The organism is Marinitoga piezophila KA3 (assembly GCF_000255135.1).
GTDB classification, from domain to species: Bacteria; Thermotogota; Thermotogae; order Petrotogales; family Petrotogaceae; genus Marinitoga; species Marinitoga piezophila.
Genome location: NC_016751.1, coordinates 230,687 through 288,357, shown reverse-complemented (window position 1 = coordinate 288,357; position 57,671 = coordinate 230,687). Strand labels below are relative to the sequence as shown.

55 protein-coding genes (2 of these 55 running past the window's edge) are annotated in these 57,671 nt (G+C 27.6%); 22 read left to right on the top strand and 33 right to left on the bottom strand.

The window, feature by feature from the left end:
• The 27 genes from cas4 to MARPI_RS01245 form a co-directional block, all read right to left on the bottom strand.
• A protein-coding gene (gene cas4 / locus MARPI_RS01375; protein WP_014295801.1) for a CRISPR-associated protein Cas4 crosses the window boundary here: on the bottom strand, positions 1-366 show its 5' portion. 138 nt of this gene lie to the left of the window's left edge; 366 of the gene's 504 nt are visible here — the first part of the coding sequence; it begins with the start codon at positions 364-366; its stop codon lies beyond the left edge, outside the window.
• Positions 367-448: 82 nt separating this feature from the next.
• Positions 449-2,800, bottom strand: coding sequence for a CRISPR-associated helicase/endonuclease Cas3 (locus MARPI_RS01370; RefSeq protein WP_014295800.1), 2,352 nt, complete (start codon positions 2,798-2,800; stop codon positions 449-451).
• Between the two features lie 50 nt (positions 2,801-2,850).
• Positions 2,851-3,507, bottom strand: a complete 657-nt coding sequence (cas5b, locus tag MARPI_RS01365) for a type I-B CRISPR-associated protein Cas5b (protein ID WP_014295799.1) — start codon at positions 3,505-3,507, stop codon at positions 2,851-2,853.
• A 2-nt stretch (positions 3,508-3,509) separates the two neighbouring features.
• On the bottom strand, positions 3,510-4,562 hold the full coding sequence (gene cas7i, locus MARPI_RS01360; protein ID WP_014295798.1) for a type I-B CRISPR-associated protein Cas7/Cst2/DevR: 1,053 nt from the start codon (positions 4,560-4,562) through the stop codon (positions 3,510-3,512).
• A gap of 12 nt (positions 4,563-4,574) precedes the next feature.
• The gene (locus MARPI_RS01355) at positions 4,575-5,954 is read right to left on the bottom strand and encodes a Cas8a1 family CRISPR/Cas system-associated protein (protein WP_014295797.1); all 1,380 of its coding nucleotides are present in this window, start codon (positions 5,952-5,954) and stop codon (positions 4,575-4,577) included.
• 95 nt (positions 5,955-6,049) lie between these two features.
• Positions 6,050-6,814: a CRISPR-associated endoribonuclease Cas6 gene (gene cas6, locus MARPI_RS01350; RefSeq protein WP_014295796.1), complete on the bottom strand. Its 765-nt coding sequence runs from the start codon at positions 6,812-6,814 to the stop codon at positions 6,050-6,052.
• Between the two features lie 406 nt (positions 6,815-7,220).
• Positions 7,221-7,811 carry a hypothetical protein gene (locus MARPI_RS01345; RefSeq protein ID WP_014295795.1) on the bottom strand — a complete coding sequence of 197 codons (591 nt, stop codon included), beginning with the start codon at positions 7,809-7,811 and terminating at the stop codon, positions 7,221-7,223.
• A 42-nt stretch (positions 7,812-7,853) separates the two neighbouring features.
• The gene (locus MARPI_RS01340) at positions 7,854-9,098 is read right to left on the bottom strand and encodes a hypothetical protein (RefSeq protein WP_014295794.1); all 1,245 of its coding nucleotides are present in this window, start codon (positions 9,096-9,098) and stop codon (positions 7,854-7,856) included.
• A 4-nt stretch (positions 9,099-9,102) separates the two neighbouring features.
• Positions 9,103-10,242, bottom strand: a complete 1,140-nt coding sequence (locus tag MARPI_RS01335) for a GspE/PulE family protein (protein WP_014295793.1) — start codon at positions 10,240-10,242, stop codon at positions 9,103-9,105.
• Positions 10,232-11,344, bottom strand: coding sequence for a cell division protein FtsZ (gene ftsZ, locus MARPI_RS01330; RefSeq protein ID WP_014295792.1), 1,113 nt, complete (start codon positions 11,342-11,344; stop codon positions 10,232-10,234). The genes MARPI_RS01335 and ftsZ overlap by 11 nt, the downstream gene beginning before the upstream one ends.
• Positions 11,334-12,650, bottom strand: coding sequence for a cell division protein FtsA (locus tag MARPI_RS01325; RefSeq protein WP_014295791.1), 1,317 nt, complete (start codon positions 12,648-12,650; stop codon positions 11,334-11,336). The genes ftsZ and MARPI_RS01325 overlap by 11 nt, the downstream gene beginning before the upstream one ends.
• 11 nt (positions 12,651-12,661) lie before the next feature.
• Positions 12,662-13,135, bottom strand: coding sequence for a DUF4894 domain-containing protein (locus MARPI_RS01320; RefSeq protein WP_014295790.1), 474 nt, complete (start codon positions 13,133-13,135; stop codon positions 12,662-12,664).
• A gap of 1 nt (position 13,136) precedes the next feature.
• Positions 13,137-15,065 (bottom strand): DNA gyrase/topoisomerase IV subunit B, encoded by a 1,929-nt coding sequence (locus MARPI_RS01315; RefSeq protein WP_014295789.1) that lies wholly within the window; start codon positions 15,063-15,065, stop codon positions 13,137-13,139.
• Complete coding sequence (locus MARPI_RS01310; protein WP_014295788.1) at positions 15,062-15,361, bottom strand: DciA family protein; 300 nt, start codon at positions 15,359-15,361, stop codon at positions 15,062-15,064. Before MARPI_RS01310 ends, MARPI_RS01315 begins: the two co-directional genes overlap by 4 nt.
• 1 nt (position 15,362) lies before the next feature.
• Complete coding sequence (locus MARPI_RS01305; RefSeq protein WP_014295787.1) at positions 15,363-16,184, bottom strand: aminotransferase class IV; 822 nt, start codon at positions 16,182-16,184, stop codon at positions 15,363-15,365.
• Entirely contained in the window at positions 16,174-17,466 is a 1,293-nt protein-coding gene (gene mtaB / locus MARPI_RS01300; protein WP_014295786.1) for a tRNA (N(6)-L-threonylcarbamoyladenosine(37)-C(2))-methylthiotransferase MtaB, read from the bottom strand. Before mtaB ends, MARPI_RS01305 begins: the two co-directional genes overlap by 11 nt.
• 2 nt (positions 17,467-17,468) lie before the next feature.
• Positions 17,469-17,921, bottom strand: coding sequence for a CBS domain-containing protein (locus MARPI_RS01295; RefSeq protein ID WP_014295785.1), 453 nt, complete (start codon positions 17,919-17,921; stop codon positions 17,469-17,471).
• The gene (locus MARPI_RS01290; RefSeq protein ID WP_014295784.1) at positions 17,921-18,877 is read right to left on the bottom strand and encodes a 1-phosphofructokinase family hexose kinase; all 957 of its coding nucleotides are present in this window, start codon (positions 18,875-18,877) and stop codon (positions 17,921-17,923) included. The genes MARPI_RS01295 and MARPI_RS01290 overlap by 1 nt, the downstream gene beginning before the upstream one ends.
• A 71-nt stretch (positions 18,878-18,948) precedes the next feature.
• Positions 18,949-20,448 (bottom strand): murein biosynthesis integral membrane protein MurJ, encoded by a 1,500-nt coding sequence (murJ, locus tag MARPI_RS01285; RefSeq protein WP_014295783.1) that lies wholly within the window; start codon positions 20,446-20,448, stop codon positions 18,949-18,951.
• Between the two features lie 54 nt (positions 20,449-20,502).
• Positions 20,503-20,877 (bottom strand): CoA-binding protein, encoded by a 375-nt coding sequence (locus MARPI_RS01280; protein ID WP_041638713.1) that lies wholly within the window; start codon positions 20,875-20,877, stop codon positions 20,503-20,505.
• Between the two features lie 14 nt (positions 20,878-20,891).
• A complete protein-coding gene (locus MARPI_RS01275; protein ID WP_014295781.1) occupies positions 20,892-21,800 on the bottom strand; it encodes an AEC family transporter in 909 nt (302 codons plus the stop codon).
• A 4-nt stretch (positions 21,801-21,804) separates the two neighbouring features.
• Complete coding sequence (locus MARPI_RS10585; RefSeq protein WP_050899147.1) at positions 21,805-22,992, bottom strand: L,D-transpeptidase family protein; 1,188 nt, start codon at positions 22,990-22,992, stop codon at positions 21,805-21,807.
• The gene (gene coaBC, locus MARPI_RS01265; RefSeq protein WP_014295779.1) at positions 22,919-24,127 is read right to left on the bottom strand and encodes a bifunctional phosphopantothenoylcysteine decarboxylase/phosphopantothenate--cysteine ligase CoaBC; all 1,209 of its coding nucleotides are present in this window, start codon (positions 24,125-24,127) and stop codon (positions 22,919-22,921) included. Before coaBC ends, MARPI_RS10585 begins: the two co-directional genes overlap by 74 nt.
• The gene (gene gltX / locus MARPI_RS01260; RefSeq protein WP_014295778.1) at positions 24,108-25,514 is read right to left on the bottom strand and encodes a glutamate--tRNA ligase; all 1,407 of its coding nucleotides are present in this window, start codon (positions 25,512-25,514) and stop codon (positions 24,108-24,110) included. The genes coaBC and gltX overlap by 20 nt, the downstream gene beginning before the upstream one ends.
• A complete protein-coding gene (locus MARPI_RS01255) occupies positions 25,511-26,035 on the bottom strand; it encodes a TIGR00725 family protein (protein ID WP_014295777.1) in 525 nt (174 codons plus the stop codon). Before MARPI_RS01255 ends, gltX begins: the two co-directional genes overlap by 4 nt.
• Positions 26,036-26,040: 5 nt before the next feature.
• Positions 26,041-26,751: an LPS export ABC transporter ATP-binding protein gene (gene lptB / locus MARPI_RS01250; protein WP_014295776.1), complete on the bottom strand. Its 711-nt coding sequence runs from the start codon at positions 26,749-26,751 to the stop codon at positions 26,041-26,043.
• A 4-nt stretch (positions 26,752-26,755) separates the two neighbouring features.
• Complete coding sequence (locus MARPI_RS01245) at positions 26,756-27,265, bottom strand: OmpH/Skp family outer membrane protein (protein WP_014295775.1); 510 nt, start codon at positions 27,263-27,265, stop codon at positions 26,756-26,758.
• A 273-nt stretch (positions 27,266-27,538) separates the two neighbouring features.
• On the opposite strand from MARPI_RS01245, the gene MARPI_RS01240 reads away from it, so the two are divergent.
• Both MARPI_RS01240 and MARPI_RS01235 read left to right on the top strand, forming a co-directional pair.
• Positions 27,539-29,164, top strand: coding sequence for a putative manganese-dependent inorganic diphosphatase (locus MARPI_RS01240; protein ID WP_014295774.1), 1,626 nt, complete (start codon positions 27,539-27,541; stop codon positions 29,162-29,164).
• A 242-nt stretch (positions 29,165-29,406) separates the two neighbouring features.
• Positions 29,407-29,916 (top strand): hypothetical protein, encoded by a 510-nt coding sequence (locus MARPI_RS01235; protein WP_014295773.1) that lies wholly within the window; start codon positions 29,407-29,409, stop codon positions 29,914-29,916.
• 55 nt (positions 29,917-29,971) lie between these two features.
• On the opposite strand, the gene MARPI_RS01230 is transcribed toward MARPI_RS01235, so the two are convergent.
• Genes MARPI_RS01230 through obgE form a run of 4 tightly spaced genes read right to left on the bottom strand, consistent with a single transcriptional unit; the run spans position 29,972 to position 33,886 of the window.
• Positions 29,972-31,153, bottom strand: coding sequence for a class I SAM-dependent rRNA methyltransferase (locus tag MARPI_RS01230; RefSeq protein ID WP_014295772.1), 1,182 nt, complete (start codon positions 31,151-31,153; stop codon positions 29,972-29,974).
• A gap of 40 nt (positions 31,154-31,193) precedes the next feature.
• The gene (locus tag MARPI_RS01225) at positions 31,194-31,985 is read right to left on the bottom strand and encodes a shikimate dehydrogenase family protein (protein ID WP_014295771.1); all 792 of its coding nucleotides are present in this window, start codon (positions 31,983-31,985) and stop codon (positions 31,194-31,196) included.
• 9 nt (positions 31,986-31,994) lie between these two features.
• Positions 31,995-32,552 carry a nicotinate (nicotinamide) nucleotide adenylyltransferase gene (nadD, locus tag MARPI_RS01220; protein ID WP_014295770.1) on the bottom strand — a complete coding sequence of 186 codons (558 nt, stop codon included), beginning with the start codon at positions 32,550-32,552 and terminating at the stop codon, positions 31,995-31,997.
• A 5-nt stretch (positions 32,553-32,557) separates the two neighbouring features.
• Positions 32,558-33,886, bottom strand: coding sequence for a GTPase ObgE (obgE, locus tag MARPI_RS01215; RefSeq protein WP_014295769.1), 1,329 nt, complete (start codon positions 33,884-33,886; stop codon positions 32,558-32,560).
• A gap of 65 nt (positions 33,887-33,951) precedes the next feature.
• Between obgE and MARPI_RS01210 the strand changes: the two genes are divergently transcribed.
• The 14 genes from MARPI_RS01210 (at position 33,952) to ligA (ending at position 49,792) form a co-directional block, all read left to right on the top strand.
• On the top strand, positions 33,952-34,197 hold the full coding sequence (locus MARPI_RS01210) for a DUF370 domain-containing protein (protein WP_014295768.1): 246 nt from the start codon (positions 33,952-33,954) through the stop codon (positions 34,195-34,197).
• 2 nt (positions 34,198-34,199) lie between these two features.
• Positions 34,200-34,790 carry an ATP-dependent Clp endopeptidase proteolytic subunit ClpP gene (gene clpP, locus MARPI_RS01205; RefSeq protein WP_041638420.1) on the top strand — a complete coding sequence of 197 codons (591 nt, stop codon included), beginning with the start codon at positions 34,200-34,202 and terminating at the stop codon, positions 34,788-34,790.
• Positions 34,791-34,907: 117 nt separating this feature from the next.
• Positions 34,908-37,322, top strand: coding sequence for a DNA mismatch repair protein MutS (mutS, locus tag MARPI_RS01200; protein ID WP_217671589.1), 2,415 nt, complete (start codon positions 34,908-34,910; stop codon positions 37,320-37,322).
• Between the two features lie 61 nt (positions 37,323-37,383).
• Positions 37,384-38,466 (top strand): M24 family metallopeptidase, encoded by a 1,083-nt coding sequence (locus MARPI_RS01195; protein WP_014295765.1) that lies wholly within the window; start codon positions 37,384-37,386, stop codon positions 38,464-38,466.
• Positions 38,467-38,495: 29 nt separating this feature from the next.
• Positions 38,496-39,053 carry an elongation factor P gene (gene efp / locus MARPI_RS01190; protein WP_014295764.1) on the top strand — a complete coding sequence of 186 codons (558 nt, stop codon included), beginning with the start codon at positions 38,496-38,498 and terminating at the stop codon, positions 39,051-39,053.
• Between the two features lie 15 nt (positions 39,054-39,068).
• The gene (locus MARPI_RS01185) at positions 39,069-39,503 is read left to right on the top strand and encodes an Asp23/Gls24 family envelope stress response protein (protein WP_014295763.1); all 435 of its coding nucleotides are present in this window, start codon (positions 39,069-39,071) and stop codon (positions 39,501-39,503) included.
• On the top strand, positions 39,500-39,928 hold the full coding sequence (gene nusB, locus MARPI_RS01180) for a transcription antitermination factor NusB (RefSeq protein ID WP_014295762.1): 429 nt from the start codon (positions 39,500-39,502) through the stop codon (positions 39,926-39,928). The genes MARPI_RS01185 and nusB overlap by 4 nt, the downstream gene beginning before the upstream one ends.
• Positions 39,929-39,938: 10 nt before the next feature.
• Complete coding sequence (gene dxs / locus MARPI_RS01175; protein WP_148265119.1) at positions 39,939-41,780, top strand: 1-deoxy-D-xylulose-5-phosphate synthase; 1,842 nt, start codon at positions 39,939-39,941, stop codon at positions 41,778-41,780.
• A 14-nt stretch (positions 41,781-41,794) separates the two neighbouring features.
• Positions 41,795-42,355 carry a hypothetical protein gene (locus tag MARPI_RS01170; protein ID WP_041638418.1) on the top strand — a complete coding sequence of 187 codons (561 nt, stop codon included), beginning with the start codon at positions 41,795-41,797 and terminating at the stop codon, positions 42,353-42,355.
• A 6-nt stretch (positions 42,356-42,361) separates the two neighbouring features.
• The gene (locus MARPI_RS01165) at positions 42,362-44,683 is read left to right on the top strand and encodes an endonuclease MutS2 (protein ID WP_014295759.1); all 2,322 of its coding nucleotides are present in this window, start codon (positions 42,362-42,364) and stop codon (positions 44,681-44,683) included.
• A gap of 2 nt (positions 44,684-44,685) precedes the next feature.
• Positions 44,686-46,767 (top strand): cell division protein FtsA, encoded by a 2,082-nt coding sequence (locus MARPI_RS01160; protein ID WP_014295758.1) that lies wholly within the window; start codon positions 44,686-44,688, stop codon positions 46,765-46,767.
• Positions 46,764-47,120: a holo-ACP synthase gene (gene acpS, locus MARPI_RS01155; protein ID WP_014295757.1), complete on the top strand. Its 357-nt coding sequence runs from the start codon at positions 46,764-46,766 to the stop codon at positions 47,118-47,120. The genes MARPI_RS01160 and acpS overlap by 4 nt, the downstream gene beginning before the upstream one ends.
• Positions 47,121-47,771, top strand: coding sequence for an MgtC/SapB family protein (locus MARPI_RS01150; RefSeq protein WP_014295756.1), 651 nt, complete (start codon positions 47,121-47,123; stop codon positions 47,769-47,771).
• Between the two features lie 20 nt (positions 47,772-47,791).
• A complete protein-coding gene (gene ligA, locus MARPI_RS01145; RefSeq protein WP_014295755.1) occupies positions 47,792-49,792 on the top strand; it encodes an NAD-dependent DNA ligase LigA in 2,001 nt (666 codons plus the stop codon).
• Positions 49,793-49,831: 39 nt separating this feature from the next.
• Here ligA and MARPI_RS01140 read toward each other — a convergent pair whose 3' ends face one another.
• Both MARPI_RS01140 and MARPI_RS01135 read right to left on the bottom strand, forming a co-directional pair.
• Positions 49,832-51,028: an L-cysteine desulfidase family protein gene (locus tag MARPI_RS01140; protein ID WP_014295754.1), complete on the bottom strand. Its 1,197-nt coding sequence runs from the start codon at positions 51,026-51,028 to the stop codon at positions 49,832-49,834.
• A gap of 26 nt (positions 51,029-51,054) precedes the next feature.
• Positions 51,055-51,942 (bottom strand): DMT family transporter, encoded by an 888-nt coding sequence (locus tag MARPI_RS01135; protein WP_369804762.1) that lies wholly within the window; start codon positions 51,940-51,942, stop codon positions 51,055-51,057.
• Between the two features lie 248 nt (positions 51,943-52,190).
• Between MARPI_RS01135 and MARPI_RS10580 the strand changes: the two genes are divergently transcribed.
• The 6 genes in view from MARPI_RS10580 to MARPI_RS10575 are tightly spaced (at most 31 nt apart) and all read left to right on the top strand, a layout consistent with a single transcriptional unit that may run on beyond the window.
• Complete coding sequence (locus tag MARPI_RS10580; RefSeq protein ID WP_014295752.1) at positions 52,191-53,909, top strand: cache domain-containing protein; 1,719 nt, start codon at positions 52,191-52,193, stop codon at positions 53,907-53,909.
• A gap of 31 nt (positions 53,910-53,940) precedes the next feature.
• Complete coding sequence (locus MARPI_RS01125; RefSeq protein WP_014295751.1) at positions 53,941-54,621, top strand: GGDEF domain-containing protein; 681 nt, start codon at positions 53,941-53,943, stop codon at positions 54,619-54,621.
• A 19-nt stretch (positions 54,622-54,640) separates the two neighbouring features.
• Positions 54,641-55,186 carry a SiaB family protein kinase gene (locus tag MARPI_RS01120; protein ID WP_014295750.1) on the top strand — a complete coding sequence of 182 codons (546 nt, stop codon included), beginning with the start codon at positions 54,641-54,643 and terminating at the stop codon, positions 55,184-55,186.
• 11 nt (positions 55,187-55,197) lie between these two features.
• Positions 55,198-55,575, top strand: coding sequence for a DUF1987 domain-containing protein (locus MARPI_RS01115; protein ID WP_014295749.1), 378 nt, complete (start codon positions 55,198-55,200; stop codon positions 55,573-55,575).
• A gap of 18 nt (positions 55,576-55,593) precedes the next feature.
• Positions 55,594-57,192, top strand: coding sequence for an ATP-binding protein (locus tag MARPI_RS01110; RefSeq protein WP_014295748.1), 1,599 nt, complete (start codon positions 55,594-55,596; stop codon positions 57,190-57,192).
• A 19-nt stretch (positions 57,193-57,211) separates the two neighbouring features.
• On the top strand, positions 57,212-57,671 hold the 5' portion of the coding sequence (locus MARPI_RS10575; RefSeq protein ID WP_014295747.1) for a response regulator. 191 nt of this gene lie beyond the right edge of the window; only the first 460 of its 651 coding nucleotides appear in the window; the start codon lies at positions 57,212-57,214; its stop codon lies off the right edge, out of view.

Below are 57,671 nucleotides of genomic sequence, written 5' to 3'. Positions count from 1 at the left end.
TTCAATTTTTATAATCTTTTTTTCAACGGGAATTCTTATTTCCGCATATTGAATATCAATTTTCCCTTTTAATTTTTTTAGATAAAATAGTAATTGATATTCTGCGCTTTTTATATTTTTAGAGGATTTTTTTACTTCAGCAACTATTGTTTTTCCATTTTCTTTTTTTATGAAGTCTATTATTCCGCCATCAATTTTAATTTCTTTCTTCGTATTTTGATAACTTTTTTCTGCTATAAATCTTCCTATTTCTATAAACATATTATCTTGCTCACCAATCAATTGATGAGCAAGTAGCCATGTTTGTCTTTTACAGATAAAATATGATTGTATTAAACTGCCATATATTTTTATTTTATTTTTCAAATAAAATCATACTCCCTTGATTTTTTCTGTTTTGATAAAATCGTTTATTTGTGAAAAGACTAATTTCATATTTAATATTAAACTATATAAAATTTATATCATGTTTTATTTCTTCATATTCATTTATAAGACCAACTTCCGAATTATATTTGCATTTAATAATATAAAAAGAATGTTTTTTTAATATTTTTTCATCTTCAGACAAAACCAACTCTCTTTTTTCAATTTTCCCTTCTTTTATATACTTATAAAAAAAATTTCTATTTATATTTACCAAGAGTTTCTCAGCTTCAATAAAATTATATAATTCCATAAGATTAATATATTTTGAATAATAACAAGCAGGTAAAACTTTAATATTTGTAAATTTACTATAATAAAATTCCTCTGTTTCTTTTGTATCCGAAAATGGCTGAAGACTTTTTAATGAATTTCTGAATAAAGAAACAGTATCTTCAAATTCTTTTTTCTCAAAATCGTTCCAATTTGGATAAACTTCATCAATCAAATTACCAATGTTTTTTTCACAAAGTATATCTACATCATTAAGAACTTCTAAAGTTTTTTCTATTTTATTAATAGGATAAATATAGTGATCATACTCTCCACCCTTTCTACAAATATAAACAGGTGCTGGTTTCTTTTTAGAATTTCTATTAACTCTTCCAAATCTTTGTAATAACGCATCGATAGGAGCTGGTTCAGTAATCATAACATCATAATCTATATCAAGACTTACTTCAATTGTTTGAGTACCTATAAGAATTTTAGTTTTTTGGTTGTAAATAGCTTTTTCTTTATCATTCCTATCATGTTGATTAAATCTTCCATGAATAAGTACAATTTCATTATCAGAACAAATATTCATATCTCTAACTTTCATATAAACTTTTTGCGATTGTTCAACTGTATTACAAACTAAAATAATTTTATTGTGATTATTTATTATTTTACGGAAATTACTATCAATAAAATCAAATATATTTTTATCAACTATTTTTATTTTATGTCTTTTCAATTTTTCAACAAATTTTTTATCAGCAGTAATAATATTATCAATATTCAATCGCTCAGCAAGGATATTTTGCATAAAAGTAGGAATTGTAGCTGTCATTATCATAACATCACATAAAAAATCCTTTTTTAAAACCTCAAGCATTACAACAATTTGTGCAAATGTAACTATATCATAAGCATGTATTTCATCAAAAATAAGTTTTGCACCAGAGAAAAAAACAAAGCCCTTTTCAAAACCTTTAACTCCATAGAAATACTTTAAAAGTTGAAAAGGTGTACACACAATTAGGGGGGAAAGTAAATTTTTATATTGTTTTATAATCTTTTTTATTTTTTTATTTCTAATAGAATTTTCATTTTTAGTAATACCTTCTTCAAAATAAATTGAAATATAATGAGATATATTACCATGCAAAATACCTATTATATTTGATATTTTTGAAGCACTTCTATCCATATTTTTTATTAATCTCTTATGCATTGCATTTATTGATGCTGTATAAGGCAAAACATAAAATACCCTACCCTGTTTATTTTCAAGTTGTGTTTTTACCCATCCTATAGCAGATTCAGTTTTACCTGAACCTGTAGGTGCAATTAACAAGCATGAACCTTTAATAGAAAAACACTTCTTTTGATGATCATAAAATTCTATCTTTCTTTTCATTTCATCTAAAAAAACAAAATGTTTTTCTTCAAACATATAGATTTCTATGATTTTCGCAGATCCAAGATGATCACAAATTTTTAAACTTCCCCATAATAAAAGATGCTGTAAATATTCTTCTTTATTATATTTTTCTAAATTATATGCAAACTCCTCAATAGGATTTCTTATATTATTAATTTTGATTTTCTCGTTTTTTAATTGAACTGATATATGGTATTTTTTCGCAAGTTCGTCGAATTTTTTTATATAAAAATCAATTACTTTTTTATCAAAGTTATACTTTAGATTTCCTTCATAATCTTGCGGATGAAATTTCGTTTTATTTTTCCAATTAAGTTCATATTCATATTCCAGATCTTCTTTGCTTTTAAGATAATTATATTTTAGTTCATAAAACGACTTATGATGAGATAATATAACTTTTTTTATAAGTTTTATATATCTTTCATCCAGATTAAGTTTATCTATAAATGGTATTGAATAAATCTCATGTCTTTGTTTTGTCCATAAATTTTTTTCTCCTTTTATATACTTTTGAAATTCTTTATGAATTTTTCCAAAATCATGAAAAAAAATTGTAGAAAAAAGAATATCCCAAAAATTATCGAGTTTAGTTATTTTGGGTAATAATGGTAACATTCTTTTTAAATTATTTAATATTACAATATTATCTTCAATATGTTCTAAAAGAGTTGTTCCGTCAGATTTTGCTAATATCAAATTTTCATTTGATTTGACTGATTTCATATCAAATACCTCACTTTTATAATATCGCCTATATGTGCAAGCGATGTTATTTATGGTTCTTGCCAGTAAACATCCCAATCTATTTTTAATTTTTTGTCATAATCTGAAAAACCCAAAGCATGTATTGTAATTTCTTCCTGCTTATAATTCCAGTCTAAAATACAATATGGTTGAGTTCCTATATTCTTTCTTGGAATAGTATTTGAAAAATATTTAGGTAAAGCATGGATAACTCCTGGCATTATACCATATTTTAAAGGTATAATTGTTCCTTTCAAATTTTTTAAATTATTTTTTTCTTCAATTTCTATTTCATCAATATTTTTAACTGTCGCCAAATCACTTGAGCGGCCCAATAATAATTGATATTTTGGTTTTAAAAAGTATCCAGCAATAACTTTACTATCTGTATATAAAAACAATTCAGCTTCTACTAAAAACTCTCTTTTTATGACATTCGATTTTATATTTTTAAGAGATTTTTCCATTTGATATATGGTTTCAAGATCTATATTTTTTGATTTAGCTCTAAAAACATATCCTATCTTCTCTTTTTGAGGTATAAAATAATCTCCTTTTGCAGATGAGATAAGTCCATTTATTGTTGAAAACGGTGGTACTAATAAAGTTGGTTGAAAACCACTGATTAAATTAGGATATCTAAATGATGCTGTCCAACTTGAAATATAGATTCTATATACTTTCATAATTACTCTCCTAAATCAATAGTTTTTACAAATTTATCTATTATTTTATTAACTGATCCATATTCTATAAGATTTTCTTCTTTTAATTTTATCAAATCACTTTCAATTTCGTCCATAAATCCTTTCCTTTTTCCAACAAATATTTTATTATCAAATTTATCTTGATAATCATTTATTACTTCTTTAAGTGCATCTACAGAAAATACAGCTTTACCCATTTCTTCTTTTGCAAGATGAGAAAATGGATGATTGCCTGATTTTAAAATAGCAAGAACAATTATTTTAGGTGTAACATCTGCAAAATTTGTAGTTTGTTTTGCTCCTCCAGATAAATATTTTAAAGCTAAGATGACATCTTTAACTCTTTGCTCTCTAATTTCTTTTGGAAGTCTTATAAGTTTTAATGGATTACCATTGATATCTTTTGCAAATGGATCATCAATTTCAAAAACACCTTCTTTTTCAAGATACAACTGCCTCATATCTTCATTTATATTTTGAAAACCTGTTTTATTCATGGAAGAAAAAGTACCAACCATATCCAGATCTATTGAAAACATTCCTTTCATTATTGCACAATATTCATCTTTTCCATATGGAACAGCATCTCCCTCATGCCTGGACATCGAAGACCAATGCTGAACTATCGGATTATAAGAAACAGCAATTAAAGCTGAATTTTTTAAAGGAGATACTCTGGTTAAAGTTACATTTATTGATTTTGATTTTCCTGTTTTTGTATCAATAATATTTTTTTTCCCCGCTCTCATATATCCAAAAATATCATCATCAGCATATTTTAATGGATCGGCTTCAGTATAAGCTATCTTTTTTTCTCTTATAATAGGAGATATTTGCCAATTAAAATTTCTCATTAATGTTTCGCGCCACCAATATCTCCATGCTTGACCAGAAACATATGGATATTCTTTCCCATCTTTTCTTATTTTTTTAGTCATAACTGCATTATCTAAAGTTGTAGAAGTATCATTACCTGCATTGTTTAATGCTGCAACATCCACATCAATAAGCATAAATCCTTGAATTGTATTCATTTTACCCCTCCTTTAAAATTCTATTAATTCATCTTCAGGCTCTTCTAAATTACTTTCTTCTACATCAATATTTTTTATATTTTCTTCATGTAATAATTCATAAAGATAAATAAGTAATATATCTCTTATTTCACTCCAATATTGCCCATCAGGGAAAAGATAATTAACATATTCATCTAAAGTAATCAGTGGTTTTTCTTCTCCATTAATATAATGTTTTTTAATTAATGTAATGATTATAGCTCTTAATTGAAAAGCTTTGTTTGCTCCTTCAATCATAGTAAGATATTTTTTAAAATTGTTTTCTTTACGTGAAATTTCTATTATAGATTTACCAAGTCGCTTAATTAACTCAATTTGCTTAAGATCCATATTTTTTACCTCCTTCAAATAATAATCTAAAATTAAAGAACTAACTTCTTTCTTTTTTAAAAAGTTTTCTCTATAAAATTTTTTTAAAATTCCTATTAATGATTTTCCCTCTAATAAATATTCAATAACCATATTTTTTTCATCTTGATAATAATCTTTTGTAATTTTACCTTCTTTTTCTGAAACCCATTCAAATGTAGTATAATCCCAAGTAGCTTTAGACACCTTATAATATCGTTTAATAAAAACGAACCAATCTTTTCTGCAATATCGCAAAACTTTACTTATAAATCTAAATACAGGATTAGGTAAAATATAAATTTCGCAATTGGGATTAGCTCCAAAATTTGTAAAATAAAAAAGTTGTAAATATTCATTTTTAGCTTCAAATTCATTTATTAATTCTGATGCCATTTCAAATAAAGCATTTTTAGGATTATTTAATTTTGATTTTAATATTCCTTCAGAAATATTTTTAGAATAATTATCAAGATTTTTCTTTATTACCTTTTCTATCCAGTATTCTTTTATCTTTTCACTATGAACATGTAGAAGTGCTAAATTTTTTCTCATTTGCAATACAGCAAGTGGTAAGAAAAAAAGTTTTGTAATACAATCATTACATAACAAAATTCCATTTTCATGTCCATGATGAAAATTTACAAATTTACCAGATCCAGATAATGGAAAAGTTTCTCTCCCAACTTTAAAATTTTTTCCTTTTTTTCCGCAAATACGGCAATAGCCACTCGCGTCAGAAAAGCTCCCACTATTTAATATATTTTCAAAATATTTTTTTACGTTTTCTTTTGCTTTTTTTTGCTTTTCGAGAGAACCCCGTTTGGAATTATGAGTAATATTAGAATTAAGTTGAAGCGAATCAATTTTACCATTCCATTTATATATAAAAATTTCTGCAGCAAAATCTATCAAATCGATTATATTTTTTTCTGGGAACTGATTTTTCAGATATTCTAAAACAACTCCGCCAGCGTCTACAAATGGATCACCTGTAACCATTTCATAAAACCTCCTAACAAATTTCTTAATTATAAAATTAGATATAATTAAAAGAAATATCTTCATTTATTTTATAAAAAGATATGGTTACTTTTTTACTCACGCAACACTTCAAACATTCCAAACCCCTGTGAATTTTTGCTTCCTAACCCCACATCATATAAAAATTTTATTATTTTCGGATCTCCTTTCATTTTATAATTTCCCATCCAACCTTCAATAATATATTTTTTATCTCCAAGGCCATAATATACGATTTTTTTATATTTATTTTCATTAAATAACGGTATAATTTTTATTGATTCTTTAAGTTCTTTATTATAAAAAGCTTCCCATTTATGTTTAAGATTTAGATTTATTAACTCTTCAAATTCTGCAGAAAATGGAGAATAATAAATAGTTTTCTTTTTATTATTTATTATTTCTGTTTTATGAACTTCTAAAGGAGTTAACATCTTTATATTTATTATATTTTTTTCGGTGTAAAATGATCCTAATGATATTACACTTGAAAGATATAGTATATTTTCCCCTAGGCTAAAACGATCTTTCTCAAAAAGATTATTCAATATATCTTCTAATATTTCATTTATAGGAGATGAAATATAAAAGCTTATTTTATTTCCAAAGTTGAAAATTTTCATTTTTTTATAGTATTTCCCTCTTTCTAATATTGAGGAAAATGTGAAAAAACGATATACTCTTTTACTAAAACTTTCAAAGCCATTTTCGTGAATAAATTTTCTTAGTTTTTGAGAAAACATGTTATATATTAACGCTTGAATATATTTATTAAAACCAATAGGTAAAATAATATTATTATCTGAAATAAATTCTACTTTAATTCTTATATATTCCACCACCTTAAATAAAATTAATTTATCATCTGATATATTAATAAAATGTAAAAAAATAGAAAGAGACCATATAAAGGTCTCTTTATTTTAGAAAATCTATTGATTTTTTGTTAATTCTTTTTACCATAATTAACATCTCCATCCCCCGTAGTTTCTACTAATATTATAACTCTTTTTCTAATTATTGTCAAGTTTTTGTTAAATTACTAATTCTCCAGAAGTTCCACAGATATTCCGGTCATTTTTTATATAATAATTTTAAGGAATCAAGTTTTTTATTATTTGAATTACAAAAATCTATAGTAGTAAAAAGCCCTTTATTATATTACAATATGTTTCAAATTTTTCTAAAAATACAGCATGTCCAGATTCTTAATAAAAAATCCAACCAATTTTCTGGCTGGATTTTTTACTGTTCAATGTTTATAAACCCAATAATTTCAAATAATTTTATTAGGAAAATTAAGGTTAGGTTTAAGACAAATAATATAATTAATAAATTTAGAATAATTACATCGTCTATTACAAATTTTGCCAATAATAGATAAGAAAAGGTAAGTACGACAGCTTCTACTGATATTAATTTTATTGCTATGGAAAGTTCTTTTGATAAAGTTATATCATATAAATTTTTATAGGCTATTCTTTCTAATATTAAAGAGATTAGATAAATAAAAAAGGATAAAGAAATGACAAAGAAATAATTTCTTATGCTTTCAAGTAAAGAGTATCTTAGGGTGAATAGAGAATCAAAATTGTTAGCAAGACCTGGATAATTTTTGAAAATCATAATTATGCTTTGTGGAACAAAGAAACTAATTAGAGAATAAAATAAAAATAGTGATATTACAAAATAATAAAATGTTTTTTTGTTATTTGTTTTTTCGCTAAGTAAATAAATACCGATGAATTGAAGGATAATTCCTATGGTATTTAATTCATTGATAAACATAAGGATTATACCAATTCCTAAAAAATAACGTTCTTTTTTTAAATGCATTTTACCATCCCCCATATTAATAGTTTATTCCATGTAATTTAATTATTTATTTTGATTAATTCCAACATATACAGTTACTTTTCTTTCGATTACACTTTCATTTGTTTTTACAGTATAAATTAATTGATATTTTCCTGGAATTGATAAAGTTACAGGACGATCGTAAGGTGAGAGGTAATATACTATAGCCTTTCCACCAGCATTTATGTATATTCTCCTTTTGTCGGAATTTTCATAGTTGAATACAACTGTGTTTTTATCAAGATTAATGAGTCTTAACGAATATCCCGTAATTTCAATAAATCTTTCTTTTTTTAAATCTTTGTTATTGATGTAAAATATTCCCTGAAATTTTTCATTTACTGGATAAAAGAGATAAGTATCCATTGACAGACTTATGTTTTTTAATTTTGTTTCAATTTTATCTGTAATTGGGAATGGAATATATACAGCCTGATTAAATTGTTTTGAAACGAAATATAGATCATATGTTCCCTTTTCTATTCTTGGTATATTAAAATCATTTACTTTTTTCTCAAGAGATTTTAATGTTAAATAACCAAAATCTACAGGAATTTCTTTTATTAATTTCTTTTTTTTGGTATATATTTGAATTGTTCCTTTAAATTCAAATTGTCTGGTTTCTTCAGAATAGTTTCTTGCCTCTATGATGAGTTGAGGATACTCATTTTCAAGGAAGAAGCCTTTTTTTAGATAGACATTATATCTAACTGTATGTATATAATCTATTTCTTTGTGCAATTTTATTTCTTTTCCATTTGAATTAAATGTGGAATATATTATGTATTTACCGTCAGGAATTTTTGAAAGAGGGTTTATATTCATTAGATCAAATATTTTTTTTGTTTCATATGGCGATAATTGATATTTTATTATTTTTGGATATTCGAATTTATAGAATGTTTCGCTTGAATCTCCTGTTATTTTGTAGATTATAAATTTAAATGAATCAATTTTTACATCTATTGGAGATGTTGTACTATTGTTCATTGAAACAGAAATTGTTAAAGGATCTGGATATGTGTATTTGTCTGATGAGAATATTGAATAAGAAATTTTGTCAACTAAAACATAAAATCCGAAATTATATCGAGGAAAATATTTTTTTGAAATGAATATAAAAGCTATTGCGAGTATTGAAATAAAGATAATAAGCATATTGTTTATTTTTTGTCTTCTTTTTTGAATTTGACGCAATTTATCTTTTTTTGCTTTTTCCTCATCTAATTTTTTCCATTCTTCAGGACTTTTTGAATAATAACCCATTATATCATCCCCCTATGCTAGTGATGAATTGATTGTATTCTTCTGTATCTATTTTTCCCTGAATTAATAATCTATTTAGCTGAATTTCTGGTGATATATAAAAAATGGAGTTTTTAATTTCATCTATTTTGTTAGAAAGAATCATTTGTTTTGTATACTCATTTATGTGAAGGATTTCGAAAACAGGAATTATGTCAGAGTATCCAGTGTATTTACAGGTTTCGCACCCTTTTTTATTACAAGAACAAAGTATTTTTACAAATCGCTGATTGTAGATAATTTTTAAAGTGTCAAGAAGATATGATTTATTTAATCCTAATAATTCTAATCGTTGAATTGCATTAAATACATTATTTGCGTGAATTGTTGAAAATACATAATGTCCAGTCATTGCTGATTCAAGAGTTAGCTTTGCAAATTCATCTGTTCTTATTTCTCCAGTCATTATTATGTCTGGATCATGACGTAATATATTTTTTAATATAGAAGTTTTTTGAGAATCATTTTTTATTTCAATTTGTTCTGCACCGGGAATTATATATTCTAAGGGATTTTCGATAGTTATTATTTTTTTAGTTTTTTCTTTTAAAAGTTGAAGTATTATAAAGGCTAATGAGGTTGTTTTTCCGCTACCTGTTGGCCCTGAAAAAATAATTAAACCATCTTTATGTAATTTTATTGACTCAATACTTTTTAAGAATTCTTCAGGATATTTAAGATTTTCTATTGTTAAGTCATTTATTGTTTTTAATTTCCTGATTACACAATTTGTTCCGTAATTATTGTTTATCAATGAAACTCTAAAATAATTATTCAAAAAAGTAAAGGACCCATCTGCTGGATCCCTATTATTTATTATGTCTATTTTACTCATTATCTGTATTTTTGTTAATATTTTCTTATATTCATCTTTTTCGAGTTCTGATAATTTTATTAATTCAGTATTATATCTATAATATATTGTTACACATGATTTTTTAGAAGAAAAGTGAAGATCACTTATATTGTTATTTAATAAATACATCATTATATCTTCAAATGAAGATAATCTTGAGGAATTTGTATCTTCAGTTTTTTTGAAAAAATCCACAGTTGAATTTGTAAATAATTGTTCAATAGCAAGTTTTTCCAGTTTACTCTTCATAATCTCCCTGCTGAGCTTCAAGATATTTTTCTAATTTTATTCGTTCTTCATTTGCAACATTGTTTCCAAATAACCTATATACTGCAGGTATTTCGTAAATGTTTTCACCATCATATTCGTTCATGATTTTGTTGTAGCCAGCTGCAACAATAGTTACTTTTAATTCATCTGGTTGCATATCTTCAACTTCAGTAATTCCGTATTTTAAATTTACTTCATCTGTTGAGTAAGAATGAAGTATAGAAGTTACTATTTTTAAATCTTTTAATGTAGGATTTTTACCAGATACATTAACTAATGCTGCTGTTGCATTTTGAACAGAATTTTCAAGGAATTTAGAGTTTAAAGCGTTTTTAGCTGCTTCTTCTGCTCTGTTATCGCCTTTTCCCCAACCTATACCAAGCATTGCTGAACCTCTTCTTTTTAATACTGATTCAACGTCAGCAAAGTCTGTATTAACAAGACCTTTTTTGGTAATTAAGTCTGAAATACCTGTGATACCCTGGTATAATATGTCATCAGCTTTAGCAAATGCCTGTCTAATTGGGATATCATCATTGTCTTCAAGTAATTTGTCATTTGATATTTTTATTAATGTGTCTACATATGGTTTTAATTTGTTTAAACCTCTGTTTGCGATTTTTTGTTTTGTAGAACCTTCAAAGTGGAAAGGTATTGTAACTACAGCAACAGTTAATATTCCTAATTCTCTTGCAACTCTTGCAATTACAGGAGAGGCACCGGTACCTGTTCCACCACCTAAGCCAGCAGTGATAAATAACAGGTCAGTTCCCTGAATCATTTCACGTATTTCATCAATACTTTCTTCGGCAGCCTTTTCTCCTTTATCAGGATTTCCACCAGCCCCAAGTCCTCTGGTAAGTTCTTTACCAAGTTGAAGTTTGAATTTTGCACTGCTTGCTTCAAGGACCTGAACATCTGTATTAGCTGCGATAAGGTCAACATCTTTTACACCAAGACGAACCATTCGTTCTATGGCATTATTTCCAGCGCCGCCGACCCCCATTACTTTTATTACATATTTAGGTCTTTTATGGAAAATTTCTTTATTTTCATCTGGCATAGGTAAATTAAATGGCATCTTCATTACCCCCTAACAGGATTCTACCTAATTTTGCGAAGAATCCACTCTTTTTTTCCTGTTTTTCTTGAATTCTTGGATTATTTTCAATTATATTTTCTTCAGATTCTTCTATGTATAATTTTGGAATATTTGTACCGCTAAAATATAGGTTAATTGTACCAATAAGTGGTGCAAAAAGAGGATCTTTGTAAATTTCTTCAGCATTTTCAATATAGAAATTGGATGAATTGTTTACTGCAATACCCAATCTTGTTTGCAATCCCATAAAATCGGATATTGTTTTTTCTATGTTTTTGATTCTTGCGCCTCCGCCTGTATGAACAACTCCAGCCTGTAATCCTCCAGCAATTTCAACAGTGTTTTCATACTCTAATTTTGCAAGATCGCTGTTTAATTTGTTTATGATTTCTCTTACTCTTGCAAATACAATTTTGTTTAAAAGATTTTGTGTTGTATATTCATAGTGATCACCAACAAGGCTTAAATAATCAATCTTTTTAACAGCTTTTGTATCCTGAAGACATACAGCATGGTCTTCTAAAAGCCTAAGAGCCTCTTTTTCAGAAGTTTTTAATACGTGCATTATATCTTTTAATACATATTCCACACCAACTTCAAAGTCAAGATAGAATTTTGGTATTCCATCTTTGAATAAAAGCATACGTGCTTTTGAATGACCTAAATCAATTATTCCAACTCCTAAGTTTCTATCTGATGTATTGGTTACACCATATGCTGCTGCAAGTGTCGAATCGTATATAGGGATTTCTCCTTCGATTAGATTTTTTATTGTATTTCTAATAGGTGCAAACGAGTTTTCTGGTACCCATACAACATTTATTGTTGAGTTTAATGAGTAATTTGCTACAAATGCAACAGGGTTTTTAACTCTTTTTTCGTCAACTTCGAAATCTACAAATTTTATATCTAATACTTCTTTATTGGATTCAGAATATTTTTGCTGTATATTTGCTTTTATCTTTTCAAGATCCATTTCTGTTATTTCTTTTGGTTCTGTGAATTCAAGTGTATAATTTTCTCTTGATATTTTTAATTCGTTTGTTGCATATGAAATTATTATTTCTATTTCTCTTGCTTTACTATTTTCCCCTTCAAGTGAGTATATAACATTTTCTATCTTTTTTCTTAATGATTTTACATCCTGTATTTGTCCTTTGACGATTCCTTCAGCACGTTCTATTGCACTTGATATTAACTGAAAATTACCTCTATTTTCTTCAATTGCGATTCCTTTTACATAGTAATTTCCAATATCGATAGCATAAATTACCTTTTTGGCCATTTTAATCCCTCCTAATAAATGCTGATTAAACTACCACCAGAGAGTAAATAATAACTTCCCGGTTCATATTTTTCAAGTTTTTTTAATGTTTGATTTAAATAATTTACAACTTCATCCCATGAGTTATAAAATATTTTGTATTCTGGATTTATATATATAATTTTATTTTTAAAATCTATAGTAGATATATAATTTAATTCGTCAAGAGTCAATTTGTTTATTTTATCTTTGTATTTTAAGAAGTCATTATATTCTATGTTTGGAAAACCTAAAATAGGAATATCAGATATTTTAAAAATATAACCATTTTTGTTTAGTAAAAAATACCTATGATTTATCTCTACAACGCATATTGGCTGAGATATATTATCTAATATAGGACGAACAGGTTTAGAAGGGATAATTAAATAAGATAGTATTATATAAAATATTATAAAAACATATAATACTGTTTTAATAAGTATTATCGAACGTTGAACGTTCATCTTAGATGTCTAACTCCTTAACCTTTAATGCGTGTTCTTCAATAAATTCCCTTCTAGCTGAAGGATCACTTCCCATTAAGATTTCAAGAATTTCTTCTGTTTCTACAATATCATCAATATTAATTTGAATTAATTTTCTCTTTTCAGGATTCATTGTGGTTTCCCATAATTGATCTGAATTCATTTCACCAAGACCTTTATATCTCTGAAGTGAATACTTTTTTCCTTCAAATTCTTTTTTTAATTCCTCTAATTCAGCATCTGAGTATAAATATTTTTCAAATTTACCAGATTTAAATTTGTATAGAGGAGGTTGAGCTGCATATATTCTTCCAGCTTTAAGTAATTCTGGCATAAACCTGTAAAATAATGCTAATAACAATGTTCTAATATGAGCTCCGTCAACATCAGCATCTGTCATTATTATTATCTTTCCATAACGTAATTTTGATATATCAAAGTTTTCGCCAATTCCCGTTCCAATAGCCGAAATTATGTTAGCTACCTGTTCATTTTTCATTAATCTTTCAATATCATGCTTTTCTACATTTATTATTTTACCTCTTAAAGGTAATATAGCCTGGAAATTTCTATCTCTTGCGGTTTTAGCATTTCCACCAGCAGAATTACCTTCAACAATAAATAATTCTGATTCATCGAGATTATTTGATGTACAATCTGCCAATTTCCCAGGTAATGGCGAATTTTCAAATATAGATTTTCTTTTTACCTTTTCTCTTGCTTTTCTTGCACTTATTCTTGCTCTTGCAGCTTCTTTTATTCTTTCAAATATTAATTTTGTATCTTTTGGGTGTGAATCAAGATATTTTACTAAATATTCCGCGACTATATCGTTTACAGCTGCTCTAACTTCTTTACTTCCCAGTTTTGCTTTTGTTTGTCCTTCAAAAACAGGATCAGGAAGTTTAATACTTAATATAGCTATTAAACCTTCTCTGACATCTTCGCCCGTAAAATTAGGATCTTTTTCTTTTAAAAATCCAGCTTTTTTGGCATAGTCATTCATTACTCTTGTAAGTGTTGTTTTAAATGCTGATTCGTGTTCCCCGCCTTCTACAGTTCTTATATTGTTAACAAAACTGAATATGTGAGGATAATCGTTTCTTGTATACATCATTGAAAATTCAACTATTATATCTGAAAAGTTTTCGCCACGAGGATTTTTAAAAGAACCTTTTCCAAAAATTGGTGATTCATGAATAGGTGCTTTTTTATTCTTTTTTATTAAATAATCAAGAAATTCAGAAAGTCCTTCTTTAAAAAGGAATTTTTGTTTTTTATTTCTTTTTTCATCTATAAATTCTATTTCGAGACCAGGGTTTAAGAAAGCCAATTCCCTTAATCTATTTTCTATGATTTGACCTTCAACTTCAATATCTCCATTTTCAAAGATTTCAGCATCAGGTTTAAATTTTATATGTGTACCTGTTTTATTCGTCTCACCTAATATTTCTACTTCAGTTACCTTTTTTCCTCTTGAATATTTTTGATAATAAATTTTTCCATTTCTATGAACCCATACTTCTAAGAATTCTGATAATGCATTAACAACAGATGCACCAACTCCGTGGAGCCCACCACTTATTTTATATGTTTCTGTATTAAATTTACCTCCAGCATGTAAAGTTGTAAATACAACTTCAAGAGTGTCTTTTTTTTCTGTAGGGTGTGGACCAACTGGAATACCTCTTCCGTTATCCATTACTTCTATAGTATCATCTTCATTTATTTTTACCATTATTTTGGTACAGAAACCACTCATATATTCATCAACACTATTGTCAACAATTTCATATACAAGATGGTTTAAACCTGCTTTTCCAATTGATCCAATATACATACCAGGTCTTTTTCTAACAGGTTCTAAACCTTTTAATACTTTAATATCTTCTTGAGAATAATGGCTCATCTAACAGCACCTCCAGTAAATTTTATGCTTTTTATCCTGTCTATTTGCAATGAATTATTAATTTCTTTTATTAATTTATTTTTTTTAAATAGAATTTCCTGTTTTATGTAGTTGTTTTCAACATACAAAAAAAGCGTGGAGGTTTTTAAATCTATATCAACCACCTCCACTGAGGTAAAATTATATTTATCTAAAATTGCTGATATCTTATTTTTTATCTCGTCAAGCAACATAATTTTTTTTATAACATTGTTTTTTGAAGATAATTCATATAAGATATCTTTGATTTCTTTCATATTAATCCCAATATTCGTTGTTTTGTATAATAAAGTCTTTCCAGTAATTTATTAATGTTTCAGTTGTAATACCTGGGGCATTAAAGGTAAAATTAGGAACTATTCTTCTTACTGGAACAATTCCTGCACTTGTATGAGTTAAGAATATTTCATCTGCTGATAATAATTCCCATAATTCAATATTTCTTTCTTCAAAGTCTATATTGAAGCTTTTTATAAGGTCGATAACAACTTTTCTTGTAATTCCAGGTAATATACCAGCTGATAAAGGAGGAGTTATAATTACTCCAGCACTTACCATAAATAGATTTGATTTTGTTCCTTCAGTTACATAACCAAATTCGTTTAATACTATTGCATCATAATACACATTGTATTTTTGTCTTAAATATAATCCATAGCCATTTAGAGAAGTTTTTACATAATATGGAATAACGGGATTTTTTGGTTTTCTTTCTCGAGATATTGCCAAAACAACTCCACTTTCTCTTAAATCATCAACTTCATATATCGGCTCAATAAACGCATAAAAACTTTTATTTTTTGATGTGTATTTGTTAATTAATATTTTTATTCTAATGTCTTCTTTGCAATTAAACTTTTTAACTCCTTCAAGAAGAGTTTCTTTTAGTTTATTGTATTCAGGGAATTCTAATCCCAAAAATATGGCAGATTTTTTTAATCTTTCATAGTGAAAGTTAAGGGCAAATAGATTTTTGTTGTATGTTCTAATGGTTTCGTAAGTAGAATATCCGTTAAATATTTCAAAATCTTCACTTTTATATTCAGTACTTTCTATCCATTCTTTTGAATTATAAAACACTTGATATCACTCCAGTATTTTCAATTTTATTTATTTTTACTTTATGAAAATCATTTAAGTTTATACTATTATTTAATATTTTATGGTATATATAATATTCATCATATCCGTAACTGTATTGATTATCCTTTTTTTCTATAAGAATTTCTGGGGTTATACCAGAGTTAATTAATTTTTTTAAATATTGTTCATTTGAATTTTTTATGTATTGTTGCAATTGTTTCATGCGGGCTTTTTTTATTTCACCTGAAATTTGGTGAGGCATTTTTGACGCTTTGGTATTTGGACGTGATGAATATCTAAATGCATGAACTCTTGAGAATGGATATTTATTAATAAATTCTAATAATATTTCAAAATCTTCATTAGTTTCGCCTGGAAAACCAACAATTATATCTGAGGATATGGAAAAAATATCGTTTATTCTAAAAATCATATCGAATAAATTTATTAGATATTTTTCATTATATTTTCTTCCCATATTTTCCAGAACTTTTGTGGAAACATGCTGGAGTGATAAATGTATGTGTTTTTCGAAAATTTTGCTCTCATTGAGAAATTGAATGATATTTTCATTGATGAAATCGGGATATAAAGAACTAATCCTAAAACGAATTTTTTGGGATTGATATTTTTTTTCAATATCCATTATCAGATTTAATAAATTATAATCTGTTCCATAACCATAATAGGTTAAATTGATGCCAGTAATAATAAATTCTTTTACCCCTTTTTTAATAAGAGAATCAATTTTTTTGAATATCTCATCTTTTGAGACACTTCTTATTTTATTTCCTCTTGCGAATATTATTCTACAATATGTACAGAACTCAAGACATCCTTCTTCAATTGGCAGGAAATATCTTGAATAATTATTATAAGGTTTTTGAGGTAGAAATATTTTTTCATTTTTTGAATGCCAATAATCAAGGTCTACAAAGACACCATTTTTATCTATATAATTTTCTATGTATTTTTTTTCAAGGTTTCCTAAGATTAGATCAACACCATTTTCCAGTAATGATTTCGTATCTGTATGTGTGTAACACCCAACAACAACGACTTTGGTATCAGGTTTTTCTCTTTTGGTCTTCCTTATTAATTGGCGAATTTTCCTTTCGGCTTCAGAAGTTACTGTGCATGAGTTTATAATTAATATATCACTCTTAGTTGATTTGTCATATTCAACAATATAATTTAAAGAAGATAATTTCTCACCAATTACTTCACTTTCAGCCTGATTTAATTTGCATCCATATGTAACTATATTAACTTTTTCCAATATTATTCCTCCAAAATACCCTTTGCTGCTAAACTTAAAAGTTTAATTCTTCTTACAATACCAATAAGCCTGTTATCATAATCAACAACAGGAACTATTTTTAAACTCTTTTTTATTATTACATCGGCAACATGTAAAGCTGTGTCGTCATAATAAACTTTTGTAGGATTTTTATCCATTATTTCTGAAACGGGTTTGTTTAAAATATGACCTAATCCTTTTATGAATTGTTGAGAATCAGGGATAAATGAAGTAGATTGCATTAAAGATAAATATCCCGGGATAGAAGCTTTTATTACCATTGATTCGCTTAATAATCCAACGAGGTGAAATTCGGAATCTACAACAGGCAACGCTGAGTATCCATGCCTTTCACATAAAGTTATAAATCTATCTATAGTTACGTCTTCTGCTAAGGAAGTTACATCTTTTAACATAATATCTTCTACTTTCATTATTTCACCTTCTTTACTTCAAAGTAATTTAGATATTTATGAATCTCTTCTATATCTTCAATATACTTTTCGATATGATGAACTTTGGCAATAGCAGTTGCCATACCAAATTTTGCAGCTTCAAGGTAATTATATCCATTCTTTAATATATAATATATAATTCCTGTCATGAAAGAGTCACCAACACCAAATAAATGAGATCTATCAACATTTTCTTCTAATTTGAATAACCAGATTCCTTCAGGGGTTGCAATTATATCTCCTTCAACATGATAACTGAGAACAGCTAATTTTGCGCCATGTTTTATAATATCTTCTGCAGCATATACATAGTCATCCATTTCTTTTAATTCTCTATCAAAATATTTTTTCTCTCTTCTTAAGTCAATTCTTACTACCATAGGACATGATTTTTCAATTGCCTCGTTAAAATGAGGACCATTTGCTTCCATATATGTTGTAACCCCATTTTTCTTTGCAAGTTCAAACATTCTTGCATAGATATCAACTGGTGCATTAGGTGGAATGCTTCCAGAAATTAAAACATGTTCTACAAGAGAAAGTGAATTTTTATATCTTTGAATCATATGGTTAATATCTATTTCCTGAAGTTTTGGACCACTTGAATTAATTTGAGTAATTGTGTGATTTTTCAGGTCCAATATAGCGATATTTTCACGAGTTTCTTCCTCAACAAAAACAAAGTTTGCAGTTATATTTTTATCTTCGAGTAATTTTTCTAAAAACACTCTTCCAACAAATCCGCCTAAAAAACCCAAGGCCATGTTTTCAACGCCTAATTTACTAAGCATTTTTGATACATTGATACCTTTTCCACCAGGTTCCATTACAGAATTAGATGGATTAGAAATTCTAAACATATGTCCGCATTTAAAGTCTTCTACGATTATTTCTCTATCTAGTGAAGGATTTAATGTTACGGTCATTACATCCATAATTTAGCCCCCTCAAAATTATTTGTTATATTCATCTTTATTATACCACAAATGTCAAATTTTGTGAATTTTTAACCATTTTTTTTGAGTTTATTTTTTAGCATTTTTGATATTTCGGTGAAGTATTTACAATTTAGCAAATATGCCGCAACAGCGTATATTATCATTCCTTCAATAACAAGTATAAGTGTGTAGATGTTTGATATATATAATTTCTTTGATATATATAATATTGTTCCCATAATAAATGATGCAATAAAGATTTTTAATACTTCAATTATGTCATTTTTATCAAAATGTGCAAATAAATCCCAACCCAGAATTATCATACCAATCATTCCTGAAATTGATGTTGCCAAACCAATTCCGGCAGTTCCAAAATATTTAGCAAGTATAATATCGAGTATTATGTTAATTGTAACCATTATAAATGAAATTTTTGTTGGTTTTTTGGAGTCTAATTTTGAATAATAATTTCTTACAAGAATACCGTGAATGGAATAGAAAACAATACCAATAGAATATGCAATTAATGTGTAGGCAGTTGCTGTTGTATCATTTGAAGTAAAGCTACCATGCTGATATATTAATTTAATTATTTCTTTGCTTAATATAATTAATCCAGATGCAGCGGGAATTGTTAAAAATAAGGATATGATTATCGCTTCTTTAAACTCTTTTACAAAATTTTCCATATCATCTTTTGCAGATAATTTAGATAATCTTGGAAGAATAACGTTTGCGATGCTCACAGAAAAAATTGCTAAAGGCAATTGATATAATCTTAATGCATATTGAATAGTTGCAACTCCACCTTCTCCAGTCCAGGTTGCAACATTTGTATCCACAATACTATTAATATGAGAAATGGCAACACCAAATAATGCAGGAATAAACATTACCATTATTTCGTTTATATAGTCTTTTTTTATAACAGGATAATATTTAAAATATTTTTTCTTATGTACGTAAATATAAACAAAGAATAATTGAAAAAATCCGCCAAGGAGAAACCCAATTGTTGGACCTAAAATTTTAATAGGAAAATATACAGAAAATAAAATACCTAATATGGTAAAAACATTGGTTATTGCTGGTGATACTCCCGAGATAAAGAAATTGCTTTCATTATGTAAAATACTGGCAAATATCGACCATATGGAAATAAAAGTAATAAATGGAAATGTGATTTTCATTAAAAAGGCAGAAAGGTTTAAATATTCTTTATCTAAACCACTTCCGAGTATTTTAGCAAAAATTGGTGAATAAAAAAATACTAGAATATATAGAGAAAATGTGATTAAAAATAAAATATTTATTGCGGTGCTTGCAAATAGATCAGCCTCTTTTCCTTTTTTTCTATTGTATAAAGGAATGAATACAGTAGAAAAAGCACCTTCAGCAAATATTCTTCTTAGAAAAAATGGAAGAAGTATTGCTATAATATAGGCATCATATTCTCCACTTCTTCCAAAGTAATATGCGAAAAGCATATCTCTGAATAATCCAAGAAAACGACTTACCATTGTGGCAGATGCAAATATTGCGGTGTATTTTAAAATCCCAGACATTATAACAGCCCCTTTTTATTTACTATTATAAAAGAAAGCCCTTTAATAGGGCTTTTATATTGTTTCAACCATTATACATTTATAGAACAGGTAATCAACTTCTGGATCATTTAATGAATCCAAGAATTCTTTGATTTCCTGAGATTCGGCACCTGGTTGATACCAGAATTTTTTAAATCCATTTTTATAAGCCTCTTTTGTAATTTCTAATCCAATTTTAGGCGGGACAACAAAGTTTAAAACATCAACTTCTGGTAATTCATTAACTGATTTATATGTTTTAATTCCTTCTATTTCATCATAATTTGGAGTTACTGGTAATACTTCATATCCTTTTTTTACAAGGTCTTTTAAGATTTTATATCCAAATTTTGATTTATTTGTTGTGGCACCTATTAACGCGATTTTTTTTATTTTTGATATATCTATCATATTAATTCCTCCTAAAGATTAATAAGATAATATAATAATGGAACAGTTAAAATTGATAATAGAGTACTTACAAAAACAAGCAAATTACCTAATGCAGGATTTATCTTTAATTCTTCAGTAATAAATGATACATTCATTCCAACAGGCATTCCTGCTTCAATTACAAATATCGCTCCAAGAATAGGGTCAAATTTTAATAGTTTTACTATAAAAATGGCGAGAACTGGAAATACAATTAATCTGAAAAAAGTAGTTAAAATGGTATCGTATAAATCATAGATTTTAATTTTTATTTTTGATAAAGAAACACCGATGTTTATAAGAATGATCACAATACTTGCATTTTTTATCATTTCAATTGGTTCAGAAATAACAGCTGGAAAGTTATACCAGAATATATTATTTGCACCTAATATCCATCCAATTAAGAATCCCCATAACATGGGTAATTTAACCATATTTAATAATCCTTTTTTTATATTTCCTGTAAGAATAACTATACCTATTGAAAATGAAAGTAATGTCATTGCAATAACGTAAATTACAGCTTTAGCAATATATTCATCTCCAAATAGTGCTCCAACAACGGGATATCCTAAATATCCGCCATTTGAAAACATCAATGCAAAAGATATAATTCCCCATTCAGATTTTATGAGGTTCAATTTTTTTAGGATAAATGGAATTAAAATAGCTAATATAAAAAGGATTATATATCCTGAAAAAAATACTTTCAATTCATCTGATTTTGGTGGATGAGAATTTATTGCTGTAAATGCTAAAACATTTCCTGCAACCCATATTGTAATTTTATTTAGAATTTTATTGTCATATTCTTCAAATGTTTTGCCGAGAATATATCCAATAGAGATTATAATGAAAAGAGGTAATACCTTGAAAAAAGCAAGAGAAAATAACATCTATTCACCTCACTGATTTTATAGCATATACTTCTGTTCCAATTCCTGTTAAAAAGTCGAGAAGTTCAACATCCTGATTAAATAATCTTATGCAGCCGTGAGAAATACGTTTCCCGATTTCCCATGGCTTTGTAGTACCATGAATTCCATATTGTTCTTCTGAGAGTTGTAACCATCTACTTCCAATTCCATTAATTATTGATCCCGGTTTTATGTATTCACCATACCAATATAATGCAGGTTCTTTTTCTTTATACATAATTCTATAATATCCAGGTGGTGTTGCATCGCTTCTTCCAACTGCAGCTGGAAAAGTTAAAACCTTTTCACCAAGATAATATAGATTTAAAATACTTTTATCAAGATCTACCGTAATAACCAAAGGACTTTCACCAAATCGTAATTTCCCTATTTTTAGTAACTGTCCGGAGTATATTTTTTTAGGATCTTTAATATTATTATATAGAACAATTTCACCGGGTTTTACTCCAAATTTTCGGGCGATTTTATATATTGAATCACCTTTTTTGACAAGATAATTGCTTATAAATTCAACTCTATAAGACGCTCCTTTAAGATTAGAAGAACCAAAAAACCAATCTTTTTTAAAGAATTTTATTTTTTTTGAAAAAGAGATTTTATATGTATTTTCATAGGTTATATCGAGAGTGTGAAATCCGTTATCAAGATTTTGTGGAAGATAGAAAATATTATTTTCAGTATTTAATAGTTCAATTTTATTATCAATTTTAATTCCTGTAATTTTGAATTCATTATTTGAATTATTTACAAGAACTCCTTTCCAGCCATCTGGTGTTTCAATTGTTGAAATTTCTGCATTTAAAGGTGTAGAAAAATATTTTAATTTAATAAAATTATGAAAAGTAAGAGTTTTATGACCATTTAAGGAATCAAATTCAATATTGAATGTGAGAATATCGTTTTTTGAAAAATCATTGATATTAATTTTTATTCCTATATACGATGGAGTTGTAGAATATTCAGGTATTACTCTGAATCCACCTGAATAAACGGATACATGCGGATTTATCATTTTTTCTTTTGTAATAAACTTTAAAAATATAATATTGTCATGAAAATCATCAATACTTAGAGTGTTAGCTATTAATAAGCTTTGAAATATAATCAGCAATATTAATAGCAATATTCTTTTTGGTGTTTTTTTCAACATGGGTAACATCTCCCAATTTATTAAGAATATAAACTTCATTATAATCCACATTAAAACCTGTTTCTGCTTTTGATACATCATTTGCAATAATCAAATCGCAATTTTTTTCTTTGAGTTTTTTCTTTGCATATTCAATGAGATTATTAGTTTCTGCGGCAAAGCCCACTAGTAATTGATTTTCTTTCTTTATTTTTCCTATTGTTTTTAAAATATCAGGATTTTTTATTAATTCTAAGGTTATTGAGTCTTTATCTTTCTTTATCTTTTGTTTTGAAGCATTTTTTACTTTGAAATCAGATACGGCAGCTGTCATTATTATAATATTCATATTTTCGTATTTATCTTTTGCTGCTTCTAACATTTCTTCAGCAGTAGTTATATTAATAATTTCTTTTATTAATGGAGAAGGTTTTAAGTTTGTAGGACCTGAAATTAATATTACTTCAGCTCCTCTTAATGCGAATTCTTTTGCAATTTCATATCCCATTTTTCCACTTGATTTATTTGTTATATTTCTTACAGGATCTATCGGCTCAACAGTAGGACCAGCAGTGATTAGTATTTTTTTTCCTTTGAAGTCTTGTGGAGATAAGAATTTTTCTATATATTCCATGATTATTTCATTGTCAGGATATCTTCCTTTTCCTATTTCGCCACATGCAAGATGACCAACTTCTGGTTCAACAATTGTCCAACCATCATTTTTTAAATTTTTCAAATTTCGTTGAAATGCTGGTGAATCATACATTCTTGTATTCATTGTTGGAACTACTATTTTCGCTTTTTTTCTAAAGGCTAAACCTATTAATGAAACAAGATCATCTGAAATTCCATTCGCAATTTTTGCAATTATATTTGAAGTAGCTGGTGCAACAACAAAAACATCGCTTTCCATTGAAAGCTGTGTGTGGGGAATCCAACCATCTTTAACTTCATTAAAGTAATCACTATAAACTGGACAATTTCCAACAGCAGAGAAAACTACAGGTGAAATCATTTTTTTTGCATCTTCTGTCATAACTATATTAAGTTGTGCATTTGTTTTTCTTAATCTTGATGCAAGATCTACTGCTTTGTATATAGCAATTCCGCTACTTACGCCAAGCGTAATTTTTTTATCCTTGAATCTGTTCATTTAAAAACACCTCTGTTTTTTTAAGACGAGAAATTGTTTTTTCTTTTCCCAATACGGCTATTGACTCAAATAATCCCGGAGTCACTAACTTTCCCAATACAGCCCCTCTAATTGTTTGAAATGTGTTCTTTTTGGAAGTGATTTTTAAATCGGCAATTTCTCTTATAGTTTTTTCAACGCTTTCTATTGTATATTCTTGTAATTCTTCAAATTTTGTTATAGTTGTTTTTAAAAGTTCTGGTGCCCATTCTTTTTTTAGAAACTTTTGTATGTATTTTTCATCATAATCATAATTGTCGTTGAAAAAGTTATATGAAAAATCTTTTAATTGTTTTAATGTGTTAATTTTTTCTCTTGAGATTTTTATTACTTCTTTTGAAAAATCTATGTCTTTTTCCAGCATATTAATAAATTCAATATCATTAATATATCCAAGCCATTCTTTAAGTTCAGAATATAATTCTTCTATATCCAATAATCTTAAATGTTTTCCACAAATCCATTCAAGTTTTTCATAATCAAATATAACACCTTTGTTAGAGATTTTTTCCGGAACAAAATTATCTATTTTATCTTTGAAATTAAAGATTTCATCTTCTATTGTCCAGCCCAATAAAGCAAGGTAGTTCATTAAAGCTGATTTTAAGTAACCTTCTTTTCTAAAAAAGTCAACAGTGGTGCCTCCATGTCTTTTGCTTAAAGGTTTTCTGTCATTTCCAAGGATTAAAGGGATATGCATAAATTCTGGAATATTCCAGTTAAAAGCCTGATATAATAATATCTGTTTTTGAGTATTTGAAATATGGTCTTCACCACGAATTACATGAGTAATTTCCATATAATGATCATCAATTACAACGGTAAAATTATATACGGGAATTCCATTTGATCTCAGGATTATAAAATCATCAATATATTCATTTTTAAATTCAATTTCTCCTTTTAAAAGGTCATTGAATCTTACAGAACCTTCTTTATTTATTTTAAATTTTACAACAATAGAAAAATCTTTTGTATTATATTCTTCAGGAAATTCATATGATTTGTGTATAACTTCTTCACCCTTATACACAGCATAATAAGCTTTTTCTTCTTTCAATAATTGATTTATATGTTCTTTATAAATTTCCAATCTTTCGCTTTGTCTATAAGGACCAAAATCTCCCCCTTTATCAGGTCCCTCATCCCAGTCAAGACCACACCATTTCATTGAATCAAGTATTTCATTTTCAAATTCTTTACTTGAACGTTCTAAATCTGTATCTTCAATACGCAGAATAAATTTTCCGTTATTTTTTTTTGCATATAACCAGTTAAATAAAGCTGTTCTAACTCCGCCAACATGTAAATGCCCAGTAGGGCTTGGAGCAAATCTTAGACGTATCATTTTTCAACCTCCATTTTTTTCAATAACTTTTCAAGTTCTTCTATGGTATTTACAGAATAAACTTTTGCTGTTTTTCTATTGTCAAGATATGTATTTTCTATTAAACATTTTTTTATTCTATCAGTCCATCCACCTGTGTTATTCATTAAAATAATAGGTTTTCCGTTTGCATATGCACCCAATAATTCAATGGCTGTACCAATTTCACCACCTATGCTAATAATTACATCAACGCTTTTTACAAGAACAAATGATCTCATTGAAAAATCCAGGCCGGTTTTTATGTGGTAATCTATATATTGATTTCCATCTATTTCCCAGGGAAGAATTCCCACAGTAACTCCGTTGCTTTCTTTAGCACCTTTTGAAACAATTTCCATAATTCCATTTCTTCCACCGCTATATAATATCCATCCATTTTTTGCAATCATTTTTCCAATTTCAAAGGTAATTTCAGAAAGATTTTTAATTTTTTCTTCGGTTAATTCTCCCGAATATCCAATCACTCCAATTTTCAACATTTATATCACCAACCCAGATAATTTTCAATAACTTTTTCATCTTTTAAAACTTCTTCAGGTTTTCCATGAGCAATAACATTACCTTTATGAACGACATATAATATATCAACAACTTCAGCAATTTCATCAACATTGTGATCTGTAACAATTACACCTAACCCTCTTTTAGAAAGAGATTTGATGATTTTTTGTATATCTTTTACTGTAATAGGATCAATTCCTACAAACGGTTCATCGAGAAGAATAAATTTAGGTTTCATTAGCAATGTTCTTGCAAACTCCAATCTTCTTTTTTCACCACCGGATAAGGAGTCAGCAATTTGATTTTTAAGTTCTAATATTCCAAATTCGCTTAATATATCTGTAATGATTTTTTCTTTGTTTTCAATTTTTAACATGGAAGCAATTAAATCCATGTTATCCCATACAGTTAAATTTCTAAAAACAGAAGGTTCCTGTGGAAGATATGCAATTCCATTCTTTGCACGTATATGTACAGGTAAATGAGTTATTTTAATATTGTCCAATAATACCTCACCGCTTTTAGGTACTACAATACCAAGAATAGTTTTAAATAAAGTAGATTTTCCGGCACCGTTGGGACCAAGGATCCCAACAATTTCACCAGTGCCGGCTTCAAAATCTACTCCATTTAAAACTATTTTTCTTCCATACTTTTTTATAATTTTTTTGCAAACAAGTGTATGTTTTTCCATCGAATTAATTTACACCCGCTGTTTTTAACATTTCAATAATTTGCGGAGTTATATCTACTAATTCATCAGCATATAAAACTGATGGTTCATATAATACTAAGTTGTAACCATTATCTTTAGCGTATTTCACTATTTTTTCTTTTACTTCTGCTAATAATTCATTTGTCTTCTTTGTGTATTCATCCTGAATAGCTTTTTGATATTCATTAATTCTTAACTGTAATTCCTGTTGTTTTTTTACCAATTCATCATTTGTAGCACCTGAGTTTTTTAAGTCTTCAAATTCTTTTTGTAATTTATTGATTTTTCCCTGATAATACTGTAAGTCGTTTTTGTATTTTTCCTGTAAGTCCTGCCATTTATAATAGGACTGAGTTACTTTTTCCATTTGTACAAATGCTATTTTTAAGTTTTTCCCTGTTTCTCTGGAATTTTCAGAAATTCCAATTTTAGGAATAAATAAAAATGCTGCAATAAGCGCTACTGCCACTAAGAGTTTTGAAGTTTTTTTCACCAAAAACACCTCCTGAAAAATTTTTAATCTCTGTATATTATATCATTATTTGTATAATTTAAAAAACATTTTTTTTGAAAAAAGATTATTTATTTCTTAATTTATAATACATGAACTTGAATAATAAATTGATATTAATCTTAACATTTTAGTATTATCATAATAATACCCCTATCCTCCTTAAAATAAATTAAGGAATTTCGGAGCGTAAGCTCCGTTTTTTTTATGTGGTAAAATGATATTATATTCTGTAAAAATTGTGAGGTGATATAAATGAAAAATGAAATATATGTAATAGGTCATAAACGTCCTGATACTGATAGTATTGCTGCTGCAATATCTTATGCTTATTTAAAGAATCAAATAGATAATGATAATACATATAAACCATATAGACTGGGAGATATAAATCCTGAAAGTAATTTTGTTTTGAATTATTTTAGCATAAATAAGCCGGAATTATTAGAACATGTATACATTCAAGTAAAAGATGCAATGGTAAAAGATGTTGTTTTAGCTAAAAGAGAATCAACAATATTTGAAATTGGAAACACGATGTTAGAGAAACATGTTAAGAGTATCCCAATTGTTGATGAAGAGAATAAATTAATAGGCCTTTTAACTGAAAGAGAATTAGCCAGAAATTTTTTGAAAGAAATACAGAATTTTACACTTGAAGAGAATCCACCAAAGGTTAAAGATATTATAAAAACAATGGATGCAAAATTAATTGTTGGAGATGAAAATAAAAAATTAATGGGTTGTCCAACAATTGGAGCAATGACAGCAGAAGAAGTTAAAAGATACTTAAAAAAGAATGATGTATTGATAACAGGAAATAGGGAAGATGTTCAAAAAATAGCACTGGAGAGTGGAGTAAGCTGTTTAATAATAACAGGGGATTTTATTCCTTCAAAAAAAATAATAAATCTTGCTGAAGAGAAAAATATTCCGATAGTTGTAACTCCTCATCCTACATATGTTGCAGGGAGGTTATTACGTCTAAGTACTCATGTGGAAAGAATAATGAGCAGAAATCCATTAACCACATCACCTGATGAAATACTAAAAGATTTTGAAGAGGAATTAATGCAGGATAAGAAAGGTGTTGCGGTTGTAGTAGATAAAAATGGATATGTAAAAGGTATTATAACAAGACATGATTTGATAAAACCAAAACAGAAAAAAGTTATATTAGTAGATCACTCGGAAAAATCCCAAAGTGTAGAAGGAATTGAAGAAGCTGAAATTCTTGAAATTGTGGATCATCATAGATTAGGAGGATTGGAAACAGGGCTTCCAATTACTGCTCATATTAGACCTGTAGGATGTACAAATACAATAATATGGGATTTATATAAAAAACACAATATTATTCCTCCAAAAGAAATCGCTGGTGTAATGCTTTCAGCAATATTATCAGATACCATGCTTTTAAAATCACCTACTACTACTGATGAAGATAAAAAAGCAGTTGAAGAAATTTCAAATTTATTAAAACTTGACGCTATAAATTATGGTATAGAAATGTATAAAGCTAAAACTGATCTTGAAGATTTTAGTGAAAAACAAATTTTAACAATAGATTTGAAAGAATCAAGATTATCTCGCGGAACCATTGCAATTGCTCAAATAGAGGTAATTGATGTAGAAAGTATTTTAAAAAGAAAGGATAAGATTTTAAATGAGATGGAAAAAATTGTAGAAGAAAGAGGATACATCTTATTTTTATTCCTTTTAACTGATGTTTTAAAAGAAGGTTCTTATATATTTGCAGCTGGTCAATATAAATTGGCTGAAAAAATATTTAGACGTGATTTTTCAGATAAAATATCCTATCTTGAAGGAATTGTATCAAGAAAAAAACAGGTAATGCCTCTTGTTTTCAGAAATACTTAGATTTACAAGAAACTCTGTATATCTATTATGGATATGCAGAGTTTTTTTTATAAAAATACTTCAGATAACATCAAAAAAAACGTTTTTACAATATATTTCTTTGTAAATTAGTTTCAATAAATCATATTTAAATAGAAATAAATTAGAAAATAAAAATTAAAAGTTCTTTTTACTATTTTTTAACATTAATAATCGTATATTTTTGATATAATAAAAAATGAATTAAAAGATGGGGTGATTATATGGATCAAGTATTAAAGGAAAAGTTATGGGATTTTCTTGTTCTTTTTATTACTCTAATTGGAACAATATATATATTTACATCATTTGTTTTAGAATATATAAACAATAACATTATTTTTAAAGAACACTTTTATGGTTTTCTTAAAATCTTTGTAAATACAGTTGATTTAAAAAAGATAGTAATTTTTTCCGCTATTTTGTTATTTGTGATTATTTCTTTAGAAATGATTGCCAATATTTTAATTCTAAAAATATTAAGAGTCAAAATTGATAAAGTGAAGTTTTTTCTTGCTTTTCTTATAATAAATGGATTAACCTCTCTTATAAATATACTCATGTTATATTTAGTTAGTCCGTCAATTAAAACAGTTATTATTTTATATATTTTGATTACTCTTATTAATAATTTTCTGGTTTTTCAGGAAGATTTAGGGAAACAAAAACTCAAATATATAAAATTTCAGATATTCATATTTCTTATAATGAGTCTATTTGTAACTATAATTTAAAAACAGCGCTTTTGAAAGCGCTGTTTTTTTATAGATTATAGAGATCAAGAAATAATTACAATTTCATATTTTCAAGTTGGAAAATATAGAATTTAAGATATTCTGTTTCTAAAATATTATATACTACAGGATGATCTGGTGATTGATTTCCTTTAAATATTTGTCTTAATAATAGTTTATTATCTTTAGCTGCATCGAAAATGATTCTTTTGAATTCTTCGTCATATACCAATTGTGTACATGATGCCGTGGCGAATAAAGAACCATTTTTTGTTATTCTCATAGCTCTTAAATTTAATTCTTTATAACCTCTTATAGCATTTTTTATTGAACTTCTTGACTTGGCTAGAGATGGAGGATCAATAATAACAAAGTCAAAATAGATATTTGCGCCGTCAAATTTTCTAAGCTGATCAAATGTATTTGTTTCATATAAATCATATTTGTCCTTTGAGATATTATTTTCTTTTAAAGTTTTTTCAAGAACAAATAAAGCTCTATCAGAATAATCAAGGAATGTGACATGTTTTGCACCACCAGATAATGCATGGATACCAAAATTTCCTGTATATGAAAATCCATCGAGAACATTTTTATCTTTAGCTAATTCTTTTACTTTAAGAGCGTTATATCTTTGATCTAAAAAGAATCCTGTTTTTTGTCCAAGCGTATCGGCAAAAAACTTTATTCCGTTGATTTCAAATGGAATCAATTCAGGGCCTGTTTTATATATCCACCCTTCAGTGTATTCGAATTCTTCTATTTTAGCACTTTTTTCATCATCTTTCTCGAAAATTCCCTTTGGATTAATGAGTTCTACTAACGAATCGATAATATGATTCTTGAGTTTATATATTCCAAGAGTATTAATTTGAATGACTAAATAATCATTGAATTTATCTACGATAAGTCCTGGGAAATAATCGCCTTCGCCAAATATTAATCTAAAGGTATTTTCATTACCAAAAATCATTTTTCTATAATCGATAGCTTTTTTAATTTTTCCTTTTATCCATTCTTTATCGATCTCTTCATTCTTTTTTGTTAAAAGTCTAACTCTTATTTTTGAGTTATCGTTAATATATCCTTTTCCAATGAAATTCTTATTATAAAAAACATTTACTATCTCGCCGTTAGCGTATTCTCCTTGAATTTCATTTATTTCATTTTCATATATCCAGGGATGGCCATTTACAACCCTGCTTTTAATTCCTTTTTTCAAATATACATTTGCCATAAAATCTCTCCTTATTTAAATAGATTCATAGAATATTATATCATTTTTTGAAGTTCTGAAAAGCTTTCTTAAATTTTGATTCATCGTATATATTCCATATTTTAAGATTTTCAATAGCCTGATAATACCACATTTTTTCACCGGTGATAAGGTTTATGTTTAATTCTTTTGCCAATTCTTGAAGAGGAGTATTATAATAAACAACGTCATATACAAGTTTAATGTTTTTCAAATATGAGGGTTCTATAGGCAATTTTTCATTAAACATGCCTAACGATGAAGCATTTATAAATATAGATGTATCTTTTAATTCATTGTTTAATTTTTCCAGCGGATGTGGAATAATATTTATAATTTTCTGAAATTCAACTTTTAAATTTAAAGCCCTTTCATATGTTCTGTTAATTACTGTGACTTTATCGATACCTAATTTGTATAATCCATAAACAATGGCGCGTGCTACACCACCAGCGCCAAAAATTAATATTTTTCCATTTAAGTTATAATTTGATTCTTTTAATGAATTTATGAACCCGATCCAATCAGTGTTATAACCAATTTTATTGTAAATAGTATTTATTGCTTTTAAAACTGAAGCGTCTTCTATAACATCAATATATTTCATTATTTTCTCTTTAAAAGGAACAGTGACATTTAGACCATCATAACTATTTAAAATTTTTTCAATTTCAAAATCAAAAAGTTCAGAATTAATAGTTATAGAATTATAAGAAGAATCACTATTTAGAAATTTAAAATATTCAGTATAAACTTTTTCTGAAAGGGTTATTTTATGAGGAAATTGTAGAATTCCTAATTTAATTTTATTCACCTCATTTTTCTAAAAAGTTTTTAAAATATCATCTACTATAGAATCTGATACCATTCCATAAATGCTGAGTTTTTTTCTAATTCTTTCTCTTATATTCGTTGAAGATATTTCTATTATTGGAGAATCTAAAAAGATATGTTCAATATTATAATTTTCAAATTTTAATTTTTCAGAAAATCTCTTATAAACAACAAGAGTAACATTTTTTAGTAATTCTTTCCATTTATACCATGTATGAAAGCTAATTAGTGAATCTTCGCCAATTAATAAATATATTTCGTCATTATATTTTTCTTTTAAAAATTTTACCGTTTGTAGTGTATAAGAAGGTTTATCAAGTTTTTCCTCAATTCTGGAAATTTCAAATCTTTCAGATGGAAAAGTATTTTTGCACCATTCAATTCGTTTGTCATAATTTGCAATATCTGAATTTTCAAGTTTATGTGGTGGAGTATAAGCCGGGATAATTAAAAATTTATCTGGTTTTAAATAATCATATGCATATTCGGCTATAATTCTATGTCCAATGTGAGGTGGATTAAATGTTCCACCAAATATTACAATCATTTATATCACTCCATATATTCAAATGCGAAATCACCAAGATAAACGGTATCTCCTTCTTTTACACCGACTTTCTTAAGGAATCTTTCTAAACCGCTTTTTTCAAGTATTTGTAAAATCTTCAGCCTTGCATCTTTTTGGTCAATAGGATATTTTTTCAATAACACTTCAACATCATGACCGGTAATTTCATAAACACCTTCATCCCATTTGATAATTTCAAATCTAACTTTTTTAGGTATATCAACATCTACAGGTTTAATTTTTAATTTTATTTTATCAGGAGCATTTTTTAAGGATTCAAGTATTTGTTTTTGCCTATCTATACGCATTTCTTTGATTGTATCCCATATAGTATTTAAAAGTAAATCTATATTCTTTCTTGTAGCAGCGGAAATAGGAATGATTTTTTTGCCCAATTTTTCTTCAAGTTTATTTAACCTTTTTTCTAATTCGTCTTCAGGTAATAAATCAATTTTGTTTACTGCTATGATTTCAGGTTTTTTAGCAAGTTCTTCAGAAAATTTTTCCAATTCCATTCGTATTGTATAATAATCATCTTCAGCTTTTCTTCCTTCGCTTTCTGAAATGTCGAGTATATGCACTAAACAATAACATCTTTCAACGTGTTTTAGAAATTTATCTCCTAACCCAACACCTTCATGAGCACCAGGGACTAATCCTGGAATATCTGCGACAACAAAAGAATTTCCATCACCCATATCAACAACACCAAGATTAGGTATTAAAGTAGTAAAATGATAATTAGCTATTTTGGGTCGAGCTCGTGAAATAACAGAAATTAAGGTAGATTTACCAACATTAGGATATCCTATAATTCCAACATCTGCTAAAACCTTTAATTCTAATCTTAAAACTCTTGATTCTCCTTCGATTCCCTTTTCTGCAATAGTTGGAGCCTGAACTCTGGAATTTGTAAAATGAATATTTCCTTTTCCTCCTTTTCCGCCGCGTGCGACTACAACATATTGATTTGGATATTTAAGATCGGCTATTAATTCATTAGTTTCATAATCATATACAAGGGTTCCAACAGGGACTTTTATTATTAAATCTTCACCGTTTCTACCATACATTTTCTTTCCCTGACCATTTTTTCCGTTTTCAGCTCTAAACTTCTTTTTATGTTTGAAATCCATTAATGTGTTTTTTTCTACAGTAGACATTATTATTACATTACCGCCATCACCACCATCACCGCCGTCAGGGCCGCCTTTTGGAATAAATTTCTCTCTTCTAAAACTTACAGCACCATCGCCACCTTTGCCTCCGAATACGGTTATAATAACTTCATCTATAAAATTATTTTCACTCATTTTATCGCCTCCGTTTTGATTTTTTAATATTTTCAGTGTATAATATAAAGGATGGAGGTGAAAATATGGCTATCATAAATGTAACAAAAAACTCTTTTATTATCGCAGAAAGGATACATTCAATTATACCAGAAAAATTCTCCCATTTTAAGCGATTAAAGAAAGAACATAGAAATACTACAAGTCTTGTAGATTTAACCTATGGAAAAAGTGTGAAATCAATATTATTTACAGATAGCGGCCATATGTTTTTATTAGCAATACCAGTAAACAAGATTTTTGAAAAGATAAGGAGAGTGAATGAACAGTGAGCATGCCTATACCAGTTGTTGTTGAATCAAGTGGTAGATATGAAAGAGCTTATGATATTTATTCAAGACTTTTAAAAGATAGAATTATATTTCTTGGTTCAGAAGTTAATGATTATGTTTCTAATCTTATTGTAGCACAAATGCTGTTTCTTGAAGCTCAGGATCCAGAAAAAGATATTTATTTATATATAAACAGTCCTGGAGGTTCTATTACAGCAGGTCTTGCAATATATGATACTATGCAATATATAAAGCCAGATGTTTCTACAATTTGTATAGGTCAGGCTGCATCAATGGGTGCTGTGTTGTTAACTGCTGGTGCAAAAGGGAAAAGATTTGCTCTTCCAAATTCAAGGATTATGATTCATCAACCCTGGGGTGGAGCGCAGGGAACTGCAAAGGATATAGAAATACAGGCTCAGGAAATCTTAAGGATGAAGAAAATGTTAAATAAAATATTAAGCGAACATACAGGAAAAGATGTTTCTCAAATTGAAAAAGATGCAGATAGAGATTTCTTTATGTCTGCTGAAGAAGCAAAAGAATATGGATTAATTGATAAAGTAATAAAAAGTCGAAAAGAAATTAAATAAAATAACATTAATCAGGGCATTTTTGCCCTGATTAATAACATTATTATATGTAAAAATTCAGGGTGCGAAAGCACCCTGAAATAATGGGAAGGTGATATTATTAAAACTCTTACCCCTATGATGAGACAATATCTTGAAATAAAGGAAGATTACAAGGATTGTCTCGTTTTATTTAGACTAGGTGATTTTTATGAAACCTTTTTTGAAGACGCAAAAATAACCAGCGAAGCCCTTCAAATTACTTTAACCCAGAGAAATGGTCATCCTATGGCCGGTATTCCTCATCATGCGCTTGATAATTACTTAAAAAAACTGCTTGATCAGGGCTTTAAAGTGGCTATTTGTGAACAAATGGAGGATCCTTCAACAGCAAAAGGTATAGTAAAACGTGAGGTTACTCAGGTTTTAACTCCGGGTACAGTTGTTGAGGAAAATATGATAGATGAAAATAATAGATATTCGTTATTAATATATCCTGCAAAAAAAGGATATGTTTTTGTGATTTTTGATTTTAGTACAGGTGATTTGTATATAGACACATTTGAATATACTGAAAATGAAATTATGGACTTTATTTCTTCATATTCATTTGTGCAAGTGTTATTAACAAACAATCTTAGAAATATAAAAAATAATATCAAAAATTCTTATCCAGGTTTGTACGTTGAAGAATTAGAAGATTGGTATTTCAATAAAAATAATATTGATATAGTTAAAGAAAGTTATGGGATATTAAACCCGGATGTTCTAAAATTAAATGATGAAGAAATTTATGCTCTTGGAGCTGTATTTAAATATCTTGAAGTTTCCCAAAAACAAAAAATAACGCATTTTTCATTTCCTAAAAGATTTAAAACATCCAATAATATGATTCTTGATTCAACGACTATTTTAAATCTCGGATTATTACCAAATAAAGAAACTAAAGGAAAAACATTATATGATGTATTGAAGTTTACAAAAACTTCAATGGGTGCAAGGCATCTTCAACAGTGGATATCAAAGCCATTAATATCAAAAAAAGAAATAGAAGAAAGGCAGGATATTCTGGAAATATTTAGAAATGATCAGCTGGTTATGGAAGAATTAAAGGAGTATCTTTCTGCTGTAAGAGATGTTGAAAGAATTGCATCAAGAATTTCTTTAATGAAAGCTACTCCGCGCGATTTAACGGCATTAAAAACAACATTAGAAGTAATTCCATATATAAATGAATTACTTCTAATGTTAGGTCTTGAAACGCTTGAAGAGTTTTTTGAATTAAAAGAATTACTAAATCGTGCAATAGTAGATGAGCCTTCCAATCAAATTGGTAAAGGAAAAGTAATAAAAGAAGGATTTAATGAGGAGCTTGACCAATATAAAAAAATATTTGAAAAATCCTCAGATTTTCTAAAGGAAATAGAAATAAAAGAAAAAGAAAAAACTGGAATTACCAATCTTAAAGTAGGAAGAAATAAAATATATGGTTTTTATATTGAAGTTACAAAAGCAAACAGCGATAAAGTGCCCGGGTATTATATAAGAAAACAAACTTTGGTTAATTCTGAAAGGTATATTACAGAAGAACTTAGAGAGTTAGAAGAAAAATTTAGTATAGCAGAAAAGAAGATAGATGAACTTGAAAAGAGGATTTTTGAAGATTTAATAAGGGATTTACAAAGATATGTAAAAACACTTAAAATATTTGCTGAAAATATTTCAAAAATAGATATTTTACGTGGTTTTGCAGAAGCCTCGATTAAATATAATTATGTGAGACCTATATTTTCTGATAATAAATTTATTATAAAAAATGGAAGACATCCTGTAGTAGAAAGGTTTGTAGAACAATTCACGCCAAATGATATAATGCTTGATGAAAATAAGAGATTTGTTATTTTAACTGGACCAAATATGAGCGGTAAATCTACATATTTAAGGCAAATTGGAATTATCTCAATAATGGCACAAATAGGCTCATTTGTTCCGGCTGAATATGCTGAAATGCCTATATTAAACAATATATATACGAGAATAGGTGCAAAAGATGATGTTGTAAGCGGGAAATCAACCTTTCTTGTGGAAATGTCAGAGGTTTCAAGTATTCTAAATAATGCTGACGAAAAAAGTCTTGTTCTTCTTGATGAAGTTGGAAGGGGAACGGGAACAATAGATGGAATAAGTGTTGCATGGGCGACATCCGAATATATATATCAGATTTTAAAATCATATACTATTTTTGCTACACATTATATGGAGCTTACTATGTTGGCGGATTTTTATGATGGGATTTTAAATAAAAGAGTAAAGGTTATGGAAACAGAATCAGGTATAATATTTATGCATAAAATAGAAGATGGAATTAGTGATAAAAGTTATGGTATAGAAGTAGCGAAACTTGCAGGATTACCGGCAGAAGTTGTTTCACGTGCAAAAGAGGTTATGGAAGAAATTTCAAACAAAACTGAATTTGAAAATAAATTAAAGAGTATGAAAAAAATAAAACATAGAAAGTATCAAAAAAATACCAAACAATTAAAACTTTTTTAGCCTAACTATGATATAATATATTTTAGTGTTTTATTAAAATATTTATGAAAGGGGATAGATCATGTTTTTTGACAGAATCAATCTCTTAAGAGAAAAAATGGCAAATAAAGGTTTAGATGGATATTTAATTATTAATATTGAAAGCTCTTCAAAACCATCATCATACTATTTAACAGGATTTACCGGATCTTTTTCTGTTGTTTTAATAACAGAAAAAGAAGTAAAGTTTATGACAGATGGAAGATACATAGAACAGGCTACAAAACAAACAGGAGAAAAACCAATTATCTTAAAAGGAAAATTGGAAGAAGAAATAAAAAAACTTATTGAATTACCTGAAGGAGCAAAAATAGGATTTGAAGCTAACACTGTTTCTTCTCATATATATTTAAATATATTAATGAAATTTGAAAAATATACATTTGTTCCAGCTGAAGAACTTTTATTGGAATTAAGAAGAACAAAATCAATGGAAGAAGTAGAATATATAAAAAAAGCTGTTGAAATAGCTGAAAAAGCTTTGCAAGAAACATTGGATACATTTAAATTAGGAATGACAGAAAAAGAATTTGCAGCAAAACTTGAATATAATATGAAAATTTTCGGTTCAGACACTTATGCATTTGAAACAATAGTTGCATCAGGTCCAAGAGGTGCTTTACCTCATGGGATTGCATCAGATAAAACTATTAATAAAGGTGAATTGGTAGTAATTGACTTTGGAGCATATGCAAATGGTTATAATTCAGATATTACAAGAACCATTGCTATTGGTGAAATTTCAGAAAAACATAGAGAAATATATGAAATAGTTTTAAAGGCACAGAAAGCTGCTGTTGCAGGTGTAAAACCTGGATTGGCATATTCTGAAATAGATAAGATAGCAAGAGACATTATTTCTGAAGCAGGGTATGGTGAATATTTCTCACATGGACTTGGACATGGAGTAGGGCTTGAAGTTCATGAAAGTCCAAGAGTATCTAAATTATCAACTGAAACCTCACAACCTGGTGATATAATTACAATAGAACCGGGAATCTATATTCCAGGAGAAGTTGGAATAAGAATTGAAGATGATGTATTGGTAACAGAAGATGGTTATGAATTATTAACAACTTTTGATAAAAATCTTATTATAATATAAAAAAGAAAAAAGATAGGAGGAATGTAAGAATGGTAGTAGTTGGAGATTTAAAAAAAGGAATGATTATACTTTTAGATGGGGAATTATACAGAGTATTAGGAATGCAGAAACATTTCACAGGTAGAGGTAGTGGAATAATAAAAACAAAATTAAAGAATATAAAAACAGGTTATGTAATAGATAAAAATTTCAACTCTGGTGAAAAGGTTGAAGAAGCTGCTCTTGAATATAGACCAGCTGAATACTTATATCACGATGGAGATAGTTATGTATTCATGGATTTAAACACATATGAGCAATATTTATTATCAGAAGAAGATGTTGCAGATGCTAAAGATTATTTAATAGACAATCTCGAAGTTACTTTAACATTCTATGATGAAAAACCTGTTGGAATAGTATTGCCAACAGTTGTGGTACTTGAAGTTGTTGAAACAGAACCTAATTTTAAAGGAGATACTGCTTCAGGAGGAGGAAAACCAGCAATTTTACAGACTGGATTAAAAACAACAGTTCCATTTTTTGTTGAAGTGGGACAAAAAGTAAAAGTAGACACAAGAACCGGTGAATATATTGAAAGAGCCTGAGAAGGGAGGGATAATATGGCCATGTATGAAAAAAATCAATTTGGTGAATTAACCTTCACTGATAGTGCATTAAAAGAATTGGCCATGAAATCGTATCAATTATTTTTTAAAGAAAATGTTGAAGGTGCAGATTTAAATGAAAGAGATTTAGCAAAATTGATTAAAGTAAATGAAAATGATGACGGAACAATATCAGTATTCGTAAAAACAAAAGCAAAATATGGTGAGAGCATAATAAAATTCGCAAAGGATTTACAGGAATTCTTAAAATCAGAAGTAGAAAAAATGACAGAAGTGCCTGTAAGAAATGTTGATATTGTTCTTGATGGATTAATTATTTCTTCTACGGAAGATAATTATGAAGAATTAGAAGAAGCAGAAAAACCAGAAATTGAAGAAGAAATAGACTATGAAAAAATCGAAGATGAAAATGGGAGTGTTGAAAATTGATTCCAAAAAGAAGATATGTTAGAGAAGCAGTATTAGAAGCGACATTTCAACTTGATTTTATTGAGGGTATAGAATATGAAAATGTAATAGATTTATTGAGGGACCTTTTAAAAGAAAAAAAGGTCCCTCAAAACCTATTTGAAGAAGGGGAAATTTATTTACAAAATATTTTGGAAAATAAAGATAGATATGATGAATATATAAAAAAATATCTTATTAATTGGGATTTTGATAGAGTTGCAAATATTGAAAAAACTATTTTAAGACTTGCAATATTTGAGTTAGAAAAAAGAAAGGATATTCCGCCTAAGGTTATTCTTGATGAAGCTGTTGAATTAGCAAAAAAATATTCCAATGAAAAAAGTGCCAAATTTATAAACGGTATTTTAGATAAAATAGCAAAAGAAGAATTTAAAAGGCTATAGAGGTGGTTGGATGGATATGGAAAACCCTTTGTACCACAAGATACGGGAAATGGATTATGAAGAATTAGAGAGTTTAGCGAATAAAATAAGGAATTATATATATGAAACGGTTACAAAAAATACAGGACATCTTGCCTCAAATCTTGGAGTGGTTGAATTAACCCTTGCACTATATAGAATTTTTGACCCGAAAGAGGATATTGTTATCTGGGATACAAGTCATCAAGCATATATACATAAATTACTAACTGGAAGATGGGAAGCATTTAAAACATTAAGACAGAAAAATGGAATTAGTGGATTTACAAATATATTCGAAAGTGAATATGATTATTTTGGTGCTGGGCATGCTGGCACTTCTATTTCTGCTGCTTTGGGATATGAAATAGGGTTTAAAAATCAAAATATTGATAAGAATATTATCGCTATTATTGGTGATGGTGCATTTACCAGTGGTATGGTACTTGAATCATTAAATCAGTTAAAATCACTTCATTCTAAAATAAAAATAATACTTGTTAATAATGAAATGTCTATTTCAGAAAATGTTGGAGCTATTGCAAAAATTTTAAATAAAGTAAGATTATCAAATGATTATTATGCAATAAAGGAAAAAATAAAAGATACTCTTGAAAGTTCAGAAGTTGGTCAGGATATTGAACACACATTGAAAAAAATACGTGATGGTATTAAACATACAGTATATAATGAAGCAATGAGTATATTTGAAGGTATGGGAATAAAATATTATGGTCCAGTAGACGGGCACGATATAAAATCCCTTGAAAAATATCTTAGATTTATAAAAAATTATGATGATGGTCCATGTATTTTACATTTAAAAACCATTAAAGGTAAAGGAATGGACTTTGCTGAAGAAAATCCAACAAAATATCATGGAGTGAGCAATAAAAAATCAGAAAAACTTTCTTATAGTAAGGTAGTTGGTAATGTTCTTAAAGAATTAGGTGAGAAATATAATTTTGTTTCCTTTACCGCTGCTATGGAGGAAGGAACAGGGTTAAATATTTTAAAGTCCCGATATCCTGAAAAGGTTATTGATATGGGAATTACAGAACCATCAATAGTTACAGCTGCAGGAGCGACGAGACTTGCAGGGACATTCGCAATTGTTGATATATATTCATCATTTATGCAAAGAGCATTTGACTCAATTATTCATGATATAGCTTTACAAAAAATTCCTGTATTATATTTGCTCGATAGAGCTGGTATCGTTGGAGAAGACGGACCAACTCATCATGGTGTATTTGATATATCTTATTTGAGATTGGTGCCAGATATTGAAATATTGACACCATTAAATGCCCAGGATTTAGCTAATATGCTATATACCGTATTGGAAAACGATCTGGAAAAACCTACATTTATAAGATTTCCAAGAGGTGGAGAATATATAGATATAAAAGATATAATAAATAATTTAGAATTAGTGGATGAAAAATGGAAAGTAATAAAAGAAGAATCAAAAGAAAATATCGTTTTTGTTGTTGGACAATTAATTGAAGAATATAAAGAATTATGGGATGAACTTAATGCAACAATTATTGGTGTTAGAAGCGTTAAACCAATTGATGAAGGGATTTTAAAAGAATATATAAAGGATAATACAAATATTTTTATTGTAGAGGAGAATGCGATAAAAGGCGGATTTAATGAAGAAATAAAAACATATATTATAAAGAATAAAATAAATATAGATTCATTAGTAGAATTAGGAGCTAACGATGAATTTATTCCTCAGGGAACAAGAAAAGAATTATTAGATGAATATATAGTAAAACCAGAGTATTTAAGAGAAAAAATAGGAATTACCCATAAAACAAAATGAAAGGGGCGTTGAAAGTGAAAAAAGTTTTATTATTGATTTCTATATTTGTTGTTGCCATTACTGCTTTTACTATTAACATAGCTGTTATGGGAACATATGGAATTACTGCATCTTCTACATCTATTGATATAGCTGGTTGGGATGATACATTTAAAAACTTTGATTATTATACAGTTAGAATAGGTTTGCTCTTTCCAGCAGAAGATTCTCCAGAAATGTCATTTGGTCCATATTTTGGTTATACAGTTTATGATAATATATCACAAACACAATTAAAAGATTTAAATGCAATTATAGAAGATACTGGTTATGAAATCGGGATAATTACAACATATAACACCGATTTTTTATTTAATACAAAATTCAATGTATTAGCAGTTGGTGGAATGCATACAGAAGATGAGTTTAAAACTCTTTCTACAATAATAAACATTAATCTTGGATTGTCATATGAATTTTCTAATTTCAATATTATGTTATTGGGTGGATACGAGTCAAGATATTTCTCTACTGATAATAAAATGGCAACTATCAATTATTTTCCTCTTAATATAGCTCTGGAGGTGTCTTTTTAATAAAATATGAATTCCAAAACATATAAAGATCTTGAAATAGATAAAATACTAAATTTAATATCCTCAAAAGCCTCTTCAAGATATGGAAAAAGATATATACTTGAAGAGTTTGAATATTTCCAAGATTATGAAAAAATTGAAGAAGAATACAAAATAATAGATGAGATTAATAATTATATATATGAATACGGTGAATTTGATATTCGCGGAATCCCTATAATATATGATGAAATAAAAAAAGTTGAAAATGGTACATATTTAGATCCAATTGAATATAAAAGAATTGCTGATTTTCTTTCTCAGACACAAAATTTATATAAAGAAAATAGAAAAAATCTTATTAAATATACTCATTTACAGGATTTAATATTTTCTATTCCTGAAACAGATAATTTTATTGATATTGTATATAAAGCTATTGATGAAGATGGGAATGTAAAAGATTCCGCAAGCGATTTATTGAGACGAATAAGAAAAAGAATAGAAAATAATAAAAAAAGCATTTCTGTAACTTTAAGAAGAATAATAGGAAAATATCAAAAATATGTAAGTATTCAACAGCCTACTGTAAAAAATAATAGATATTGCATAGTTATAAGAAGTGAATATAAAAATAAAATAAATGGTTCTATTATTGCATATTCAGATAGAGGAGTTTCGGTATATATTGAACCGTATGAAGTAGGAAAACTCAATGCTGAACTTTCTGATTTATTTGCTCAGGAAAAAGCAGAAATATCAAGGATTTTAGGTGAAATATACCTTAAACTTGTAAAAATACTTCCCAAAGTAAAAAAAACTATAAGTATAGTTGAGTATATTGATTCATTACAGGCTAGAATAAAATACGCTAAAGAAAATAGATATGTATTTTCAAAACCAGAGAAAAATAAAAAGTATATATATCTTTCCGATATAAGACATCCTTTAATAGAAAAAGAAAAGGTAGTTCCAGTAACTCTAAAATTACCTAAAGATAAGTCTGGAATGATTATTACAGGGCCAAATACAGGCGGAAAAACTGTAGTTTTAAAATCTGTAGGGATAAGCGTTGTATTTTCTCATGCTGTATATCCAGTACCTGCGGAAATGGCGAATATCCCATATATAACAAATATTTTTACTGATATTGGTGATGAACAAAGTATTGAACAAACATTGAGTACTTTTTCTTCGCATTTGAAAAATATAAAAAATATATTGGATAATGCACATGAAAAAACATTGGTATTAATTGATGAACTTGGCACGGGAACTGATCCTATTGAGGGATCCGCTTTAGCAATAGCCATAATAGAAAAACTTCTCGAATTAAACAGCACATTTTTTATTACTTCACATTTATCCGCAGTAAAAATGTACTCTATAGAAAATGAAAGATTATTATCGGCTTCTATGGGATTTGATAAAAATACATTATCTCCAACGTACAGGTTATTAATAGGTGTCCCAGGTGCATCACATGCAATTGATATTGCAGAACGTCTTGGGCTTCCTCATGATGTATTGGTTAAAGCCAACAACTTTTTAAGTAAAGAACAGGTATATGATGAAAAAATAATAGAAAATCTTTCGCAAATATATGAAGAATTAGAAAAAGAAAAAGAATTACATAAACAAAAGCATAAAGAAGTTATACAACTTCAAAGAAATCTTGAAGAACAATTGGAAATAATTAAGAAAAGAGAATTAGAAAAAATTGATGAAGAAATAAAAGAGTATAAGGAATATCTAAAAAATCTAAAAAAAGATGTAGAAAATTATATTTCCATATTGAAAAACGAAAAGAATATAGACAAAATTAAGGATTTAAATAAAAAAATTGAAAAGAAAAAAAGAGAATTAGAAAAAACTAAGATAAAAAACAATAATAAAAAGAATGAAAATAATATAAATATAGGGGATGTAGTATTAATTGGTGGTGAAAAGGCAAAGGTAATAAAAATTTTAAAAGATAAAATACAGGTAAAATTTATTGAAAAACCATTTGAATTGACTGTTTCTCCAGATGAAATCAAATTAGAAAAAAGTAAAGACGAAAAAAATAAAAATCAAAAAAATTCTATGCATATTCCGGTATTAAAACCTATAAAAAATGAAATTGATATTAGAGGTTATACAGTAGAAGACGCAATTCCAGAAATAGAAAAATTCATATCAGATTTAATAGCCTCTAATATGAAAGGTGGATATATTATTCACGGGAAAGGTACCGGAAAACTTGCAATGGGAATCTGGGCATATCTAAGAAAAAATAGGAGAATAAAATCTTTCAGATTAGGAAATGATAATGAAGGGGGTACAGGAGTTACCTACGTGGAGGTGTAAAAATGTTTGCTCTTGATATAGGAACACGCTTTATAGTTGGAATAATATCAGAAATGACAGAAGATGGAGAAATTATTATAGAAAATTTTGCCGTAAAAGAACATGAAAATCGTGCAATGCTTGATGGACAAATACATGATGTTACAAAGGTTTCAAAAGGTGTTGAAAAGATAATTAAACAATTAAAAGAAAACATAGATGATGAATCCAAAATAAAAAATGTAGCCGTTGCTCTTGCAGGAAGGTTTTTAGTAACAACAATAGGCGAATATGAAATGGAAATTTCTAACATGAATTATATTGATTATAATACCGTTAAGACATTGGAATTGGAAGCAGTAAAAGATGCAGTTAAAAATTTAGAAATAGAAAAAAATTTCTATTGCGTAGGTTATTCTGTATTATATTATGAAATAGATGGAGAATGGATAAAAAAATTAGAAGGACAAAAAGGTGAAAAAGCAAAGGCAAAGGTTATTGCAGCATTTTTGCCTAAAAATGTTGTTGATGCAATGCTTGCCGTTTTAGAATTAAATGATTTAGAGCCAGTTCACATTACTCTTGAACCTATAGCAGCTATGAATCTAATTGTTCCGGAAGATTTAAGAACATTAAATATCGCCATGGTTGATGTAGGAGCTGGAACAAGCGATATTGCAATAGCAAAAGATGGAACAATAATCGGATATGGTATGGTTCCAATGGCAGGAGATGAAATTTCTGAAGCCATTTCAAAAGAATTATTAGTGGATTTTAAAACAGCAGAACGACTAAAAAGAGAATTAAATAATCAGGAAAAAGATGTATTTACATACAAAGATATACTTGATTTTGAACAGGAAATTTCAAAAGAAAAAATTCTTGAAATTATCGAACCTGTAGTTGAGGAAATAACTTCAAAAATAGCAGAAAAAATACTTGAATTAAATGGAAAACCTCCAATAGCTGTTATGGTTGTTGGTGGTGGAGGGAAAGTACCGCAATTTATTGATAAACTTGCATTAAAACTCAACCTTTCCAGAAATAGAATTACTTTAAAGGATATAAAAAATATAGAATATGTTGAATTTTTAACTGATGAAACACTTGAAGGAAGCGAATTTATTACACCTGTTGGAATTGCATATGTTGCACATAAAAATGAAGGGAATGTTTTTGCAAGAATTATAGTAAATGATAAGCCAATAAATATGATGCTTGTTGGTGGAGAATTAAGTGTAATGCAGGTTTTATTACAGGCTGGATTTGGAATAAATGATATTGTTGGAAAACCGGCACCTGCGATATCGTATGAAATAAATGGTGAATTAAAATTCTTGCCGGGAGAAAAAGGTAAAGAAGCACCTATAAAAATAAATGGAAAAGAAGCAGATTTAAAAAGTCCTGTTAAACCTGGTGATGTATTGGAGGTTGGTAAACCTCAAGATGGAAAGATTCATTATCCAACTGTGAAAGAGATTATAAAACCTTATAAAATATTTATTGATGGCGAATTATATTCTATCTATCCCAGAGTATATAAAAACAATGAAGAAGTAAATTTAGAAGATATTGTTCATGATGGCGATAAATTTGAAATAAGGAATCCTCTTGTAAAAGAATTAAAAAGCAAATTAAAATCAAAAACAATAAAATTCTCTATCAATGACAAATTTTATGAAATACCTGTTGGTAAAGTATTAATGAGAAAAAATGAAATATTGAATGATTTTGATGAAATATATGATAACGATAAATTATATACGCAAATGGTAGAAGTACCATTAATAAAAGATTTTATAGATGTTAATCCCGAAAAAGTTATGAGTATAGTTTTAAACGGCTCACCAATAGAATTACCTTTAGAAGAAATAATAGTAAAGGACAGAGAAAAGAGAGTAAATATAAACAGTAAAGTATATGATGATATGCATTTGAAAGTAGAAAAAAGAGAAAAAGAAATACGTTTATTGGATTTATTTACTCATATAGATTTTGATGTATCAAATTTTACAAAATACAAAATATATATAAATAACAAAGAAATATTCAGTTTTAATGAAAAACTTAATCCTGGTGATGAAATAAGGATGGAATTTGAATGATCAAAGGAATAGGTGTTGATATCGTTGAAATTGATAGAATTTCTCAAGGCTTAGAGAAAAAAGTATTGCATGATAAAGAATTGGAAATCCTTGAAAAATTTAATGGAGAACGACGAAAAAAAGAATTTGTTGCCGGGAGATTCTCTTTAAAAGAATCTCTTATTAAAGCATTTGGAGAATATATTCCATTAAAAAAAATTGCTATTTTAAATAATGAAATTGGTAAGCCTTATATAATTGAAGAATCAAAAGAGTATCTATTCAAAAAATTTGGCAAAAAGAATATACATATATCTATTTCTCATGAAAAACATTACGTTGTAACTATGGTAGTTATAGAAGAGGTGGAATAAATGATTTTAACATATGATGTAATATTAAAAATATTCTTTGCAACAATTGCCGGAGCAGCAATTGGATATAATCGTGAAAAAATAAATAGACCAGCAGGAATTAGAACACATGCTTTATTATCTCTCGGATCATGTATTCTTACAATACTTTCAATCTATGTATTTTTTGATCCGGTAACAAAAATGGGAGATCCTGGAAGAATAGCAGCTCAAATCGTTTCGGGAATAGGTTTTTTGGGAGCAGGTACTATCTTAAAGAATGGAAATAAAGTAAAAGGTCTTACAACAGCTGCTACATTGTGGGTTGCAGCATCAATTGGAATGACATTTGGTGCAGGAGAATATTTTATAGGATTTTCGGCGTTAATAGCAACATTAATTATTCTATACGTTAATAAATTTTCAAAACACCTAACAGACGAAACAACTATTGAAATTACTGTAAAAGATAATAAAACTATAAAAAGAATACTTGATATATTAAACAATAATGAAGATCTAATTTTAAAGAATGTAGATTTTTCTCAAAAAAATGATGGTTTGTTGTATTTTATATTCAAAGGGATTGAACCAAAAGTATTATCCAAACTTCAGAAACAACTGGCATATTTAGAAGGAATAGAAAATATAAATATAATTGACGAACATTAATGAAGTATGGAGGAAAAAAGATGATACCAGAAGACATAAAAAAGGAATATGAAGAACTTAAAAAAGTTATAGAAAAACATAATTATCAATATTATGTGTTGAATAATCCTATTATAAGCGATACGGATTATGATAAATTATTTAAAAAATTACTTCAAATAGAAAAGAAATATCCTGAAATAATTACAGCTGATTCACCTTCTTTTAGGGTTGGCGGTAAAATTATCAGTGAATTTAAAACTGTTCAGCATTCTATTCCAATGCTCAGTCTTGACAACACATATAATGAAAATGAAATAATAGACTTTGATAATAGAGTCAAAAGATTATTAAACAAAGAAAATGTCGAATATTCCTGTGAATTAAAAATTGACGGTATATCAATTGCCTTAAAATATGAAAATGGATATTTAGTTCAGGCTATAACGAGGGGAAACGGAATTTCAGGTGACGATGTAACAGATAATGTAAAAACTATAAGAAGTATTCCTTTAAAACTTTCTGAAGATGTAACTATTGAAGTTAGAGGCGAGATATTTATGCCCAAAAAAGAATTCTTGAAAATAAATGAATATAGGGAAAGTGAAGGGCTTCAGGTATTTGCAAATCCGAGAAATGCAACTGCTGGAACAATTAAATTATTGGATACCTCGGAAGTTGCCAAAAGACATCTTGATTCATATATATATTATATAATTTCACCGGAAAATTACAATATAACAACTCAAATTGATGCTTTAAAATATTTAAAAAAATTAGGATTTAAAATAAATGAAAATACAAAACTTGCTAAAAATATAAATGAAGTTATCGAATACTGGAAATATTGGACAGAAAATAAAGCAAAGTTAAATTATGATGTAGATGGCGTTGTAATAAAAGTTAATAGTTTTGAAGAACAACAAATTCTTGGAAATACCGCTCGTTCTCCAAGGTGGGCTATAGCATTTAAATTTCCTGCAGAACAGGCTATAACTAAAGTAAAGGACATAAAATATCAGGTGGGTAGTACTGGAGTAATAACTCCCGTTGCTATATTTGAACCTGTTTTTTTAGAAGGCACTACTGTTCAAAGAGCAAGTTTGCATAATTTTGAATATATAAAGGAAAGAGATATAAGGATTGGGGATTATGTAAAAATAGAAAAAGCAGGAGGGATTATTCCTCAAGTTGTTACAGTGCTCACAGAAAAAAGAACAGGTAATGAAATTCCAATAGAAGAACCAAAAGAATGTCCAGTATGTGGTGGAAAGGTTGGGAAATTAAATCCTGAGGAAGTAGCTATAAGATGTTTAAATCCTCTGTGTAAAGCAAAGCTAAAAAGAAATCTTGAAGTTTGGGTTTCAAGAGATGCAATGAATATACAGGGACTTGGACCTAAATTAATTGATAGAATGGTTGAAGCTAAATTAATTGAAAAAATACCTGATTTATATAAATTAGACCATTTTAAACTTGCAACATTAGGTCATGGAATTGGTCCAAAGATGATAAGTAATATACTTCAACAAATTGAAAATTCAAAAAACAGGGGATTAGATAGAGTATTATATGCTATAGGAATTCCTAATGTTGGTAAAAAAATAGCAAAAGACCTTGCTAAAAAATTTAAAACAATAGATAATCTTATGAATGCAAATTATGATGAACTTCTTTCAATTGAGGGAATTGGAGAAGATATTGCACAACAGATTTATGATTTCTTTAAAGATCCACATGTAAAAGAAATTATAGAAGAATTAAAAGAAGCTGGAGTTTCTCTAACATATGAAACAGAAGAAAATACAGAAGGTGTCTTTTCTGGAATGACAATATGTGCAACAGGTGAATTGGAAAGAATGCCAAGAAGTAAATTGAAAGAGTTAATTGAAAAAAATGGAGGTATTTTTAAAGATACAGTAACTAAGAAGCTCAACCTTTTGGTAGTTGGGAAAAATGCAGGAAGCAAACTACAAAAAGCACAGAAATTTGGAATTCCAATAATGACAGAAGAAGAATTTTTTGAAAAATATAAAATATAATTATAAAAGGCGAATCCTAATATGGACTCGCCTTTTATATTAGCATTTTCCGATAAAATCTAAAACATCTTCGTCAAACTTCTTAATAGAAGTTGTTAAAATTCCAACTCTTTTAATAGTTTCTTCAACATCGTCTGCAGCTATTCCGTTACCACACGGAATATTTATATTATTTAATGCAAGTTGAGCACTTTGAAGTGCCGTAAAACTTCCAGTTCCTGCTTTTAGCGCACAGCCTTTTTTAGCTCCATCGCAGGTTAAACCAAATAATGTAGAGAGAACATTATTAATAGCGTTTTTTATCTGATCACGATTTCCTCCTTTTAGATAAACTATACCTGCAGCAGCACCAGCTGGCGCAATAGAACCTGCACCACAAATTGGAGTTAAAACTCCTGTATATGCTTTTATATAGATAGTCACTAACATGCTTAATAATATAGCTTTTAATACTTTTTCATTATCATATTTTTTTCCAATTTCAATTACAGGTAATGTACAGGATAATCCTTGATTGCCACTTCCTGCAACAGTCATTACAGGCATTAACTCACCACTCATTCTTGCATCAACAGCAGCCTGAACAATATTTACCGGTTCATAATCAAGTACATTTCCGAAATTTTGAGGATTTTTTAAACCTCTTTCTGCAATACCAGTATTCATTTCAATAGCTTTTTCAAGTAATTCTCTAATATCTTCATCAAAATCTTCAATAAAATCCAAAATTTCATCAATTGAATAATCCTTAATTTTATCAAGTAAAGTTCCACCAGGTTCAAAAGGTTTATCTAAAATAGGTGTCCCGTCTTTTTCTATGTGAACGATATTATCATGTTTTCCTTCAATAATTACCTGAACATTGCTTTTTCCTCTTAAAACACAATTAACCTTTAAACCATTAAAATCCTTATTCACCTTAATCTTTACTTTTCCAAGATATTTATGCGATTCATCTATGCATTTCTGATTAACATTCTTTAAAACTTCAAGGCCTAAACTTGCATCGCCACATGTGTAAGATAATGCAGCTGCAATTTCCAAACCTATAAATGGAGTTCCAGGAATATTTACTTCAAGACCGTTTTTATATGTATTTTTATCAAGTTCTACTTCTATCCTTTCAACTTCGCCTTCAAAATGTTTTTTAGCAGCTGCAACGGCCAAAGCAACAGCAATAGGTTCTGTACAGCCGTATGCGGGTTTAACCTGATCGAAAAGTATTTCTTTTAACATATTCAACCTCCTATATCTATTTTAATTTAAAAATTGGATTCCTGTGATTCAATAGAGGTAATGTCTATAATTGGAGCAGAAGCAACCATTAAAAAGCCTAAAACTTTTAAAACATTAAATTGTTCTGATAAAAAAATTGCAGATAAAACCGAAGCAAAAATTAATTCTAAAGGCATTAATAAGGCTAAAGTGTGAGATTGTAATTTTTTAAGTGCGAAATAATTTAAAGTTAATGGTACAAATGTTGCAAAAACTGCCAATAAAAATCCTGATAATAAGAATTTGGAACTTAAAGTTTCAAAACCGTTGGTAATTGACATTAAAATAAAGTAATAAATAAATGTTCCTAAAAAAGTGTAAAAACTATTTTCCAGAGGATTTGGATATTTTGTTTTTATATTTTCACTTACAGTAACTACAAAAAGAGCGTTTACAAAAGCAGCAAATAAAACCATTATAGTTCCAAAAATCAGGCTTTCATTTTGCAAAAATGCTTTTTCACCCATATTGGCAATTAAAACTCCTGCAAAAGATAAGCCTACCGCAACTGCATTATAAAAGTTGAGCTTTCTATTAGTAGTTTTCGTTTGTAATAGAGAAACAAAAATAGGGTTGGTGAAATATACTACAGTTGCATAAGCTGGGCTTAGATATTGAAGTCCCAAAAAAAATGAATAGGCAGCTATTCCATAATTAACAATTCCTAAACTGCCAAAAATAAAAAATTTTTTAAATTTAAACTTATACCCAAACCCCATAAATAAAACAAGAGCAATTAAAAAAGAAAAAAAGAATCTTAAAAATAGGATTTGCGTAACAGTAGCACCTAAAGTATAGGAAAATTTACCTAATACAGACGTTATAGATGATGAAAATGCTGAGACTACAGCTAACCAATAATGCAACCTGATCACTCCAAAAATTCAATTTCATCTCCATTATAACCTTTATTGAAAAATTTTTCAATATAAAAAATTAAGTGTATAATCAATTATACTAGATTATACACTTAATAACTAACTCTTATTGTGTATATTTGTAATTTATACTGTTAAAAAGACTCTTTTCAAAAATAAAAAAACAGTATGATTTTCTTGAATTTACAATTCCTATTTTTTTTGATATAATGATATTATAATATTTTGTTATCGAGAGGTGAATGATGGCTATAAGTGATTTTAAAAAAAATAGACTGCTTAGTTTAGCTTTGATTATTTCATTTATAATTATTACAACTATCAGCGTTATTTCTGCTGTATATTATTACAATACAAATTTAAATAAATCACAGGATTATATTAAAAGTGAAAATTCTGTAATCTCAACATTTATTGATGATTACTTTACTGAATTAATACATATCATTGAAACATTTGCCAATGATAAAGATTTTATTAATGGCGGTTTTTCTAAGGAAAGTGAGAAAAAAGTTTTGGAAACATTAAGAAATTATAGAAACGCAAATAAAAATATTGAGTTTATATATACTGGATACAAAAATAAAAAAATAATCATTGATAATTGGGAAGTTCCTGAAGACTATGATCCAACTATAAGGCCGTGGTATACAGAAGGTCTTAAAGATCCGAATTCGGTGTATATTGGAACACCATATAGAGAATATACAAGCAAACAATGGTTAATTTCAACAGGAAAGGCTCTGATAAAAGATGGAGAAGTTGTAGGTGTCCTTTCTGCCGATTGTTCAATAAAAGATTTTGTAAATCTTATTAACAGTGAATTAAGCTATAAAACAGGACAATCTTTTGTAATAAATAAAGATGGAATGGTTATCTTACATAAAGATCTTGAATATATAAATAAAAAATTATTTAATGATTTAAGTGAATTTAAAGGAAATAATGGAATTATTAAATCAACTTTTAATTCGAAAAAATATTATATTGCCTACACAAGATTGCCTTCAACAGGATGGTATGTTATTACAATGGTTGAAGCTTCGGAAATTACTTCGCCTGTTATAAAGGGTGTGAGTTTGTATTCAGTAGTTCTATTGACATTATTAATAGCATTCTTATATATTCAAAATATAGTATATTCTAATTTAAAATTAAAAAAGACTCTTGAAGAAAAGAATAAAGTTCTTGAAAAAACTAATAGAAAATTAACTGATAGTATAAATTATGCCAGGCATATTCAAAATTCAATTCTTCCATCTGAAAATAGTTTAAAAAATTATTTTGAAGATATTTTTGTTTTCTGGAATCCAGCAAATGGTGTTGGTGGCGATTTTTATTGGTTTAAACAAAATGATGACGGATCATATTATCTTGCAATAGTTGATTGTACTGGACATGGAGTTCCAGGTGCATTGATGACAATGACAGTAAATTCCATTTTAAATAGAATAACAGAAGATTTTAATCATTTATCCCTTTCAGAAATACTTAATAGATTAAATCTCATATTTAAAAAAACATTAAATTCAAATAAAAAGGATTTTAGAATGGACGATGGTTTAGAAATTGGTATCTGTCATATAATTCCTGATGAAAACAGATTATTATATGCCGGTGCCGGGATATCTTTATATTATACTAATAATGGAGAAGTAACAAGAATAAAAGGGAAAAATATTGGAATAGGATATAAAAGATCAAAAACACATTATGATTTTGAAGAGATATCGATAGATATAGAAAAAAATATGAATTTTTATCTAGCAACTGATGGATTTGAAGATCAAAATGATCCACAAAATAAGAGATTTGGAAGAAAGAAATTTATACAGTTGCTTCGTGAAATACAAATATATCCAATGGAAAAACAAAAGGAAATATTACAAAAAGCATTATATGAACATATGAATGGAGAAGAACAGCGAGATGATATAACCATTTTAGGGTTTAAATTGAGGTGATATTATTTTAGAAAAAAATTTTAAAATAGAAATGGAAATATTAAATCACGCTAAACAAATACTAAAAGATGAACAAATAACTTTTGAGAAATTAAAAGAGGAATATAAATATCTAATTGAAAAATATGAAAAATTACTAAAAGAGGTTGTAAAGATAACCAATATTTCTGATATTCAGGGAAACTATTTACACAAACTAAAAGATGAGCTATTAATTTCAAATAAAAAATTGAAAAATTTATCTGAAAGAGATAAATTGACAAATTTATATAATCGATTAAAATTTGATAAAGTAATCTCTCAGGAGATAGAATATGCTAAAAGGTATAATCGTATTTTTTCATTAGTTTTGTGTGATATTGATTATTTTAAAAATATTAATGATACCTATGGTCATAACTTTGGAGACGAAGTTTTAGTAGCGTTTTCAAAGCTTTTAATTCAAAATTTAAGAAAAATTGATTATGTTTTTAGATGGGGCGGAGATGAATTTATTATCCTTTTGCCGGAAACAAATAAATTTGAAGCACATAAAGTTGCTGAAAAACTAAAAAGAAAAATTTTGCAAGATAAATTTCTGAAAAAGATTAATTTAACAGCTAGCTTTGGAGTTGAAGAATATAAAAAGGGTTTGAGTATAGATGAGGTTATTGAATTGGCAGACAAAGCTTTATATAAATCTAAAGAAAATGGGAGAAATATGATTTCTTAATTATTTAGGGGGGAGAGAATTGAATCCAAAAAAGATTTTAGAATTGAAAAACAAAATTACAGAAAATAATGTAATAATTAGTTTTATAGGACCTTTTTCGCAGGGTATTATAGAAGAAATTGGAAGTGCGTTACGAGAACATTTAAAAAATGATCCTGATCTGAGTGTAGGATCAAATAATGTTTTCTCAGTATTTATTGAACAAAGCCAGAATATAAAAAACTATGAACGTATTCTTTCAAAAGAGGATATTAATAAAGTTCATCTTGATTCTATTTTATTAGTAGGTAAAGATGGTGAAAATTATTTTATTTGTTCAGGAAATGCAATAAGAGAAGAGCATATAAATGGAGTAAAAAAAAGATTGGATGAGATTAATTCTCTTGAAAAGTCTGAAATAAAAAAATTATATAAAAAGAAATTACGCGAGAGTATAAATAGTAATACTGGTGGGGCTGGATTGGGTTTTTTGGAAATGGCAAGACATTCAAAAGGAAAATTAGAGTATGAATTCATAAAACTTGAAAATAATTTTTATTATTTCATACTAATAGTAAAAATATAGGAGGGACAATAATGGAAAAATTATATATTAAACCAACAAAATCTACACCTGAAATAAATTTTGATCCAGAAAAAAGGAAATTATCTATACGTGGTGAATCTTATCCGGAAAATTCTTTTGAATTTTATAATCCAATATTTAAATGGTTAGAAGATTTTTTTAATGAAATTTCTGATGAAGAAGTAATTTTTGAATTTGAAATTAGTTATTTAAATACAAGCAGCACAAAATCTATAATGTTTATATTAGATATACTTGAAGAAGCTTATGAAGAAAATAAAAAAATAAAAATAAACTGGTATTATGATGAAGATAATGAATTTTCATATGAAATTGCAGAAAATTTTATGGAGGATTTAAATATTCCATTTGAAATGATAAAAAAGTAAAACTCTTGAGGTGACATTATGAAAAATATGTCTGAAAATATCTTTTTTAATGAAATTAATAACTTAAAAGAACATGAAGAATTTATCAAAAAAGATATTTCATATGAAGAATTAAAATCACATTATAATGATCTAATAAAGAGTTATAAACGCTTATTAAAACAAACACAAAAAATTTCAAAAATAAGCGATATTAATCATAGATTACTTAATGAAACCAAAACGCATCTGAAATTACTTCTGGATAATTCAGAAGAAGGATTTCTTGCATTTGGGAAGGATTTTTTAGTTTACAATGAATATAGTCACGAATGTTTGAATATTTTTAACATGGAAGATATTTCAAAAAAAAATATATTCGAGTTACTCTTTGAAAAGGATTATGACATAGAAAAAAGAATTTTTGAACATATTTTTGAAGATTCGGAAAAGGAAGATGTTTATTTAGAACTTTTACCGCAGGAAATAAAAAGAAAAGATAAAATTTTAAAGGTTAGATATAAGATTATATATATGAATTCTGAAAAAAGAATTATGTGTATAATAAAAGACATAACTGAAAAAAAACAGCTGGAAAAAAATCTCGAAATGGAAAAAAATAACAATAAAATGTTATTAAATGTGATAATATATAAAGATTTAGTAAAAAAATACATAGACGATTATCTTCAATATGTTACTTCTAAAATATATGAAGATATAGAATTATATACCATTGAAAAATTTATATCAGAATTTTATAGAAAAATTCATACATATAAAGGAATATTTTTACAATGGAATATGTTGAAATTTGGTAAAGAATTGGATAAACTTGAAAATGAGATAAATATATTAAAAGAATCAAACATCAAGAGTAAAGCTGAAATAATATCTTTTATTAAAAAGAAAAAAATGGATACATATTTAATGTATGAACTGGATCTAATAAAAAAAGTATTGGGTAAAGAATTTCTAAATAATGAGATGATCTGGGTTGATAAAAAGAAGATACTTTCCTTAGAAGAATATGTACAAAAGAGTATTCCAGAAGATCAGGCAGAATATATATTAAAAGAATTAAAAAGATTATATTATAAAGATTTCAACAATCTTTTTAATATGTATAAAAACTATACTATAGATCTTGCTGAAAAATTTGAAAAGAAAATAGATAATTTTATAGTTGAAGTTGATGATAATATACTTTTTGATCCAGAAATATTTTACAATTTCAATAAATCACTTATTCACATATTTAGAAATATAATAGTTCATGGGATTGAATATCCACAGGAACGTTCAATATTAGGAAAATCTTACGGTGGGAATATATATTGTAAAGTTTATACTGAAAATAATGAAATACATATAAAAATTTCCGATGATGGTAAAGGTATTGATAAGCAAAAATTAAAAGAGAAGGCTGAGAAAGAAAATATAAAAGAAAAAGATATACTAAATCTTATATTTAGAGATGGAATTACAACGAAAGAAAATCCTGATGAATATGGAGGTAAAGGTGTTGGTTTATCTGCAGTAAAAGAAGAAATTGAAAAACTTAATGGTAAAATACTGGTTTACTCAGAAGAAAATAAAGGGACTACATTTGAGTTTATACTTCCTGAAAATTTTTAATAGAGGTGATTGAATATATATGGCCAAAATATTAATTGTTGAAGATAATATAGTTGTAAGAAAAGACTTAAAGAAAATTATTGAAAGTCTTGGCCATACAGTAATTGGCGAATTAGAAGATAGTAATAATTTAGTTAATTTGTATCAAAAGTTACAACCGGATATAATAACCCTGGATCTGGTTTTGAAAAAGAGCAATGGATTAGATGCATTAAAAAAACTTAAAAAAAATTTCCCGGATTCAAAAGTAATAATTATTAGTGTTACAAATAATAAAAAAGAAATTTTTGATGCTTTAAATTTCGGTGCTGATTATTTTATCATAAAACCAATCACCGAAGAAAAATTAAGAAAAGCACTTAATAAAATCTTTATTTCACCAAATAAAGTTTCTAAAATAAGGAATTTGTACAAAAAACAGGATGAAGAAGATATAGTTGAAGTTTACAATATAGATGGAGTTTTAAAGATATATATAA

Bases quoted from the DNA above. Each gene is read 5' to 3' on its own strand.
- MARPI_RS01370 (WP_014295800.1), bottom strand. From the start codon at position 2,800: ATGAAATCAGTCAAATCAAATGAAAATTTGATATTAGCAAAATCTGAC.
- cas5b (WP_014295799.1), bottom strand. From the start codon at position 3,507: ATGAAAGTATATAGAATCTATATTTCAAGTTGGACAGCATCATTTAGA.
- cas7i (WP_014295798.1), bottom strand. From the start codon at position 4,562: ATGAATACAATTCAAGGATTTATGCTTATTGATGTGGATGTTGCAGCA.
- MARPI_RS01355 (WP_014295797.1), bottom strand. From the start codon at position 5,954: ATGGTTACAGGTGATCCATTTGTAGACGCTGGCGGAGTTGTTTTAGAA.
- MARPI_RS01345 (WP_014295795.1), bottom strand. From the start codon at position 7,811: ATGCATTTAAAAAAAGAACGTTATTTTTTAGGAATTGGTATAATCCTT.
- MARPI_RS01340 (WP_014295794.1), bottom strand. From the start codon at position 9,098: ATGGGTTATTATTCAAAAAGTCCTGAAGAATGGAAAAAATTAGATGAG.
- MARPI_RS01335 (WP_014295793.1), bottom strand. From the start codon at position 10,242: ATGAAGAGTAAACTGGAAAAACTTGCTATTGAACAATTATTTACAAAT.
- ftsZ (WP_014295792.1), bottom strand. From the start codon at position 11,344: ATGCCATTTAATTTACCTATGCCAGATGAAAATAAAGAAATTTTCCAT.
- MARPI_RS01325 (WP_014295791.1), bottom strand. From the start codon at position 12,650: ATGGCCAAAAAGGTAATTTATGCTATCGATATTGGAAATTACTATGTA.
- MARPI_RS01320 (WP_014295790.1), bottom strand. From the start codon at position 13,135: ATGAACGTTCAACGTTCGATAATACTTATTAAAACAGTATTATATGTT.
- MARPI_RS01315 (WP_014295789.1), bottom strand. From the start codon at position 15,065: ATGAGCCATTATTCTCAAGAAGATATTAAAGTATTAAAAGGTTTAGAA.
- MARPI_RS01310 (WP_014295788.1), bottom strand. From the start codon at position 15,361: ATGAAAGAAATCAAAGATATCTTATATGAATTATCTTCAAAAAACAAT.
- MARPI_RS01295 (WP_014295785.1), bottom strand. From the start codon at position 17,921: ATGAAAGTAGAAGATATTATGTTAAAAGATGTAACTTCCTTAGCAGAA.
- MARPI_RS01290 (WP_014295784.1), bottom strand. From the start codon at position 18,877: ATGGATGTAATGACCGTAACATTAAATCCTTCACTAGATAGAGAAATA.
- murJ (WP_014295783.1), bottom strand. From the start codon at position 20,448: ATGTCTGGGATTTTAAAATACACCGCAATATTTGCATCTGCCACAATG.
- MARPI_RS01275 (WP_014295781.1), bottom strand. From the start codon at position 21,800: ATGTTATTTTCTCTTGCTTTTTTCAAGGTATTACCTCTTTTCATTATA.
- MARPI_RS10585 (WP_050899147.1), bottom strand. From the start codon at position 22,992: ATGTTGAAAAAAACACCAAAAAGAATATTGCTATTAATATTGCTGATT.
- coaBC (WP_014295779.1), bottom strand. From the start codon at position 24,127: ATGAACAGATTCAAGGATAAAAAAATTACGCTTGGCGTAAGTAGCGGA.
- gltX (WP_014295778.1), bottom strand. From the start codon at position 25,514: ATGATACGTCTAAGATTTGCTCCAAGCCCTACTGGGCATTTACATGTT.
- MARPI_RS01255 (WP_014295777.1), bottom strand. From the start codon at position 26,035: ATGTTGAAAATTGGAGTGATTGGATATTCGGGAGAATTAACCGAAGAA.
- lptB (WP_014295776.1), bottom strand. From the start codon at position 26,751: ATGGAAAAACATACACTTGTTTGCAAAAAAATTATAAAAAAGTATGGA.
- MARPI_RS01240 (WP_014295774.1), top strand. From the start codon at position 27,539: ATGAAAAATGAAATATATGTAATAGGTCATAAACGTCCTGATACTGAT.
- MARPI_RS01235 (WP_014295773.1), top strand. From the start codon at position 29,407: ATGGATCAAGTATTAAAGGAAAAGTTATGGGATTTTCTTGTTCTTTTT.
- MARPI_RS01230 (WP_014295772.1), bottom strand. From the start codon at position 31,153: ATGGCAAATGTATATTTGAAAAAAGGAATTAAAAGCAGGGTTGTAAAT.
- nadD (WP_014295770.1), bottom strand. From the start codon at position 32,552: ATGATTGTAATATTTGGTGGAACATTTAATCCACCTCACATTGGACAT.
- obgE (WP_014295769.1), bottom strand. From the start codon at position 33,886: ATGAGTGAAAATAATTTTATAGATGAAGTTATTATAACCGTATTCGGA.
- MARPI_RS01210 (WP_014295768.1), top strand. From the start codon at position 33,952: ATGGCTATCATAAATGTAACAAAAAACTCTTTTATTATCGCAGAAAGG.
- clpP (WP_041638420.1), top strand. From the start codon at position 34,200: ATGCCTATACCAGTTGTTGTTGAATCAAGTGGTAGATATGAAAGAGCT.
- mutS (WP_217671589.1), top strand. From the start codon at position 34,908: ATGATGAGACAATATCTTGAAATAAAGGAAGATTACAAGGATTGTCTC.
- MARPI_RS01195 (WP_014295765.1), top strand. From the start codon at position 37,384: ATGTTTTTTGACAGAATCAATCTCTTAAGAGAAAAAATGGCAAATAAA.
- efp (WP_014295764.1), top strand. From the start codon at position 38,496: ATGGTAGTAGTTGGAGATTTAAAAAAAGGAATGATTATACTTTTAGAT.
- MARPI_RS01185 (WP_014295763.1), top strand. From the start codon at position 39,069: ATGGCCATGTATGAAAAAAATCAATTTGGTGAATTAACCTTCACTGAT.
- dxs (WP_148265119.1), top strand. From the start codon at position 39,939: ATGGATATGGAAAACCCTTTGTACCACAAGATACGGGAAATGGATTAT.
- MARPI_RS01165 (WP_014295759.1), top strand. From the start codon at position 42,362: ATGAATTCCAAAACATATAAAGATCTTGAAATAGATAAAATACTAAAT.
- MARPI_RS01160 (WP_014295758.1), top strand. From the start codon at position 44,686: ATGTTTGCTCTTGATATAGGAACACGCTTTATAGTTGGAATAATATCA.
- acpS (WP_014295757.1), top strand. From the start codon at position 46,764: ATGATCAAAGGAATAGGTGTTGATATCGTTGAAATTGATAGAATTTCT.
- MARPI_RS01150 (WP_014295756.1), top strand. From the start codon at position 47,121: ATGATTTTAACATATGATGTAATATTAAAAATATTCTTTGCAACAATT.
- ligA (WP_014295755.1), top strand. From the start codon at position 47,792: ATGATACCAGAAGACATAAAAAAGGAATATGAAGAACTTAAAAAAGTT.
- MARPI_RS01140 (WP_014295754.1), bottom strand. From the start codon at position 51,028: ATGTTAAAAGAAATACTTTTCGATCAGGTTAAACCCGCATACGGCTGT.
- MARPI_RS10580 (WP_014295752.1), top strand. From the start codon at position 52,191: ATGGCTATAAGTGATTTTAAAAAAAATAGACTGCTTAGTTTAGCTTTG.
- MARPI_RS01125 (WP_014295751.1), top strand. From the start codon at position 53,941: ATGGAAATATTAAATCACGCTAAACAAATACTAAAAGATGAACAAATA.
- MARPI_RS01115 (WP_014295749.1), top strand. From the start codon at position 55,198: ATGGAAAAATTATATATTAAACCAACAAAATCTACACCTGAAATAAAT.
- MARPI_RS01110 (WP_014295748.1), top strand. From the start codon at position 55,594: ATGAAAAATATGTCTGAAAATATCTTTTTTAATGAAATTAATAACTTA.